At 60.2% G+C, this 56,164-nt stretch carries 56 protein-coding genes and 1 tRNA gene (1 of these 57 cut by a window edge); 26 read left to right on the top strand and 31 right to left on the bottom strand.

The genetic code is table 11. The features are described 5' to 3' along the window. Nucleotides 1–102: 102 nt before the first annotated feature. From KUW18_RS12175 to KUW18_RS12135, 9 genes are all read right to left on the bottom strand, one after another. Nucleotides 103–654 (bottom strand): gluconokinase, encoded by a 552-nt coding sequence (locus KUW18_RS12175; RefSeq protein ID WP_224907436.1) that lies wholly within the window; start codon nt 652–654, stop codon nt 103–105. Nucleotides 655–742: 88 nt separating this feature from the next. Next, nucleotides 743–1,600: a nitrilase-related carbon-nitrogen hydrolase gene (locus KUW18_RS12170; protein ID WP_222561506.1), complete on the bottom strand. Its 858-nt coding sequence runs from the start codon at nt 1,598–1,600 to the stop codon at nt 743–745. Between the two features lie 60 nt (nt 1,601–1,660). Next, nucleotides 1,661–1,837 carry a hypothetical protein gene (locus KUW18_RS12165; protein ID WP_222163677.1) on the bottom strand — a complete coding sequence of 59 codons (177 nt, stop codon included), beginning with the start codon at nt 1,835–1,837 and terminating at the stop codon, nt 1,661–1,663. 138 nt (nt 1,838–1,975) lie between these two features. Beyond that, nucleotides 1,976–2,725 carry an SDR family oxidoreductase gene (locus KUW18_RS12160; protein WP_222561505.1) on the bottom strand — a complete coding sequence of 250 codons (750 nt, stop codon included), beginning with the start codon at nt 2,723–2,725 and terminating at the stop codon, nt 1,976–1,978. A gap of 95 nt (nt 2,726–2,820) precedes the next feature. Next, nucleotides 2,821–4,128 carry an MmgE/PrpD family protein gene (locus tag KUW18_RS12155; RefSeq protein ID WP_222561504.1) on the bottom strand — a complete coding sequence of 436 codons (1,308 nt, stop codon included), beginning with the start codon at nt 4,126–4,128 and terminating at the stop codon, nt 2,821–2,823. Between the two features lie 99 nt (nt 4,129–4,227). Next, on the bottom strand, nt 4,228–5,109 hold the full coding sequence (locus tag KUW18_RS12150) for a glycine betaine ABC transporter substrate-binding protein (protein ID WP_222486749.1): 882 nt from the start codon (nt 5,107–5,109) through the stop codon (nt 4,228–4,230). A 62-nt stretch (nt 5,110–5,171) separates the two neighbouring features. Beyond that, entirely contained in the window at nt 5,172–5,903 is a 732-nt protein-coding gene (locus KUW18_RS12145) for an ABC transporter permease (RefSeq protein WP_206943593.1), read from the bottom strand. A gap of 4 nt (nt 5,904–5,907) precedes the next feature. Then, nucleotides 5,908–7,107: an ABC transporter ATP-binding protein gene (locus KUW18_RS12140; RefSeq protein ID WP_315857899.1), complete on the bottom strand. Its 1,200-nt coding sequence runs from the start codon at nt 7,105–7,107 to the stop codon at nt 5,908–5,910. A 63-nt stretch (nt 7,108–7,170) separates the two neighbouring features. Next, the gene (locus KUW18_RS12135; protein ID WP_222561503.1) at nt 7,171–7,836 is read right to left on the bottom strand and encodes an ABC transporter permease; all 666 of its coding nucleotides are present in this window, start codon (nt 7,834–7,836) and stop codon (nt 7,171–7,173) included. 455 nt (nt 7,837–8,291) lie between these two features. On the opposite strand from KUW18_RS12135, the gene KUW18_RS12130 reads away from it, so the two are divergent. The 7 genes from KUW18_RS12130 (at nt 8,292) to KUW18_RS12100 (ending at nt 15,285) form a co-directional block, all read left to right on the top strand. Next, nucleotides 8,292–8,753 carry an SUF system Fe-S cluster assembly regulator gene (locus KUW18_RS12130; protein ID WP_206943587.1) on the top strand — a complete coding sequence of 154 codons (462 nt, stop codon included), beginning with the start codon at nt 8,292–8,294 and terminating at the stop codon, nt 8,751–8,753. Between the two features lie 73 nt (nt 8,754–8,826). Next, nucleotides 8,827–10,269, top strand: a complete 1,443-nt coding sequence (gene sufB / locus KUW18_RS12125; protein ID WP_206943584.1) for a Fe-S cluster assembly protein SufB — start codon at nt 8,827–8,829, stop codon at nt 10,267–10,269. A gap of 74 nt (nt 10,270–10,343) precedes the next feature. After that, a complete protein-coding gene (sufC, locus tag KUW18_RS12120) occupies nt 10,344–11,096 on the top strand; it encodes a Fe-S cluster assembly ATPase SufC (RefSeq protein ID WP_206943582.1) in 753 nt (250 codons plus the stop codon). Further along, nucleotides 11,093–12,463 (top strand): Fe-S cluster assembly protein SufD, encoded by a 1,371-nt coding sequence (gene sufD / locus KUW18_RS12115; RefSeq protein ID WP_222561502.1) that lies wholly within the window; start codon nt 11,093–11,095, stop codon nt 12,461–12,463. Before sufC ends, sufD begins: the two co-directional genes overlap by 4 nt. Before the next feature lie 2 nt (nt 12,464–12,465). Continuing rightward, nucleotides 12,466–13,707 (top strand): cysteine desulfurase, encoded by a 1,242-nt coding sequence (locus KUW18_RS12110; protein ID WP_206943578.1) that lies wholly within the window; start codon nt 12,466–12,468, stop codon nt 13,705–13,707. A gap of 78 nt (nt 13,708–13,785) precedes the next feature. After that, on the top strand, nt 13,786–14,358 hold the full coding sequence (sufT, locus tag KUW18_RS12105; protein ID WP_206943576.1) for a putative Fe-S cluster assembly protein SufT: 573 nt from the start codon (nt 13,786–13,788) through the stop codon (nt 14,356–14,358). A gap of 54 nt (nt 14,359–14,412) precedes the next feature. Then, a complete protein-coding gene (locus tag KUW18_RS12100; RefSeq protein ID WP_222561501.1) occupies nt 14,413–15,285 on the top strand; it encodes a vancomycin high temperature exclusion protein in 873 nt (290 codons plus the stop codon). A gap of 54 nt (nt 15,286–15,339) precedes the next feature. Here KUW18_RS12100 and KUW18_RS12095 read toward each other — a convergent pair whose 3' ends face one another. The 4 genes from KUW18_RS12095 to KUW18_RS12080 form a co-directional block, all read right to left on the bottom strand. Beyond that, nucleotides 15,340–15,837, bottom strand: a complete 498-nt coding sequence (locus KUW18_RS12095) for a hypothetical protein (RefSeq protein ID WP_206943572.1) — start codon at nt 15,835–15,837, stop codon at nt 15,340–15,342. 330 nt (nt 15,838–16,167) lie between these two features. After that, nucleotides 16,168–17,082 (bottom strand): 30S ribosomal protein S6--L-glutamate ligase, encoded by a 915-nt coding sequence (gene rimK, locus KUW18_RS12090; RefSeq protein WP_206943570.1) that lies wholly within the window; start codon nt 17,080–17,082, stop codon nt 16,168–16,170. Between the two features lie 33 nt (nt 17,083–17,115). Then, nucleotides 17,116–17,553, bottom strand: coding sequence for an ATP-dependent zinc protease (locus KUW18_RS12085; protein WP_206943569.1), 438 nt, complete (start codon nt 17,551–17,553; stop codon nt 17,116–17,118). Nucleotides 17,554–17,596: 43 nt separating this feature from the next. Continuing rightward, nucleotides 17,597–18,634 (bottom strand): DUF3549 family protein, encoded by a 1,038-nt coding sequence (locus KUW18_RS12080; protein ID WP_206943568.1) that lies wholly within the window; start codon nt 18,632–18,634, stop codon nt 17,597–17,599. A 612-nt stretch (nt 18,635–19,246) separates the two neighbouring features. On the opposite strand from KUW18_RS12080, the gene KUW18_RS12075 reads away from it, so the two are divergent. The 5 genes from KUW18_RS12075 to KUW18_RS12055 all read left to right on the top strand — a co-directional run bounded on the left by KUW18_RS12075 (nt 19,247) and on the right by KUW18_RS12055 (nt 22,514). After that, on the top strand, nt 19,247–19,993 hold the full coding sequence (locus tag KUW18_RS12075; RefSeq protein WP_206943567.1) for an amino acid ABC transporter substrate-binding protein: 747 nt from the start codon (nt 19,247–19,249) through the stop codon (nt 19,991–19,993). Between the two features lie 17 nt (nt 19,994–20,010). Further along, nucleotides 20,011–20,685, top strand: a complete 675-nt coding sequence (locus KUW18_RS12070; protein WP_206943566.1) for an amino acid ABC transporter permease — start codon at nt 20,011–20,013, stop codon at nt 20,683–20,685. Beyond that, entirely contained in the window at nt 20,682–21,440 is a 759-nt protein-coding gene (locus tag KUW18_RS12065; protein WP_222163669.1) for an amino acid ABC transporter ATP-binding protein, read from the top strand. Before KUW18_RS12070 ends, KUW18_RS12065 begins: the two co-directional genes overlap by 4 nt. 63 nt (nt 21,441–21,503) lie before the next feature. Continuing rightward, nucleotides 21,504–21,848, top strand: coding sequence for a YqcC family protein (locus KUW18_RS12060; RefSeq protein WP_206943564.1), 345 nt, complete (start codon nt 21,504–21,506; stop codon nt 21,846–21,848). A gap of 165 nt (nt 21,849–22,013) precedes the next feature. Further along, nucleotides 22,014–22,514, top strand: coding sequence for a gamma-glutamylcyclotransferase family protein (locus tag KUW18_RS12055; protein ID WP_222163667.1), 501 nt, complete (start codon nt 22,014–22,016; stop codon nt 22,512–22,514). A gap of 111 nt (nt 22,515–22,625) precedes the next feature. On the opposite strand, the gene KUW18_RS12050 is transcribed toward KUW18_RS12055, so the two are convergent. After that, complete coding sequence (locus KUW18_RS12050) at nt 22,626–23,267, bottom strand: OmpW/AlkL family protein (protein ID WP_206943562.1); 642 nt, start codon at nt 23,265–23,267, stop codon at nt 22,626–22,628. 202 nt (nt 23,268–23,469) lie between these two features. Beyond that, nucleotides 23,470–24,078, bottom strand: coding sequence for an OmpW/AlkL family protein (locus KUW18_RS12045; protein ID WP_206943560.1), 609 nt, complete (start codon nt 24,076–24,078; stop codon nt 23,470–23,472). Between the two features lie 527 nt (nt 24,079–24,605). Between KUW18_RS12045 and KUW18_RS12040 the strand changes: the two genes are divergently transcribed. Next, nucleotides 24,606–24,953 carry a hypothetical protein gene (locus tag KUW18_RS12040; protein ID WP_222561500.1) on the top strand — a complete coding sequence of 116 codons (348 nt, stop codon included), beginning with the start codon at nt 24,606–24,608 and terminating at the stop codon, nt 24,951–24,953. Between the two features lie 150 nt (nt 24,954–25,103). Here KUW18_RS12040 and putP read toward each other — a convergent pair whose 3' ends face one another. The 4 genes from putP to KUW18_RS12020 form a co-directional block, all read right to left on the bottom strand. Beyond that, nucleotides 25,104–26,582, bottom strand: a complete 1,479-nt coding sequence (gene putP, locus KUW18_RS12035; RefSeq protein WP_222163665.1) for a sodium/proline symporter PutP — start codon at nt 26,580–26,582, stop codon at nt 25,104–25,106. Nucleotides 26,583–26,758: 176 nt separating this feature from the next. After that, nucleotides 26,759–29,950 (bottom strand): bifunctional proline dehydrogenase/L-glutamate gamma-semialdehyde dehydrogenase PutA, encoded by a 3,192-nt coding sequence (putA, locus tag KUW18_RS12030; RefSeq protein WP_222561499.1) that lies wholly within the window; start codon nt 29,948–29,950, stop codon nt 26,759–26,761. 159 nt (nt 29,951–30,109) lie between these two features. After that, nucleotides 30,110–30,958 carry an AraC family transcriptional regulator gene (locus tag KUW18_RS12025; RefSeq protein WP_206943552.1) on the bottom strand — a complete coding sequence of 283 codons (849 nt, stop codon included), beginning with the start codon at nt 30,956–30,958 and terminating at the stop codon, nt 30,110–30,112. A 92-nt stretch (nt 30,959–31,050) separates the two neighbouring features. Beyond that, complete coding sequence (locus tag KUW18_RS12020; RefSeq protein ID WP_206943644.1) at nt 31,051–31,422, bottom strand: hypothetical protein; 372 nt, start codon at nt 31,420–31,422, stop codon at nt 31,051–31,053. Between the two features lie 277 nt (nt 31,423–31,699). On the opposite strand from KUW18_RS12020, the gene KUW18_RS12015 reads away from it, so the two are divergent. From KUW18_RS12015 to KUW18_RS11995, 5 genes are all read left to right on the top strand, one after another. Further along, nucleotides 31,700–32,617, top strand: a complete 918-nt coding sequence (locus KUW18_RS12015; RefSeq protein WP_222561498.1) for a YeeE/YedE thiosulfate transporter family protein — start codon at nt 31,700–31,702, stop codon at nt 32,615–32,617. A gap of 237 nt (nt 32,618–32,854) precedes the next feature. After that, nucleotides 32,855–33,352, top strand: coding sequence for a phosphate-starvation-inducible PsiE family protein (locus tag KUW18_RS12010; RefSeq protein WP_206943550.1), 498 nt, complete (start codon nt 32,855–32,857; stop codon nt 33,350–33,352). A 1,057-nt stretch (nt 33,353–34,409) separates the two neighbouring features. Further along, nucleotides 34,410–36,116, top strand: a complete 1,707-nt coding sequence (locus KUW18_RS12005; RefSeq protein ID WP_222561497.1) for a glycoside hydrolase family 55 protein — start codon at nt 34,410–34,412, stop codon at nt 36,114–36,116. A gap of 91 nt (nt 36,117–36,207) precedes the next feature. Beyond that, a complete protein-coding gene (locus tag KUW18_RS12000; protein ID WP_222561496.1) occupies nt 36,208–36,507 on the top strand; it encodes a hypothetical protein in 300 nt (99 codons plus the stop codon). Nucleotides 36,508–36,677: 170 nt separating this feature from the next. After that, complete coding sequence (locus KUW18_RS11995) at nt 36,678–37,187, top strand: M15 family metallopeptidase (RefSeq protein WP_261396640.1); 510 nt, start codon at nt 36,678–36,680, stop codon at nt 37,185–37,187. 34 nt (nt 37,188–37,221) lie between these two features. On the opposite strand, the gene KUW18_RS11990 is transcribed toward KUW18_RS11995, so the two are convergent. From KUW18_RS11990 to KUW18_RS11955, 8 genes are all read right to left on the bottom strand, one after another. After that, nucleotides 37,222–37,617, bottom strand: coding sequence for a helix-turn-helix domain-containing protein (locus KUW18_RS11990; protein WP_222561495.1), 396 nt, complete (start codon nt 37,615–37,617; stop codon nt 37,222–37,224). Between the two features lie 435 nt (nt 37,618–38,052). Continuing rightward, nucleotides 38,053–38,126, bottom strand: a tRNA-Gly gene (locus KUW18_RS11985). A 269-nt stretch (nt 38,127–38,395) separates the two neighbouring features. Next, nucleotides 38,396–39,649 carry a PAS domain-containing methyl-accepting chemotaxis protein gene (locus KUW18_RS11980; RefSeq protein ID WP_222561494.1) on the bottom strand — a complete coding sequence of 418 codons (1,254 nt, stop codon included), beginning with the start codon at nt 39,647–39,649 and terminating at the stop codon, nt 38,396–38,398. A gap of 279 nt (nt 39,650–39,928) precedes the next feature. After that, nucleotides 39,929–40,270 carry an AzlD domain-containing protein gene (locus KUW18_RS11975; RefSeq protein WP_222163658.1) on the bottom strand — a complete coding sequence of 114 codons (342 nt, stop codon included), beginning with the start codon at nt 40,268–40,270 and terminating at the stop codon, nt 39,929–39,931. Continuing rightward, entirely contained in the window at nt 40,267–40,992 is a 726-nt protein-coding gene (locus tag KUW18_RS11970) for an AzlC family ABC transporter permease (protein ID WP_222486759.1), read from the bottom strand. Before KUW18_RS11970 ends, KUW18_RS11975 begins: the two co-directional genes overlap by 4 nt. Further along, nucleotides 40,989–41,555, bottom strand: a complete 567-nt coding sequence (locus tag KUW18_RS11965; RefSeq protein ID WP_222561493.1) for a helix-turn-helix domain-containing protein — start codon at nt 41,553–41,555, stop codon at nt 40,989–40,991. Before KUW18_RS11965 ends, KUW18_RS11970 begins: the two co-directional genes overlap by 4 nt. A gap of 1,024 nt (nt 41,556–42,579) precedes the next feature. Then, nucleotides 42,580–43,002 (bottom strand): CBS domain-containing protein, encoded by a 423-nt coding sequence (locus KUW18_RS11960; RefSeq protein WP_206943543.1) that lies wholly within the window; start codon nt 43,000–43,002, stop codon nt 42,580–42,582. 25 nt (nt 43,003–43,027) lie between these two features. Next, nucleotides 43,028–44,494, bottom strand: a complete 1,467-nt coding sequence (locus KUW18_RS11955; protein ID WP_222561492.1) for a dihydrolipoyl dehydrogenase — start codon at nt 44,492–44,494, stop codon at nt 43,028–43,030. Nucleotides 44,495–44,771: 277 nt separating this feature from the next. Between KUW18_RS11955 and KUW18_RS11950 the strand changes: the two genes are divergently transcribed. The 8 genes from KUW18_RS11950 (at nt 44,772) to KUW18_RS11915 (ending at nt 51,333) form a co-directional block, all read left to right on the top strand. Next, entirely contained in the window at nt 44,772–45,413 is a 642-nt protein-coding gene (locus KUW18_RS11950; protein WP_222561491.1) for a YqaE/Pmp3 family membrane protein, read from the top strand. A gap of 184 nt (nt 45,414–45,597) precedes the next feature. Beyond that, the gene (locus KUW18_RS11945) at nt 45,598–46,467 is read left to right on the top strand and encodes a DMT family transporter (RefSeq protein ID WP_206943538.1); all 870 of its coding nucleotides are present in this window, start codon (nt 45,598–45,600) and stop codon (nt 46,465–46,467) included. 71 nt (nt 46,468–46,538) lie between these two features. Next, the gene (locus KUW18_RS11940; RefSeq protein WP_206943535.1) at nt 46,539–47,420 is read left to right on the top strand and encodes an NAD(+) kinase; all 882 of its coding nucleotides are present in this window, start codon (nt 46,539–46,541) and stop codon (nt 47,418–47,420) included. A gap of 10 nt (nt 47,421–47,430) precedes the next feature. Then, the gene (locus tag KUW18_RS11935) at nt 47,431–48,417 is read left to right on the top strand and encodes a metallophosphoesterase (RefSeq protein WP_222561525.1); all 987 of its coding nucleotides are present in this window, start codon (nt 47,431–47,433) and stop codon (nt 48,415–48,417) included. A gap of 201 nt (nt 48,418–48,618) precedes the next feature. Further along, a complete protein-coding gene (locus KUW18_RS11930; protein ID WP_222561490.1) occupies nt 48,619–49,464 on the top strand; it encodes a rhomboid family intramembrane serine protease in 846 nt (281 codons plus the stop codon). Between the two features lie 9 nt (nt 49,465–49,473). After that, nucleotides 49,474–49,758, top strand: a complete 285-nt coding sequence (locus KUW18_RS11925) for a YeaC family protein (RefSeq protein WP_206943524.1) — start codon at nt 49,474–49,476, stop codon at nt 49,756–49,758. Next, nucleotides 49,742–50,578, top strand: a complete 837-nt coding sequence (locus tag KUW18_RS11920) for a DUF2797 domain-containing protein (RefSeq protein WP_409995830.1) — start codon at nt 49,742–49,744, stop codon at nt 50,576–50,578. The genes KUW18_RS11925 and KUW18_RS11920 overlap by 17 nt, the downstream gene beginning before the upstream one ends. 74 nt (nt 50,579–50,652) lie before the next feature. Then, nucleotides 50,653–51,333 (top strand): glutathione S-transferase family protein, encoded by a 681-nt coding sequence (locus KUW18_RS11915; protein WP_222561489.1) that lies wholly within the window; start codon nt 50,653–50,655, stop codon nt 51,331–51,333. 80 nt (nt 51,334–51,413) lie between these two features. Here the strand turns inward: KUW18_RS11915 and KUW18_RS11910 are convergent, their stop codons facing one another. From KUW18_RS11910 to KUW18_RS11895, 4 genes are all read right to left on the bottom strand, one after another. Beyond that, a complete protein-coding gene (locus KUW18_RS11910; RefSeq protein ID WP_222561488.1) occupies nt 51,414–51,878 on the bottom strand; it encodes a hypothetical protein in 465 nt (154 codons plus the stop codon). Between the two features lie 14 nt (nt 51,879–51,892). Then, a complete protein-coding gene (locus tag KUW18_RS11905) occupies nt 51,893–53,209 on the bottom strand; it encodes a sulfite oxidase (protein ID WP_222561487.1) in 1,317 nt (438 codons plus the stop codon). Between the two features lie 259 nt (nt 53,210–53,468). Further along, nucleotides 53,469–54,521 (bottom strand): PA0069 family radical SAM protein, encoded by a 1,053-nt coding sequence (locus KUW18_RS11900; RefSeq protein ID WP_222561486.1) that lies wholly within the window; start codon nt 54,519–54,521, stop codon nt 53,469–53,471. Nucleotides 54,522–54,666: 145 nt separating this feature from the next. Further along, on the bottom strand, nt 54,667–56,164 hold the 3' portion of the coding sequence (locus tag KUW18_RS11895; protein WP_206943514.1) for an arylsulfatase. It continues 59 nt past the right edge of the window; 1,498 of the gene's 1,557 nt are visible here — the last part of the coding sequence; its start codon lies off the right edge, out of view — the gene reads right to left on this strand; it ends in the stop codon at nt 54,667–54,669.

Here is a 56,164-nt window from a genome sequence, read left to right as displayed (position 1 = left end):
ACAGAGTGTAAGGCGTTCATTACTGCTGCATTGGCGAGAAAGTATGCTCATGCAGGAAAGGGTAGGAGAAGTCAGCGTTTTCCACACCGCTGGTCATCTTTTTCAGCGCGCTGCATCCGGCGATGTCGCCAGTTCCGAGATAAAGCGGTCGATGATGGCGTCAGGGGGGCTCTCGATGTCGCAACGAATCGCTTCGTCGTCACCTGGCATCTCCAGCGTGGCCAGCTGGTTTCGCAGCATATGCTCACCAGCAAAGAAGTGCTGCCCGCGGCTGTTGAGGCGCGATAGCAGCAGTTCCTGGCTGCCGTGAAGGTACAGGATCTTCAGGTCCGCGGCGCCGGCGCGCAGCAGGTCTCGGTACTGTCGCTTCAGGGCCGAGCAGCCGATCACCAGGGGCTGGCCGGTCTGACGATGTTCGCGATACAGGCCGGCCAGGGTGTCGAGCCAGCCCTGGCGATCTTCATCGTTCAGTGGTTCGCCCCGGGACATCTTGGCGATGTTGTCGCGGCTGTGGTAGTCATCGCCGTCGATGAAGGTGGCTCCCGTCCGCTCGGCCAGCAAACGCCCGATATGGGATTTGCCTGAGCCCGAAACGCCCATGACGAGCATGCTCAGAGGGGGAGTGGACAGGCGAGGGCGAGAAGCTGTGTTCATGTAGAGGGGCGCGCCGATGTTCAGAAAGTGAAAGGCGATTCTAGCATTTCTGGCTCGCGTTTTCGCGGCAGCCTGACCCCGTGTTTTGCTAGCGATACCCTGCCATCAACTCACGTATCAAGGGGCTGTCCGCATCTCGCAGGGTGGGCAGCTCGAAGCGCGCACGGGCGATGGCGGTGCGCGACAGTTCGGCGTGAATCAGCATTTCGCGATCCTCCGCCTCGGCCAAGGTGTCGCCGCGGGGCCCGAGAATCCGCGACCCTCCCCAGAAGTGACTGTCACCCTCTGCTCCGTATCGATTGGCCATCAATACCGGTGTGCCGTAGGTCATGGCGTAGAAACGCACATTCAGCACCCAGTTGTCTTCATTGGAGAAGTCCTCGGAGACGATGCCGGATGCGGAGTTGATCGGCGCGCAGAGGACGGCAGGCCGTGCCAGCAGGGCAGCGTGAACCAGCGCTGGGTTCCACAGGTCGGCGCAGATCATCGAGGTGGTGCTCCATCCCGGACGAACCGGAACTTCCGTCAGGCGGCTGCCGTGGCTGAACCACTTGCCTTCCTCAAGACCGCCATAGGTGGGCAGGTTGAGCTTGCGATGCACGGCGGCCACTCGACCGTCCTGTAAAATGGCCAGGGCATTGTAGATCTCACCGGGGCTGGCTTCCTCGACGAAGCCGACGATGACCTGCATGCCGGCGGCCGCCTTGGCCAGCTGGATCAGCCGTGGGTCCTCCGATGGCATGGCCACCTCCAGCACCCTTGGGCCCAGGCCGTAACCGGTCAATGAGAGTTCGGGAAAGACCAGCAATTCCACGCCACGACGGCGGGCGTCGTGGATCACGTCGAGGTGATGGGCGAGATTGGCTTCGACGTCACCGAGGCGCGCGTTGATCTGGGCGCAGGCGACCTGTAGCTGTTCCTGGTGCTGCTTGGCCTGATGCTGCATGGCTGGGATTCCTGAGGGTGGGGGCAGGGCGCCACAAGGTGCCGTAATTCGCTCGGCGGATCAACGTTCGTCACGACTATCGCTGTTGTCTCTGGAAAGCCCGGGCGTGGCGTCGCGGGGGGTATCGCTTTGCTGGGGCGGTTGCAGCTTGCGCTTGAGCAGGCGAAAGCCGATCCAGTGGATGACGCCCAGGCCGACGAGGACCGCGACGATAAGAAGATAGAAGCGAGTGTCCATGGAGGAGGCTCCGTGTGAGGCCCCGGACCGCCCGGGGCAAAAAGTGCCTGACAGCACCATCTTCTATACGTCAACACGACAGACGGCGAGGCGACCTGGGTCAAGTCCCGACGAGCTCAGGCACTTTTCGTGCAAGCCCTAGCGTCCTCCGGCGGGATCAATAAAGGTCCCCGTCACATAGGAGGCCGCGTCGGACAGCAGCCAGACGATGGCCTCGGCGACCTCTTCCGGTCGACCGGCACGCCCCAGCGGACAGCCGGGCCCGAGTTCGGCCAGCCGCTCCGGTCGGCCTGCCCGGGCATGGATATCGGTCTCGATCAAGCCGGGGCGCACGGCATTGACGCGAATGCCACGGGGGCCCAGTTCCTTGCTCAAGCCGATGGTCAGTGTATCCAGTGCGCCCTTGCTGGCGGCGTAGTCGACGTACTCGTTGGGCGAACCCAGGCGCGAGGCCATGGAACTGACGTTGACCAGGGCACCCTGGTCGACCAGCGCGCGCGCGGCTTCCCGGGCGACCAGCAGGGCGCCCAGCACATTGGTGTCGACCACCTGACGCAGGCGGTCCACTGCCATATCCGCCAGTGGCATGGAGGGCGCCACGATACCGGCGTTGTTGACCACCCCGGTGATAGGGCCCAGGCGTTGTCGCGTACTGGCGAACAGCGCCATCACCTGAGCCTCGTCGACCACGTCGGCCTTGACGGCCATGGCGCCGTCTTCACCGGTCAGTGCCTGACAGGCTTCCAGGGTGTCCCGGGCGGCGGCGTCATCGCTGCGATAGCTGAAGGCGACCCGCGCACCGGCACGGGCGCAGGCCAGGGCGGTGGCACGGCCGATACCGCGGGAGCCGCCGGTGATCAAGATGACGTCGGAGGGGGCGAAAGGCATGTCGAATCCTCGGGTAGCGATGTCGTCTGCCTATCCTTGGCACTTTTACTGCCCTTGTCACCTCCCGTCATGTTCGACGCCTTGGACTCGCACGTTCAAGGTTGTCCCAGCACTCTCAACAACTCGCCGATGGGGCGTGTTTCCAGGGTGGCGACGACCTTCTCGATCTCGCTGGCACGTGCGCCCAGCACCGGGCTCGCCAGGGCCTGAAACTTGGCAGAGATCTCGTCATCGCTCAGCGGATTGTGGGGGTTGCCGCGGGCTTCCATGGCAGGGCTCTGGATACGGCGACCATCGCGTAGATACAGCGTGACGCTGGCCCAGCGCTCGGCCGGGAAGCGTGCGTTGTAGTCATCGCATTCGGTGATCGTCACCCGCCGTGACAGTGCCACCAGAGCATCGTCGCCGAGATCGCGACTGATGGCGGCGACGTCGATGGTGCCGCGATCGAGGGCGCAGGCCACCGACCAGGGCAGGCTGTACTGGGCCTGTTCGGTGGTGGTCGGGGCGATGGTGTGCAGGCGCCTGGCCTCGTGGAAGGTGGTGATCTCGATGCGTTCGATATTGTCCACCTGGCGTTCGGCGGCGGGTATGGCGAGTACCGCCTCCACCGCCGGCTGGGCCCAGCGGCACACCGGATAGGCCTTGAAGTACTGCTCCGACAGGTAGTCGCGTCGTCCCAGATCGCCCCATACCGCGGCGTGCTGCTCGGCACACAGGGTCACCGCCGGGGCGCCGGTGAAGCCGTCCTCGGCCAGCAGGGTGGCCGCGACGCCTGCCTGGGCGCCCCAGCCGGAGCCATCCTTGAGCATGGTCGGGTGATCGATGCAGCGCATCATCTGGCTACGCGGACCATAGAATTCGGCGATGCCGAGGGCGTGTTCCAGCTGGGCCGGGGCGAGGCCCTTGAGGCGCGCCGTCACCGCTGCCACGCCCAGTGCGTTCCAGGCCCCCGAGGTGTGATAGTCGGGACTCGAGGCGTGCAGCGCGATGCCGGCCCGGGTGGCGATCTCGTAGCCCATCGCCAGCAGGCCGAGAAAGGCCCTGCCGCTGACCTGCTCGATCTCGGGCAGCGCCAGCAATCCCGGCAGGATGGCGACGCCGGCGTGGCCCTTGGTCAGCACTTGGCCGTCGTGGGCGTCGAGTGCATCGATCAGCCAGGCGCCGTGCAAGGCGACGCCGGTGGCCGACGCCGTCGACGAGGAGAACAGCAAGGGGCGATCACCTGCGTGCTGCACCCTGACATAGCGGCGGGCGTGTTCGGCCAGGGCCGTGTCGGTGGCGCCGGCGGCGACGCCGAGAAGGTCCAACAGGCAGCGCTTGGCGTGGCGGCACTGAGCGTCATCTAGGTGGTCCAGAGGAGACGTGAGGATCCAGTGGATGACGTCCCGGGAAGTGCTCATGGGGAGGTCCTTTGTCGAACTGGGGGAGCCGCAGGGGGAGAGCGCTCACTGCGCGCTGGTGAGGTAGGAATAAGGCCCCCGAACGGGGGCCTTGAAGGGTCACAGCAGGTCGTTGTCCTTGAGGAAGGATTCGGCGACGTCTTCGATGGTTTCCCGCTCTACGTCAACACGCGCATTGAGGCTGGCCATGGTGTCGTCGTCCAGCAGCGCTGAAAGCGCGTTCATCTGGTCGGCCAGCTCAGGGTTGGCGTCGAGGGTTTGCTGACGCACGACCGGGGTCAACGCGTAGGCAGGGAAGAAGCCCTGGTCGTCTTCCAGCACCTGGAAGTCAAAGGCGGGGATGCGGCCATCGGTAGCGAAGACCAGGCCAACGTCGACCTGGGCGTCACGCAGTGCCTGGTAGACCAGGCCGGAGTCCATGCGTTTCACGGCGTTACGAGCGACGCGAAAATCGTAGGCTTGCTGCAGCGGCCGCCAACCGTCTTCGCGGGCATAGAACTCGGCGTTCATGGCAAAGCTCAGTTCCTGACCGTCGTTGACCGCATTGGCCAGCTCGGACAGGCTGGTGATACCCGTTTCTTCCACGCTGTCTGCGCGCATGGCCAGGGCATAGGTATTGTTGGCGGCGGAGGGCTCCAGCCACACCAGCCCCTTCTCGGCGTCCAGCGACTTGACGCGCTGATAGGTTTCCTCAGCGCTGAGAGATTCGGTCACATCGTTGTAGTTGATCAGCGAGGTGCCGGTGTATTCCCAGTAAAGGTCCACCTGGCCGTTTTCCTGCGCCTGGCGCAGCACGGCTGAGCCCATGCCTGCGCGCTTGTCGACGTCATAGCCCAGTCCGTCCAGGTACTGGGTGGTCATGCTGGCCAGCAGCTGTTGCTCGGTAAAGTTCTTGCCGCCAACCACCACGTCGTTGGCGCTCACGGCGGCGCTCGTGGAGACGAGGGCCAGGCCAGTCAGTGCGGTCATCAATGTCTTCATGCTGCATGCTCCAGTTGAGGTCTTGTGAGGGGAGTCAATGGGGGACAAGGGACGACGCTGCATCAAGCGCGCGCCGGATTGACGCCGCGTGGCACGATCACGAAGGCGATCCCCGCTATCAAGGCATCCACCACGATGGCCAGCATGGCCGTGGGAATGGCGCCAGACAGCATCATGATCGGATCGTACAGATCGATGCCGGTGAAGATCAGCTCGCCCAGGCCGCCTGCACCGATCAGAAAGGCCAGGGGCACGGTGCCAACGTTGATCGTCAGGGCGGTTCTGATACCCGCAAAGATCACGTACAGGGCATTGGGCAGCTCGACCTTGAACAGGCGCTGGACCGGCGACATGCCAATACCGGCAGCGGCTTCCTTCAGGGCCGGGGAAACGCCCTTGAGTCCGGCATAGGTGTTGCGCGTGATCGGCAGCAGGGTGGCCACGAACAGGCCAAACACCGCGGGCACGGTACCAATGCCAAGAAAGCTCATGGACAGCGCCAGCACCGCCAGGGTGGGAATGGTCGTGCCGACGTTGAGGACCTGCATCAATGACTCGGCGGCACGACTCATGCTCGGGCGTGATAGCCAGATGCCAAGCGGAATGGCGACCAGAATCGCGAGGCCCCCCGACAGGAACGTCAACCACAGGTGCTGGGCGGCCAGGTACTGGACGTCCGGCAAGTACCACAGAAAGTCATCGATGGCGCCGCTGGACTGGGCCCAGACGCCGAGCAGAAAGACAAGGATCAGGCCGAGAATGATGCCGGCGCTGGTCAGGCTACGAATCAGCATCCACTCACTCCTTTGGCTCTGCGGTCACTGTTTCGCGCTGTTTGGTGCGAAAGCGTGCGCCCAGGTGGTGGGTCATGGCCCGCTGGGTGATCTGGCCACATACGCGTCCTTCTTCATCGACGCAGGGCAGCCAGGTAATGTCCTGGGCAAACATCAGTGAAGCCACCTTGCGCAGGTCATCATCCAGGCTGACCGTGGCAGGCACGTTCTGGAAGTGATCGCGGCAATAGCCCTTGGTGGTTCTGGCCAGGGAGCGGCTGATCAAGCCGACCGGCTGGCGCTTGTCGTTGATCATCAGAATGGAGTTCTGGTAGCCGAAGTCATCGATGCGCTCCAGCGCTGTGGACAGCGTATCTTCCGGCTTCACCGTGCCGATCTCGTCGCTGACCACCTCGGACACCTTGACCAGGTTGAGTCGTTTCAGCGCGCGGTCTTCCCCCAGGAAGGATTCGACGAAGGCATTCTTGGGGGCGGCCAGCAGGTCATCCGGGGTGGAGTACTGCACCAGCTTGCCCTCGCGGAAGACGGCGACGCGATCGCCCATCTTGATGGCTTCGTCGATATCGTGGCTGACGAACATGATGGTCTTGTTGAGTTCCTGCTGCATTTTAAGGAACTCATCCTGAATCACCGCACGATTGATCGGATCGATGGCGCCGAAGGGTTCGTCCATCAGCATGACCGGGGGATCTGCTGCCAGCGCACGGGCAACGCCGATTCGCTGTTGCTGGCCGCCAGATAGTTCAGAAGGAAAGCGCTTGAGGAAGGCATCCGGCTCCAGCGCGATCATGTGCATCAGCTCCCGCGCACGCTCCTTGTAGCGGCTCTTGTCCCAACCCAGAAGCTTGGGTACCACCGCGATGTTCTCTTCGATGGTCATGTTGGGAAACAGACCGATCTGCTGGATCACGTAGCCGATGTTGCGGCGCAGGTCCTGGGTGTTCATGTCGGTGGTATCGTCACCGTTGATGAAGACCCTTCCGGAGGAGGGTTTCACGATCCGGTTGATCATCTTCAGGGTGGTGGTCTTGCCGCACCCGGACGGACCCAGGAGGATGCAGATTTCGCCGGTGGGAACCTCCATGTTGATGTGGTCAGCGGCGACGACGGCGCCCTTGGGCGTATCGAAGACCTTGGTCAGATTTTCCAGACGAATCATCAGAAAGTCCTTGTGGCTAGTCGGCAGACGCGGGCGATGGGTCATTCAACATGCTGGTTGGATGACGGTGCCCGCTCTTTTTATTGGGGAACCAGGTTGTGGGGGGCATCAGGCAGCGCTGGCGGCGCCTTCCATACCCTTGGGCGTAAAGCGCTTCTGGATCGCCAGCAGGCCATAGTCGACGATGATGGCCAGCAGGCTGACCGCAATGGAGCCAATGATCAGCTGGCGCGGGTCGGACTGGGAGATCCCTCGACTGATAAAGGTGCCAAGCCCTCCTGCACCGATATAGGCAGCAATCGCCATGACGCCGATGTTAAGGACGACGGCGGTGCGAACTCCCGCCATGATCACCGGCACCGCCAGCGGTATCTCGACCATTCGCAGACGCTGACGGTGGCTCATGCCGATGCCGCGGGCAGCCTCGCGCAGGGCCGGGTTGACGTTATTGATGGCGGTGTAGGTGTTGCGAATGATCGGAAGCTGGGAGTAGAGCAGTACGGCGATCACGGCCGGCAGATAGCCGATCCCCTGACCGATCAGCGACAGCACCGGAATCATGATGCCAAAGAGCGCAATGGAGGGGATGGTGACAATGATGGACGCAGCATAGAGCACCGCTTGTGCGACCCTCTCGTTGCGCGTGATCGCGATGCCAATAGGAACGCCGGTCAGGGTGGCGATGCCTACGGCCACACCCACCAAAGAGATATGCTCAAGCGTTCTGGATAGCAGCAAGTCCGCGTTCGCTATCGCGTATTGAATCAATTCCAAGGCAGTTGCTCCTGTTGAGCCGCGCAGCGTCGGTCACGTCGCGCTGTAAGAGGGCGGCGTGCTTTCAGCCCACGGGCAGTCAACTCGCCCGCTCAGGGCGAGGGCCTTCGTTCACTGGCCGTTGATTGGGCACAAGCTTAGCAGAATGCTCTATCTATTTGGTTTGATCATGAATGACGATATGCAATGAAGGGAATTGATGGATCTGATGCATGTCTTGCGGCACAGGTCGTACAAGATGGCTAAGCGTCATTGTTTTAGTGAATGAGAATGATTGTGTTTTTGTATTCATCTGCGTCGATCATGTCGAGATCCTGGCGGCTATCGGGTCAATAGCGTGGTACAGGGCGGCTCGGCTCTTCACATCGGGTTTATACAGGACTAAAATGGTCCCCAATCGAAGCAGGGGCTGAACTCTGCACCGACGAAGAGGGGAGCTCCCCGAGGAGAGGCGAATGCTGAAGCTGTCTCGCATGACAGACTATGCGGCAGTGGTAATGGCGCAGATTGCGCGCCATCCGCGCGAGCCGCACGCCGCGGGAGAGCTCGCCGACGCGGTGCAGCTGCCTCACCCTACGGTGAGCAAGACGCTGAAGATGCTGGTGAAAGCGGGGCTGCTGGTGTCGCGCAGAGGGGCCCAGGGAGGCTACCAACTGGCTCGTGCCGCCTCCGAGATCACGGTGAGCGACATCATTTCTGCCATTGAAGGCCCCGTCGCCGTCACCGAATGCAGCCATGCCGAGGGCGACTGCGATCTGGCATCCACCTGCGGCGTAGCCGACAACTGGCAGCGGGTGTCGCTGGCCATACGCGAGCTTCTGGACAGTATCACCTTGGCGCATCTGGCAGACAGCTCTCCGCTGAAAATGCCGGTTCGCCTGCCGATTCAAAGCGTTAGCCTGGCGGCGGAAGCCTGACCAGCGTCTCATCGACTTCATTACCCTGGGCGGGTGACGCCCGCCGACCGAACCGTCCGGGAGGGGACACATCATGGCAAGTCAGGAAATGGAACAGCTCGTCCGTCGCGAATATAAAGAAGGATTCGTGACCGACATCGAGAGCGACACGATCCCGCCGGGACTCGACGAAGATACCATCGCGTTCATCTCCAACAAGAAGGGTGAGCCGGCATGGATGCTGGAATGGCGGCTGGATGCCTATCGTCAGTGGTTGAAGATGACGCCCCCGTCCTGGGCACATCTGGACTATCCGCCGATCGACTATCAGGCGATTTCCTACTTTAGTGCCCCGAAGCGTGAAGAAGACAAGCCCCAGAGCCTCGATGAAGTCGACCCCAAGCTGCTCGAGACCTACGAGAAGCTGGGTATCCCGCTGCATGAGCGTGCCGCACTGGCCGGGGTGGCGGTCGATGCCGTCTTTGACTCCGTGTCCGTGACCACCACGTTCAAGGACAAGCTGGCCGAAGCGGGCGTGATCTTCTGTTCCATCTCCGAGGCGATTCGCGACTATCCAGAGCTGGTAAAGCAGTATCTGGGTACCGTCGTGCCCACCAGCGACAACTACTTCGCGGCGCTGAACTCGGCAGTGTTCACCGACGGTTCCTTCGTGTTCGTGCCGGAGGGCGTGACCTGTCCGATGGAGCTGTCCACCTACTTCCGTATCAACGCCGCCAACACCGGCCAGTTCGAGCGCACCCTGATCGTGTGCGAGAAGAAGGCGCAGGTGTCCTACCTGGAAGGCTGCACGGCGCCGATGCGCGACGAAAATCAGCTGCACGCCGCAGTGGTCGAGCTGGTGGCTCTGGAAGACGCCAGCATCAAGTACTCCACCGTGCAGAACTGGTACCCGGGCGACGAAGATGGCAAGGGCGGCATCTACAACTTCGTCACCAAGCGCGGTGATTGCCGCGGTGATCGCTCGCACATCAGCTGGACCCAGGTGGAAACCGGCTCGGCCATTACCTGGAAGTACCCGTCCTGCGTGCTGCGCGGCAAGGACTCCATCGGCGAGTTCTATTCCGTGGCGGTGACCAACGGTCGCCAGCAGGCCGATACCGGTACCAAGATGATTCACCTGGGCGAGGGCAGCAAGTCCACCATCGTCTCCAAGGGTATCTCGGCCGGTCGCTCCAACCAGTCCTACCGCGGTCTGGTCAAGGTGGGGCCGCGGGCCAAGGGTGCGCGTAACTTCACGCAGTGCGACTCGCTGCTGATCGGCGACACCTGTGGCGCCCATACCTTCCCCTACCAGGAAATCGGTAACTCCACGGCGACCGTGGAACACGAGGCCACGACCTCCAAGATTGGTGAAGACCAGCTGTTCTACTGCCAGAGCCGCGGCATCTCCGAAGAAGACGCGGTCAACATGATCGTCAACGGCTTCTGCAAGGATGTGTTCCAGGAGCTGCCGATGGAATTCGCCGTCGAGGCAGAAGCACTGCTCAACGTGACTCTGGAAGGTGCGGTGGGCTGATCGCCCGCGCCCTCCGCCAACCCTGTTAGTTACACCCCGTCGCCTGGAGCGGCGGGCACTGCAAAGGTGTCAACATGCTCGAAGTCAAGGATCTCCACGTCACCGTCGAGGGCTCTGAAATCCTCAAGGGTCTGACTCTGTCCATCCAGCCCGGTGAAGTGCACGCCATCATGGGCCCCAACGGCGCAGGCAAGTCCACCCTGTCTGCGGTGATTGCAGGCAAGGACGGCTACGAGGTGACCGCCGGAACGATCACCTTCGAAGGCCGCGATGTGCTCGAGATGGAGATCGAGGAGCGTGCTCAGGCGGGCCTGCTGCTCGGTTTTCAGTACCCGGTGGAGATTCCGGGAGTCAAGAACATCTACCTGCTCAAGGCAGCGCTGAATGCTCAGCGTGAAGCCCGTGGAGAAGGCGAGATTCCCGCGCCCGAGTTCATGAAGCTGATCAAGGAAAAGGTGTCCTTCATGAAGATGGACAACAGCTTCCTGCAGCGCGCGGTAAATGAAGGCTTCTCCGGTGGCGAGAAGAAGCGTAACGAGATCCTGCAGATGCTGGTATTGCAGCCGAAGCTGGCGATGCTGGATGAAATCGACTCCGGTCTCGATATCGATGCGATGAAGGTGGTGGCCGAAGGCGTCAACTCGCTGCGCAGCGAAGATCGCGGCATCCTGCTGGTGACCCACTACCAGCGCCTGCTGGACTACATCGTGCCGGATCATGTGCACGTGCTGGTCGATGGTCGAATCGTCAAGAGCGGTAATGCCGACCTGGCGCGTGAACTCGAAAGCCGTGGCTACGACTGGGTCGTAGAGGAGTCTGCTGCATGAACCAGACAGCAAGCCAGGGAGCAAGTGAGGTCCAGCGCTTTCTGGATCGTCTGAGCGAGCGCAGCGCACGTCGCAGCGGCGAGCCGACCTGGATCGCCGCTCGGCGCCAGGCGGGCGCTGCCCGCTTCGAAGCGATGGGGTTTCCCGATCGCCGCGTCGAAGAGTGGAAGTACACCGACGTTCGTGCCATCAGTCGCGGTGACTTCCAGCTGGCAGAGGATGCGGATTTTTCGCCTGCCAGCGCAGCGGCGCTGACGCTGCCAATGGATGCTCATCGACTGACCTTCGTTGATGGTGTCTTTTCCAGTGCCTTGTCGGACCTGACCGAACTGCCCGGCGGTGTTCAGGTGCAGCCGCTGTCCCAGGCGCTCGAGGAGAATCATGAAGCTGTCGGCGGTCCCTTGGGACGGCTGACAGGCGTGGAGTTCTCGGCCTTTTCCGCGCTGAATACCGCGTTCTTCGAGGAAGGTGCGCTGGTGCGTCTGGCGCCGGGTACGGTGGTGGAAAAACCCATCGTGCTGCAGTTCCTGTCCCGGGCCAACCAGACGGCGGTGATGAGCCATCCGCGCATCCTCATCGAAGCGGCCAGTCGCAGCCAGGCCACCGTGATCGAGCATCACGTGGGTGAAGAGGGCGCCGCCAACTTCACCAACCTGGTGGAAGAAGTGATGCTGGATCGTGGCGCCCACCTGACCCATTACAAGTTGGTGGAGTCGCCGGAGCAGGACCTGCACGTGGCCAGCATCCACGTCGAGCAGTGCCGCGATGCCCAGTTCACCTCCTTCAACCTGACGCTGGGTGGTGGTCTGGTGCGTAACGACCTGATCAGTGACCTCAATGGCCAGGGTGCGGAAGTCACCTTCAATGGGCTGTTCTATGGTCAGAATCGTCAGCATGTGGACAACCACACGCTGGCCAACCATAACGCACCCCACACCTTCTCCCACGAGAACTACAAGGGCATCCTCGACGACCGTGCGCACGGCGTGTTCAACGGCAAGGTGATCGTCAAGCGCGACAGCCAGAAGATCGAGGCGGATCAGAGCAACGCCAACCTGCTGCTGTCCGATCGCGCCCAGATCGACACCAAGCCTGAGCTGGAAATCTACGCGGATGACGTCAAGTGCTCCCACGGCGCGACGACCGGCCAGTTGGATGAAGAGGCCGTGTTCGCCCTGCGTACCCGTGGTTTGGACCAGGCGACCGCGCGAGGCCTGCTGACCCTGGCCTTCGCCGGTGAAGTCATGGATCAGGTCGACCTGGATGCCGTGGCGGAGCGGGTCGAGCTGACCGTCGCCGGCAAGCTGCCCGAGCGCTTCCATCTGGCGGGTCTGGTCGAGGCTGCCGTCGCCCTCAACGAGGACTGAGCATGACCCACTTCAGCGATCTGTTGCTCGATGTGGCCCGTGTCCGCAGTGACTTCCCGATCCTTGATCGGGAGGTTCACGGCAAGCCACTGGTGTATCTGGACAATGCGGCGACCAGCCAGACGCCGCGGCAGGTGATCGAGACCTTTGATCACTACTATCGCCAGATCAACGCCAATATCCATCGGGGCTTGCACACCCTGGCGGACGAGGCGACTGCCGCCTATGAAGGCAGCCGAGAAACGGTCCGAGCCTTCATCAATGCGCCCAGCACGCGTCAGGTGGTGTTCACTCGCGGCACGACCGAGGCGATCAACCTGGTTGCCCAGAGCTGGGGTCGGGCGAACCTGGGACCTGGTGATGAAGTGCTGGTGTCCCAGCTCGAGCACCACTCCAACATCGTGCCGTGGCAGCTGCTGTCTGCCGAAAAAGGTTTCACCATCAAGGTGATTCCGGTCGATGAGCGTGGTGTGCTCGACCAGCAGGCGTATCAGGACCTGATCGGTGAGCGCACGCGACTAGTGGCGGTCAATCACGTGTCCAACGCGTTGGGGACGGTCAACCCCGTCGCCGACATGGCGCGCGTGGCCCATGACCACGGTGCCTTGATTCTGGTGGATGGCGCTCAGGCGGCACCGCACCAGCCCATCGACGTTCAGGCGATCGACGCTGACTTCTACGCGTTTTCCGGGCATAAGGTGTACGGGCCAACCGGTGCGGGTGTGCTCTATGGCCGTGAGTCGTTGCTTGAAACCATGCCACCCTGGCAGGGCGGTGGTGAGATGATCGCTACCGTATCCTTCGACGCCCCGACCACCTTTGCAGCGATACCCCACAAGTTCGAAGCGGGGACTCCCGCGATTGCCGAGGTCATTGCCCTTGGCAAGGCGATCGAGTGGGTCAACGGCATTGGTCTTGAGCACATTGGTGCCTGGGAGCAGCGCTTGCTGGAGCATGCCACCCTCAGTGTGGGGGCCATTGACGGTCTGCGCATCCTGGGGACGGCCCCTGACAAGGCCGGAGTGCTGTCCTTTGTGGTGGACGGTGTGCATAGCCAGGATATCGGCCTGCTGATCGATCAGTTGGGTGTCGCCATTCGCACCGGGCACCATTGTGCGCAGCCGTTGCTGGCGCAGTTTGGTGTCGATGCGACCTGTCGCGCCTCCTTCGCTGCCTACAACACCCCCGAAGAGATCGATGTGCTGGTCGAGAGCCTGGATCGCGTCATCAGCATGTTGCGTTGACAGGGTCATGGACCTGGGTGCGTCGCGTGGCCCAGGTCCATCGACCGGAGTGACTGGCATCGCCAGCTAAGGATGTGCATGAGCGAGTACGATCAGATTGCTCAATTGAGCAAGGGGCAACAGCTGCCGCTGCAGCGAGACGTGGACGTCATCTCGATCCCTTTCGGCAAGACCGTAACACTCAACGAAGACAGTGTTGTCTCGGTAATGCAGGCCAAGGGCAGCACGGTCAGTGTCGCCTATGAAGGGCGTCTGTATCTCATTGAAGGCGCCAATCTCGATGCGGTAGGGCTCGAATCGTTGCCGCGACCGACCCTGGATCCCGCAGCGGATGATGACGCCATCGAGGCCTTCGTGTGGGAGCAGCTGCGTACCTGCTTCGACCCTGAAATCCCGGTCAATATTGTGGATCTTGGGTTGGTCTATGGTTGCCGCATAGAGCGGTTGATCAGCGGTGAGAGGATAGTGACCATTCGCATGACGCTGACCGCGCCCGGCTGTGGCATGGGTGACGTGATTGCTGCGGATGCGCGCAACAAGATTCTGGGGGCCCCTCAGATCTCGAAAGTGCATACCGAGATTGTGTTCGATCCCCCCTGGAGTCGTGAGATGATGACCGACGAAGCCAAGCTCGAACTTGGCATGTTCTGATCTTCGCCCCAGCGCTGGATCGGATCCGGGCTCCCGCTGTTACTTGGAACTGCCATGCGCGATTCGCTGCTGAGCATCTTTCGTCGTCTGTTGCTGGTGCTTGGCAGCCTGGCACTGCTGCTGGCGCTGGCCTTTGTGGCGGCCAACGCCTGGATGGTCATGTCCACCCGCCAGCGGATCGCCCCCAGCCTGGCAGAGTGTCGACCCCATCAAGTCGGAATTGTCTTCGGCACGTCCCACTGGACCCGTAGCGGAGCGCGAAATCCTCATTTCGAGGGGCGGATGATTGCAGCGGCCCGGTTGATGAATGACGGGGTCTTGCGGCACCTGCTGGTATCGGGTGATAACTCGACGCGCTATTACAATGAGCCGGTGACGATGTGGCGAGACCTCAAGGAACGGGGTGTCCGTGAGGTGGACATGACGCTGGATTACGCCGGATTCAGCACCTTCGACACGCTGGCCCGAGCGCGTGACGTGTTCGAGGTCAAGCGCGCGCTGCTGATTACCCAGGACTGGCACCTGCCGCGAGCGCTGTTTATCGGCGATGTGCTGGGGCTTGAGGTGGCGGGGTGTCCCGCACCGGAGAGAGAAAATACCTGGTGGCTCATTCTCAGGGAGTGGGTGGCTCGGGTGGCAACCTTGGGTGACCTCTACCTGTGGGATCGGGAGCCTCGTTTTCTGGGCCCCCTGGAGCCGCTGAGTATCGTTCCCCCGGAGGCGTCACCCGATGCTCGAGATCTCCACGACATCATCGAAGATGCGCTGGAAGTCGGGATATCAGACGAGGAAGTTCCGGCACTGCTCAGCGAGCCGGCAGACACGTCTGGCGTCGATTCTCGCCGAACGTCTCCTGCCAGTTCCTACGCTGACGCTCATGTCGACCCTCTCGACCAGGCCGAGGAGTCAGCGCCAGCTGGGCGCTAAGATACGCGCTGGTGCACGACCGGACATCCGCCGTGGGGGACAAGCGCTGAGCGATCAGCGCTTGCCCGGACGAGAGCCTGCGCGGTTGGGCTTGCGTCCGGTCTGACGGCGTGGGGTTGTCGACTTCTGCAGGTCGTAGAGCTCGCGAATCAGTGCGCGACAACCTTTCCAGATGCTGTCCAGCACCGGCTCGATGGGGGCCGGCAGGGGATGGGTGAACAGCGTCGACAGGGACTGCATGAGCACGCGTTCCTGCTCCAGCAGTTCGTTGATCAGGACCTGGGAATCGTTGCCGACAAAGCTCTTGAGGCGACTCCATAACCACATGTAGTCGTCGCGTTCCACGTCGGCATCGCGAGGCAGAAGATCCAGGTGTTCGCGGGCCAGGCTCTGTAGCTCGCGCATGGTCTTCTTACGCGTCTCGAAATGGGGCTCCAGCGCGTCGCGCAGCGACGGCCGCAGTCGCTCGAGGTTGTCCTGGAAATAGTCAATGCTGTCTGCCAGGGCTTCCAGCAGGCTGTCCATCGCCACCTGGCGATTATCGAGAAACATGCGCGTCACCTCCTCCGGTGACGCAAATTGTGGGGCTCTGACACGAGTTTTGCCACCCCTAATCTGTCAAATATTTATGATTCTTGCCGCGCTGCGCAATTGACTGCGACCTTCGTCTATCTTTGTAAGATATAGCGTCGACTATTTGCGGAAATGTCGCCTTTAAGGACGGCGAAGTCGGGCGAAATAGGTAGCCTGGGCGTCCTCGCGTGATCAAGGCGATCATGCTTTCGGCTACCCGGGATCTGGGAAGCGGATAACACAAGGGCGACCGCTGATGCGGTCGCCCTTGTGGTGCGCGGCGTTCAGGTCGTCATCGGCGTGACGTCCTCAGCCTTTCGGTTTGGCGGGTGCCCGTGTCCTCGGTCGTGCGGTGGCGCTCTTCTCGAGGTGTTCAATGACCAGGCCGGCGATGTCCTTGCCGGTTGCCGTCTCGATGCCTTGCAGGCCCGGAGAGGAGTTCACCTCCATGACCACGGGACCGTGGTTGGACCGCAGCAGATCTACCCCAGCGACGCGCAGGCCCATGGACTTGGCAGCACGGATCGCGGTGGAACGCTCTTCCGGTGTGATGCGGATGACGCTGGCACTGCCGCCACGGTGCAGGTTGGAACGGAACTCACCTTCGGCGGCCTGACGCTTCATGGCCGCCACCACCTTGTCGCCGATCACAAAGCAGCGGATGTCGGCGCCCCTGGCTTCCTTGATGTACTCCTGCACCATGATATTGGCCTTCATTCCCATGAAGGCCTGAATCACCGATTCAGCGGCCTGGTTGGTCTCCGCCAGGACCACACCAATTCCCTGGGTTCCTTCCAGCAGCTTGATGACCAGTGGAGCGCCCTTGACCATGGTGATCAGGTCGGGAATGTCGTCCGGCGAGTGGGCAAAGCCAGTCACCGGCAGGCCGATCCCCTTGCGGGACAACAGCTGCAACGAGCGTAGCTTGTCGCGTGAGCGAGTGATCCCGACGCTGTCGTTGAGAACGGTGACGTTCATCATCTCGAACTGTCGCAGGACCGCACATCCATAAAAGGTGACCGACGAGCCGATCCGGGGGATGACGGCGTCGAAGGGCTCCAGCTCTTCCCCCTTGTAATGAATGGAGGGGTGGTGCGAGGCGATGCTCATGTAGCAGCGCAGGGTATCCACGACGCGTGCTGTGTGGCCGCGCTGTTCGGCGGCTTCCACCAGACGACGGGTGGAGTAGAGATTGCGATTGCGGGACAGCAGTGCGATGTGCATGTGCGAGTCTCCAGAGCTGGGGCGGTGGAACCGTCAGGGTTCGCCGTGAAGGAAAGTGGCACCCGGTGCCACCAGCAGGCGGCGAAGGGCACGGCGTCCCAGAAGCATGGGGTGGCGCATATTGCGCCTGTCGGTCAGCGACAGCTCGACGGGAAACTCCAGGTCCCCCATCTGCATGCGTGTGCGCACGAAGTAGCGCCACTCAGCGTGACCATTGGAGCTGGTGACCTTGCGCCTGTCATGCAAGTGCATGCGGTATTGATGCGCCGGGCTATCAGGCCCGCCCGCGCGACTGACGAAGCTGACCCACAGAATATCGTCTTCCTCGAAGGACTCGATGTCCTCGGCATGCAAGGCTGATGTGCGTGCGCCGGTATCCACCTTGGCACACAGATGCAGGTGCAGGTCCGGCAGGATCACCATCTCGCGACGACCGACAACCGCTTGTGCCTGAAAGGGCAGGTCCTTCATATCGTCTCCTTGTAGGGGTAACCCGAACACACCAGTGGGCAGCTCAATGACCCTGGCGTCCCTTGACGATTGCCAGGCGGCTGGCAGTCGCTGAGCCCTCAGGTGCCTGGCGCAGGGTCATCAGCACCGGCAGGCGTAGCCGCGGGATCTGTGCCAGGTCCCTGGCGAGTGCCATAAAGTCAGCTTCCTCGTTGGCTGCCAGTCGCTCGAGAAAGCGGGGCAGGCGTTCGGCGTCCTCTAGATGTTGCCATCCGCGTGCGGCCATGGCCGCCAGCGCATCGGGACCGCAGGCATGACGGTCGGCCAGTAGTTGATCGAACCAGTCGGCAGCAACGCGACGGGAACCTCCACCGACGGCCCTGATGCAGGCGCAGTAGGTCTCGATATCGCCGTCACGGGCAGCTTGCTCGCCCCGTTGCCGCAGGCTGTCTGCCACGGCCTCATCAATGGCGACATGTTCCAGACAGTAGCATAGCGATGTCAGTACTTCGCTGTGCAGCTGCGGGATTGCATGGCGCAGTTGACGCTCGGTGTCGGTGGACAGTCGCACCACGTAGTCGGCAAGGCCTTGCAGTCCCAGTGCCTGCCAATCATGGCCGGCCTGTCCGGCGAAGAAGGCCTCGACGGGCTCGAGGTGTTCGCTGGCGGGGCGCTCGAGCTCGGCGCTGGCGCGGGCGTGCAAGACTGCCTGGAAAGCCAGTGACGGCGTGAAGGCCAGCGGATTGTCCTTCATCAGGTTGTCAATCTCGTCCTCGGCCGATGCCTCTAGCTGCTCGGCGCTTCGCCCCAGGGTCGATAGCAGGCGCTCCAGAAAAGCATCCCGTTGAGCCGCATCCAACAAGCCTTGCTCATCCAGCGGAAGGGCCAGAAACCAGATCAGTGGGTCCTGCATGTCGCCAAGGCGGAAGACCATGGCCAGCCTGGCCTTGCCTTGCCAGGGTTCTGGCCAGGGCACATCGCCGGCCTCGAAGTCAGCCAGGGTGTCCAGTGAGCAAGGATGTACGCGACGCCCCATATGGTAAAGATGCACGTCGGCACCGGTGAGGCGGAAGAAGTCGTGAAGAGAGTGGATCGCTTGCATGGTCGCTCCGGAAGATCAGCGTGCACTCTATCGTGCAGCGGCAGGTCTGTCAGCCGTCTGACCGCTAAATTTACGGCTATGGAATACATGGTGGCACGATTCGCTGGCGATTTTTTGACCAGGTGCCGCTAAAGGCCGCCAGTAGCGCGCTGTGCCAGTCTGTTCAGCGGTTATCCACAGGGACATGCAGGGCTTCTGTGCATGAAAGCGTCGCTGGTCCCTGTGGGTGTCATGCCTGTTGTTGTCGCAGTCGCTGTCGCTGTTGATCGTGATAGCGATGGGGCTGCTCTTGCCGCCTAACCACTGCTGCCCGAGGCCCCATCAGGTGTCTCTTCACGTTTAGCTCCGCCGCTGTGATGTCCCAGATCCATGCTGTAGGCAGGACCGACCAGGCGATAGGCGTTGCCAGGAGGGCTGTTGTCTCCTGGTCATAGCCGCGAGCTATGGCTGCTAGGCAGCTTTTCCACTGCGTCTGCTATCTAAATGGAATATAATGGGGGTCGTTTATTCCAAATTATGCTGAGGCGAGGGTGGGCCGTTGGTTGAAATTGTTCAGGTTGCCTCCAACTGTCTCTCCCTTTGCTGTCCATTACTGTCTTGAAGGAGTCGTCCATGGTTCGCCAACTGGCCGCATCTCTCGCTATCGCTGGTGCTCTCGGTCTCGCCAGCAATGCCTACGCTGATCCGCTCAAGGTGGGCATGTCGGGTGGTTATTTCCCCTTCACCTTTGTCGAACAGGACACCCTGAAGGGATTCGAGGTCGACGTCATGGAGGCGGTGGCCGACGAAATGGGCGTTGAGGTTGAGTTTGTCACTGCCAATTTCTCAGGCCTCTTTGGCATGCTGGAGTCGGGCCGTATCGACACCATCGCCAACCAGATCACCATCACTGAGGAGCGCGAACAGAAGTATCTGTTCACGTCGCCCTATGTCTACGATGGCGCCCAGGTGGTTACCCGGGAAGGTAATGACGAGGTGACCGGTGTCGAGGACCTGGCAGGCAAGACGGTCGCCGTCAACCTGGGGTCCAATTACGAGCAGCTGTTGCGTGAGCTCCCTTTCGCTGACGAGGTGGACATTCGCACCTACGAAAGCAATATCGAGCAGGACACCGCGCTCGGGCGTGTTGATGCCTTTGTCATGGACCGCGTCAGTGCGACCCAGGTGATCAAGGAGAAACCGCTGCCGTTGGCCCTCGCCGGCAAGCCGTTTTCCGAGATTCGCAATGCGCTTCCCTTCCGCCAGGAAGACGAGGCACTGCGGGATCAGGTGGATCAGGCGCTCGAGACCCTGCGTGACAATGGCACTCTGGGCGAGATTTCACAGCGCTGGTTTGATGCCGACATCACCACGCCCTGAGTGAGGGTGGCCAGCACATGAAGCTCCTCGATCTCGATTACATGCTTGGGCTGGTGCCCATTCTGTTGAGCTATCTGCCGCTGACGCTAGGCATGGCATTGGCTGGAATGGTGCTGGCCCTGGCCCTTGCCAGTCTGCTGGCGGTGGTTCGGGTCCTCAAGATACCGGTGCTCAATGGATTGACGCTGTGGTTTATCTCGTTCTTTCGAGGTACGCCGCTGCTGGTGCAGCTTTTCCTGTTCTATTACGGGCTGCCCCAAGCGCTGTCCTTTCTAACCGCTATTGATGGCATTACCGCGACCATCATGGGGCTGACCCTGCATTTTTCCGCGTATATGGCAGAGTCCATACGTGCCGCCATTGTCGGCGTCGACCGCAGCCAGACCGAAGCCGCGCTGTCGATAGGCATGACCAATGGACAGCTGATGCGTCGGATCGTGTTGCCCCAGGCAACTCGCATCGCCGTGCCGACGTTGATGAACTATTTCATCGACATGATCAAGGCGACCTCGCTGGCGTTTACCCTCGGCGTTACCGAGCTGATGGGAGCCACCCAGAAAGAGGCGGCGGGCAGTTTTCTCTACTTCGAAGCCTTTATCACCGTCGCGCTGATTTATTGGGCCATCGTGGAGGCGCTGGCGTGGCTGCAGCGACGTCTCGAATACCGACTCAATGAGGCCTATCGGCGATGATCAAGATAGAACAGCTAAGCAAGCGCTTCGGTGATACGCGAGTGCTTGATGGCATCGACCTGAACATCGAGCAGGGCGAGATTATCGTGGTCATCGGGCCGTCCGGTACCGGCAAGTCGACCTTGCTGCGATGCCTCAACTTTCTTGAGCGGCCTGATGGCGGACGCCTTACCCTGGGCTCGCTGAGCCTGGACCTGGCATCTGCCAGCAAGTCCTCCATCCTGGAAGTTCGACGCAGGACTGCCTTCGTCTTTCAGAACTACGCGCTGTTCGCCAACAAGACTGCCCTGGAGAACATCGCGGAGGGCTTGATTGTCGTCAACCGCTGGCCCAAGGCCAAGGCCCACGCCCGTGCCCGCGAGATTCTCGAGCGCATCGGCATGGCGGACAAGGCGGATGCCTATCCGGCATCGCTTTCTGGAGGGCAGCAGCAGCGCGTGGGTATTGGCCGTGCCATGGCCGCCCAGGCAGAGGTCATTCTGTTCGATGAACCGACCTCGTCACTGGACCCTGAATGGGTAGATGAAGTGCTCGCACTGATGAAGCAGCTGGCCCGGGAGCGACAGACCATGCTGGTGGTGACCCACGAGATGGCATTCGCGAGGGACGTGGCCGATCGTGTGGTGTTCATGGAAGGTGGGCGCATTATCGAGCAGGGGCCACCCTCGGTGCTGTTTACATCGCCCCAGGATCCGCGGACCCGCGATTTTCTACGCAAGGTGCTGCCTGCGGATGACGCACTCTCGCCCGGCTAGGGCGGGTCGGTCCGTTGGCTTCAGAGCCCCATCCTTATTCATTTTTAACGACAGGGAGGCTGCATGCCGACCGAACCCACTGTACATGATGATCTTGCCGCAGCCCTGAGGGAGCTTCAGGCCACCATGAAGGCCGCCAACATGTGGCGCATGGACAAGCCTGAGCCGGCGGCATTCAACAGTCAGCAGCCGTTTTGTATCGACACCATGTCACTGCCCCAATGGCTGCGCTTTGTGTTCATTGCACGCCTTGAGGTGCTGGTAGATCAACAGGCAGCGCTGCCCGCCAGCTGTGATGTCGCTCCTGCGGTAGATGCCTATCTGATTCAGGAAGGGGCCAGCGCTCAGGATCGCGTGTTGCTGCGCAAGGTGGTGGAAGACATTGACCGTTTGATCACCGACAACTGAGACCGCACCAGCCTCGGCAGAGCGCGTATCGCCGGTGCGCACCGTGATGCGGATACTGTTCTAGATAGTGTTCTAGATAGTGTTTTAGGTAGTGGTCTAGAGAGTGTGCAGTAGGTCAGCCGACGCTGTCATGAACACTCACGCGAAGATGATAAGGAGCGTAACGTGCCCTGGTACTTTGCCTACGGCAGTAACATGAACCTTGCACGGGTCGACGCCCGTATCGGAGAAACGCGACGCGTGCTGCCTGCGACCCTTGAGGAATACGCACTGCGTTTCAACAAGGCTTCGAAAGTACCGGGGATCGCCCACGCCAATGTGGTGCCCGCCGCTGGCAAGCGCGTTGAAGGGGCTCTGTTCGAGCTGATGGTGCCTGAGCAGATCGCGTCCATGGATCCCTTCGAAGGCTATCCCCATGAATACACGCGCCAGCGCTTGCCACTGCAGACCGCCGAGGGGGTCATCGATGCCTGGGTGTATATCGCCAGCGCCGAGCGCCAGGGGGAGGGGCTCAAGCCCGCCCGCGAGTACCTCGAGCACCTGCTGGCCGGTCGTGACTTCCTGAGCGAGGGCTACCACCAGGCGTTGGCAGCGGTGGAGGCCGTCGAGCACCTCGATGATGCCACCCTGGGGCGGTTGGGACTTTCTCGCCACCATCCCCGCTAGAGCCGCTGCCTCGCTCGAGCCTCACGCAGGCTCAGCCACTGGCATCGACAGCACAGCGCCCGCGCCTGCCTGGCAGGAGCGGGCGCTGCATGTATGCGGACGTGCTCTGGATCAGAAGCGGTAGCTGATACCGGCCATGATCACGTAGGGGTCCACCTCGATTTCGCCGATGTCCTCGCCGTTGAGATCGACGTCGCTGTCGATATCCAGGTACCACACCGCCATGTTGGCCGCCCAGTGATCGTCGATCAGCAGGTCCAGGCCCGCCTGGCCAGCCCAGCCCCAAGACTCTTCCAGGTCCAGGTCAGCACCCTGAAGGTCGATGTCTTCATCAGAGAAGTGGGTGTAGTTGACACCGATGCCGGCATAGGGCTGGACACGGGAAGCGGTGCCACCGAAGGGATAGTATTGCACGGTCAGAGTCGGCGGCAGATGCTCGACGCTCGCGCCAATATCGTTGCCACCCACGTTCAGGTCCACGTCGTGTTCGAAGGGCTCGGCGGCCAGCAGTTCGACGCCAAACTTGTCGTGGAAGCGGTAGCCGAGGGTGAAGGCAAAACCGTTGTCGTCATGGACATCGGTGTCCATGGTGCCGCCCATCAAGGAACCGTTGTCGGAGTCAGGCTTGACCTTGGCCACACCGACGCGTGTATAGAAGTCGCCCTTGCCATAGTCGGCAAGCGCTTGTGTGCTGACGAGGGCAGCGGAGCCAAGGGTGGCAATCAGTGCGGTAGTGACCAGGGGATGGCGCATGCAGTTCTCCTTGCGTACTGGCGAATGGGCGGACCCGATGTAAGCCAGTCTATGCTGTAGTGAGAATGCAGTTATTGACCTGCCTCAATACCTCTTTCGGTTCATGCCAATGGATTGGCCAACGAAAACGGCGCCTGGAAAGCCAGGCGCCGTCGTGTCAGCGATCGATGGAAATCAGACGCTGTCTTTCAATTACTTCTGGTTAGAAGCGGTAGGTGACGCCTGCACCGATGGTCATCGGATCGATTTCGGCTTCGCCGACGTCGCTGCCATTCACTTCGATATCGGAGTCGACGTCAGCGTAGCGTGCGTAGGTGCCCACCAGCAGGTTGTCAGTGACGCTCAGGTCAAGACCAACCTGTGCGGCTGCGCCATAGGAGCTATCCAATTCGGCGTTGAAGCTCTCGTCCGAGAAGTGGGTGTAGTTCATGCCCACGCCAACGTAGGGGTGAACACGGGCGTTTTCGACGCCACCCAGCGGGTAGTAGTTGAGCATCAGGTTGACCGGGGTGCGGTCCACGCTACCAATGTTGCCGCCGCCTACAGCAATATCATGCTCCATGGCTTCGGAGCCGTTCAGCTCGACGCCGAACTTGTCGTGGAACAGGTAACCTGCGCCATAGGCAAATCCGTTCTCTTCGGAGACATCAATGTCCTGACCGGCGATGTCACCATTGTCTGAAGTGGGATCGGCCTTCTCAAAGCCACCGCGCACGTAGAAGTCACCAGCCTGGTAGGCCATGGCGGACTGCGCAGCAAAAGCAGTGGTGGCGAGAAGAGCAGCGGTTCCCATCAGTCGTGTCATTTTCATGGTGGACCTCCTTGATGATCCTATGGCTTCGAAAGGTGAAGCTATGTTGTACAGGGCACAGTTTACGAACAGTGTTTCTAAATGTCTTGTAGAAATAAATAATCGAGTCGATAGGGGTAACTAGCGAAAAACTATGGAACTAACGAGCTGGCACCGTGTCACTGAATCAAATCTGTACAACTTTTTTGCACATTTGGGGTGTGTGGCGGGCCAAACAGCGGAGTGCCACGAGACAAAAGCTGAGTCTACGGCGCAGGAGCGACGGCCCGAGGGGCAAGCGCTAGAGGCCAGGGGCCAGGGGCCAGGGGCTAGAGGCCAGGTGCCAGGAGCCAGAAGGCCAGGGACTGGAAGGCTAGGGGACGGCAGTGAGAAAGCCAACACGGGGCGGTCACTTGCCCTGGACGACGCCTCAGGCGAGCAGGGGACAGCTGGGCAATGGCAACGGGTGGTCCACGCGAAACCTCGCTGAACGGACGGAAATCGTCTTCACTGTGAGGTAATCATCTACCAATGGCGGGGGCGGCATTGTGATCAGACGTAACCGAAGCCGGTGGCTGGGCGTCTCCAACGTGCCCTGGGGGATGGCAGCCTTGGCGCTGGGCGCCTCTGCCTTGCTGGCGGTGTGGCTGCTGCTAGAGCCCTGGCTGATCAGTGGTCTGACACTGCCTGCTCGTGTGTTGATGGTGGGGCTAGGGCTTTGGGTAGTCGGCGTCGGCTTGGCACTGCCATTGTGCTACCCGTTGGTCACAGCGCCCCCTGTCGGCGCGTCTCGCATGCTCATGTGGCTGCGAAGAGCAAGCGCCGTGCCCTGGTACCCCTTGGCCCTGGCGACCTTCGTCACCTTGTTGTTGGCCCGTTACATTGGCGTGATATAAGGGCATCCGAGTGATGCAACGGCCGAGGCGCAGTGACCTGTGAGCAGTGACCAGTGACAGGCCAAATACCGCCCCATATGAGAAGGCCGTCCCATATGCAGAAGGCCGCCCATCTGGGCGGCCTTCTGCGTGACGGCTGTCATTCAGCGCTTATGCATCTTCCAGTGTATCGAACTCTTCGGTGATCTCGCGGCTAGGCTCCTGAGTGGCAAGACTGACCACCACGATGGCGATGTAGGCAAAGATCACGCCCGGTACGATTTCATACAGATCAAACAGGCCACCTGACAGTTCAGCCCAGGCCACGACGGTGACGCCGCCGACCACAATGCCGGCCAGGGCGCCCCACTGGTTCATGCGGCGCCAGTACAGCGACATGATCAGGGCAGGACCGAAGGCGGCACCGAAACCTGCCCAGGCATAAGACACCAGACCCAGTACGGTGGAGTCAGGGTTCATGGCCAGCAGGTAGGCGACGATGGCGATACCCACGACAGCCAGGCGTCCCACCCAGACCAGCTCTGATTGGCTGGCATCGGGGCGGAACAGCGCCTTGTAGAAGTCGTCGGTCAGGGCAGAGGAGGACACCAGCAGCTGCGAATCCGCGGTGGACATCACCGCCGCCAGAATGGCTGCCAGCAGAACGCCTGCGACCAGAGGGTGGAAGATGGCGTTGACCATCACCATGAAGATGGTCTCACCGTCACCCAGGTCACGGGTCATGTAGACCAGGCCCAGCAGGCCCACGGCCATGGCGCAGACCAGGCACAGTCCTGACCAGGTCACCGCGATGCGGCGCGCGGTGGGAATGTCCGCTTCGGAGCGAATGGCGGCAAAGCGCGCCAGAATGTGGGGCTGACCGAAGTAGCCAAGGCCCCAGGCCAAGGAGCTGATGATGCCGATGGCACTGAGAGTTTCGCCGGTGGAAGCATCGACGAACCAGCTCAGCATGTCGGGGTTCTCTGCCAGGATCTGCTGGCCGCTGGCACCGAGCCCGCCCAGCTCAGTCAAGGCGATGACCGGAACGATCAGCAGCGCTGCGGCCATCATCAGGCCCTGAATAAGGTCCGTCCAGGATACCGCCAGGAAGCCACCAAAGAAGGTGTAGGAGATGATCGCGAGGGTGCCGACGGTGACCGCGATGGTGTAGTCGAAACCAAACACGGTCTCGAACAGCTTGCCGCCTGCCACCAGACCAGAACTGGTATAGAACAGGAAGAACAGCAGGATGAACACCGCCGAGATGACCCGCAGCAGAGGCGCCTTCTCGCGGAAGCGTTTGGCGAAGAAGTCCGGCAGGGTCAGCGCATCACTGGCCTTGAAGGTATAGATGCGCATGCGGCGTGCGACGATGAGCCAATTCAGCCAGGTGCCGATCAGCAGGCCGACGGCAATCCAGGATGCAGACAGTCCGCTGACGTAAGCGGCGCCGGGAAGACCCAGCAACAGCCAGCCCGACATGTCCGAGGCACCCGCCGAGATGGCCGATGTCCAGGGACCCAGGGAGCGGCCGCCAAGAATGTAGTCTGACAGGTTGGTGGTGCGCTTGTAGGCGATGATGCCGATGACCAGCATCAGTATCAGGTAGAGCGCGAACGTAATGCCAATCGTGGCGTTATTTTCGACCATGGGGTGCGTTCCTTGTGGTTTTTGTCGTGGGTGAATGGCGTTCTCTCGTCACCGTCTTTATAGCAAGACCGATGACCCCTTCAGTGGGCGCGGTGGTCGTTCGCGTCCCTGCGGTGTGGTGGCCTTCCCCGGGGTAACGGAGAAGACCACCGATGCCAGCGGCCGTGGCCGACCGGTCATTCGTCTCCCAGTGCCAGCAGCGACGCATTGCCTCCCAGCGCTGCAGTGTTGTTCGTTACCGTCTTTTCGGTCGCGAAGCGCAGCAGGTAGTGCGGCCCACCGGCCTTGGGGCCTGTGCCGGACAGACCTTGCCCGCCGAAGGGCTGAACGCCTACGACTGCGCCAATGATATTGCGATTGATGTAGACGTTACCAACTCGCATTTTCCGCGCTATTTCAGCGGCAAAGGATTCGTTGCGGCTGTGAACACCAAAGGTCAGCCCGTAGCCACGGCCATTGATGGAGGCAATGACCTTGTCGAGGTCCTTGGACTTCCAGCGCACTACGTGCAATACCGGCCCGAACTGCTCGCGCTCCAGGGCATCGATGCTGTCGATGTTGAAGGCGGCGGGGGCGATAAAGGTCCCATTGCGGGTGTGCTCAGGCTTCAGCGGCGTCTCACTGATCAGGCGTCCCTCGCCCTTGAGCTTGTCGATGTGTGCCTGAAGGTTGCGAGACGCATCCTCGTCGATCACCGGGCCTACGTCAGTACCCAGGTCACGGGGGTCGCCGACGTGCAGCTCTGCCATGGCGCCATCAAGGATTTCCAGCACGCGGTCGGCAACGTCGTCCTGCAGGTAGAGAACGCGCAGTGCCGAGCAGCGCTGACCGGCACTCTGGAAGGCAGAGTGAATCACGTCCGCAACGACCTGCTCTGGCAGGGCGGTAGAGTCCACGATCATGGCATTCATTCCCCCGGTCTCTGCCACCAGGGTAGGCAGTGCAGCGTTCTCACGCTCGGCCAGGGCACGATTAATGATCTGTGCTGTGTCTGTTCCACCGGTGAACACTACCCCGGTGATGCGAGGATCACTGGTCAGCACGCTACCCACGGTAGGTCCATCACCCGGCAATAGCTGGACGACGTGGCGGGGCATGCCGGCCTGATAGAGCAGCTCGACCACGCGATGGGCCACAATCGACGTCTGCTCCGCTGGCTTGGCCAGTACCGTATTGCCCGCAACGGCGGTAGCCACCAGCTGCCCACAGAAGATGGCGACAGGGAAGTTCCAGGGGCTGATGGCGGCGAATACCCCCTTGCCACCCATGTGCAGGCGGTTGGACTCGCCGGTTGGGCCGGGCAGATCAGTAGGCTCGGCAAACAGCTCTTCGGCGCGAACGGCGTAGTAACGACAGAAGTCGACGGCCTCGCGGATTTCATCCACGCCATCGGTCAGCAGCTTGCCCCCTTCGCGAGAACATAGCGCCATCAGTTCCGCCAGGTGCTCTTCCATCAGGTCGGCGAAGCGACGCAGGATATCGGCGCGCTGCTTGACGGGGGTGGCTTCCCAGTCGGGGAAGGCTGCCCAGGCCGCATCAATGGCTTTCTCCGCTTGTTCGCGGGTGGTCCACTGCACGCTGCCGACGGTCTTGCTGCGGTCATAGGGGCTGGTGACCTGATGCGTCTGTGCGGCGTCCTCGGCAATGTCGAAGGCCAGCAGGGGCCGGGCCTTGTAGGTGGTGTCCATGTGCGCGGACATGGCCTCCATCAGCGGCTGGTACTGACTGTTGATGGTCAGGTTGACGCCCTTGGAGTTGGGGCGATGGGCACCGTAGATGTCACGCGGCAGAGGGATCTGCGGGTTGGCGATGGTCTTGTACTGACGCAGGGTCTCGATGGGGTGTACGCAGAGGGACTCTACCGGCACCTTCGGGTCGACGAGCTGGTGCACGAAGGATGAGTTGGCACCGTTTTCCAGCAGCCGGCGGACCAGGTAGGGCAGCAGGTCCTTGTGTGCCCCTACCGGCGCATAGATGCGGCAGTAGGTGCCTTCGGGCGCGCGCTGAAGTGCGGCATCGTATAGCGCTTCACCCATGCCATGCAGGCGCTGGAATTCAAACGGTCTGCGCGTGTGGTTGGCCTGCTCCAGAATGGTGGAGATGGTGTGGGCATTGTGGGTCGCGAACTGGGGAAAGATGCGGCCCTTGGTGGCGTCCGACAGCAGGAAGCGGGCGCAGGCGAGATAGGCCACGTCAGTGGAGGCCTTGCGCGTATAGACCGGGTAGCCGTCGACTCCCAGCTGCTGGGATTCCTTGATTTCAGTATCCCAGTAGGCGCCCTTGACCAGACGCAGGGGGATTTCGTCGCCCTGGAAATCGGCCAGACGGTTGAGGTAGTGAAGGACCGGCAAGGCGCGCTTGGAGTATGCCTGTACGACCAGTCCGAAATGGCCCCAGCCCTTGCAAACGTCGCTTTCGTAGACGGCGCGGAAGACCTCCAGGGAGAGCTCCAGGCGGTCGACTTCCTCGGCATCGATGGTGACAGCGACGTCGTTCTCGCGGGCAAGTGCCGCGAGTTCCTTGACGGTGCCGACGAGCTCGTTCAGCACTTGCTCGCGACGGCCGAATTCGTAGCGGGGGTGCAGCGCCGAAAGCTTGATGGACACAGACGGTGCTGGGGTCTTGTCAGCCAGCTGGCGGCTGGTCTTGCCGACCTGACGGATGGCGGTGGCGTAGTCTTCGTAGTAGCGGCCGGCATCACGGCGAGTACGCGCGGCCTCACCCAGCATGTCATAGGAATAGGTGTAGCCCTTGTCGAACAGCGGCTTGGAGCGCTTGAGCGCTTCGTCGATGTCGCGGCCGAGGACAAACTGCTTGCCCATGACCTTCATCGCCTCAACCATGGCCCGGCGAATCACCGGCTCACCCATGCGATTGACCATCTTGTTGATAAAGCCGCTGGGCTTGCCGTCCTTGGGCTTGTCCAGGCTGACCACGCGCCCGGTCATCAGAAGCCCCCAGGTAGAGGCGTTGACCATCCACGACTCGCTCTTGCCGAGGTGCGCTTTCCAGTCCGCGGGACCCAGACGATCTTCGATCAGCGCGTCCGCCGTTTCCTTGTCGGGGATGCGCAGCATGGCTTCAGCCAGACACATCAGCATGAGGCCTTCATGGGTGTCCAGGCTGTACTGCTGCAGCAGCTCGTCGATGGTATCTACCGCGGTGTCCATCTCGCGGACCTCGCGGACGAGTGACGCTGTCTTCTGTGCGACGCGCTCGATGTGCTCGTCCTTGCCATCGATCAGCGCGATCAGCTCACCCACATAAGCGTCTTCCGCGACCACGTAATGGTCGCTGATACGGGTAAAGAGGGTGTCCAGATCCTGCTGCCAGGTGGCGTTGTCGAGCATGTTGTTGGCGTTGAGCATGTCAGTCCCCAAAGAGTGAACCGCCAGGGGGCGGGAAGAGCGAATCGCGAACCGAGTCGCGAAACTTGGGCATGGTGGCAAGCCTAGGTGGCAGACATCTTTCATGCTTGCCATATCCACCGAAGGATTTGCTAAATCCCCGGTCCTTGTGTCTTAACCCTAGCCTTGTTGTGCAGTTTTGGCAGGCTGAGCCGTGTTGGCAGAGAGGTGAGCGTGATTCAACGCGGCAGCGCCGCTCAGGTGGCGTCGTGCTTGACTGGGCGGGTGGCCAAAGTGCTTGCGGTAGGCACGTGACAGGGCGCTTTGATGGGCAAAACCCGTGAGGGCCGCAATCTCGGAAAGAGGCAGGCGGCTTCGCAGCAACAGCCGTTGCGAGGCCTGAAGGCGTCGGCGCATGACATATTGCCAGGGAGATAACCCTGTCTGGGCGCGGAAACGCTCGGTGAAGTGGGTTTCGCTGAGACAGGCGAAGGCCGCCAGATCAGCGACCTTGAAGCGCCTTGCCAGGTGATCATCGATGTAGCGGTCGAGGGCGCGCAGGTCGATGCGTCGGTGCTGGGCATTGGTTCCGCAGTCAGCCGCTAAGCGCGCATGAAGAGAGCCGAGAAAGGTCGTGGCAAGTCGCTCTTGGTGGAGCGCTGGCACCGGGCCTTCTTCGGCCAGATGGTCAAGCTCTGCCACCAGGAAATCCAGGTAGCGTCTCAGCGGTGCGTCCAGCGTAAAGAAGCGCGGTGCGTCGAACAGGCGCGATAGCTCGTGATGATGGCCGGTCAAGGCGAGGGCGTCATGGGGGAGGTCGACGATCAGTTGGCGATTGTTGCCAGTGCCAGCGTAGTAGTGCAGGTGGTTGGCAGGAACGATGCAGCCACAGAAGGGCTCTATGGTGCCGCCAAGGCCCTCGATATCGAAGTCAGCACGACCGGCCAGGGCGATAACGATCTGGTGGTAGTCGTGAGAATGGTGTTGCGTCGCGGTATCCAGGGGAATTCGCCTGATGGCGCTGCTCATCCCATGCCTCCCGCCTAGGCTCGTGAAGGGGCTATCATAACTCATCGGTGCACAATTCTCATCGCACACCCGTCTTTCGCTACGATCCTGGCTTACGGCTGCTGGCGGCGTTCCTGCAGACGCGTGTGAGCGGCCAGGTGGTCCCGCAATGCTCGCAGGTCCTCATGCCCAGCAGGGTCCAGCAGCGACTTGCCTCGACTGACGCGCCCAAACCGACCGTGCTCTTCTACCAGGTGGCGGGCCCGCCGTCGGATGCCTTCCAGATACTCGTCGTGGCGAATCGGATAGAGGATGACCGCGTTCCACTCATCTTCGCTGACTGTGCTGTCCAGGGCACGGTCGAACAGGTCCAGCAAGTGGCGGGGTTCCGTCCTATATCGCGGTGTACCCGATAACATCAGTACCGCAAGCACCGCCAGAAAGATAACCAAGCAGACGGCAAAAACGAGGAGAAACAAGGACAAGGTCATGGTGGAGCTGCGCAAGAGTGGTGGAAGCGAGCGACGCTGGGACAGCCTCTCATATCTTGGCGTGAATGTCCCGTGACGCGCCTACGCGCTGGGGGACTGTGGTACACCCATCGTGGATTGCATATTGTTACATGATGAATGAATGATCCTACGCAGGGCACATGCGTTGGCTAAGAGCGGCGGCATCACGGGAGACGGCCTGCCTGATGGATGACTCAAGGTTGCCTCTGTCGCATCCGTGGTGGGGATACCGAGACAACGAGGGGTGCTGATGGTCTTAGGGGTAACGCTGGTACTGGCAGTGCTGCTCGGTTGGCTGGCCCAGCGAACTGGGCTATGTATGGTCCGAGCGGTACAAGGCCTGCGCATGTGGCGCCCTGGACTGCTACTGACCATTCTGGGCTGTGGCGCCTGGTTCTGGATGATCAGTCCATGGTTGGTGCATTTTCCCCTGGGTGACGTGTTGATGCGGCATGCCGCCGGTTGGCCCTTCGTCCTGGGAGGAGGCTTGTTCGGCCTGGCAGCAGCGGTCAATCATGGCTGCTCGATCTCGACCCTGTCGGCGTTGGCCAGAGGCCAGTGGCACATGCTGGCCACCATTGCCGGCTGGGTCCTGGGATGGTGGCTGTTGTATTGGCTATCTCCCGACATCCCCTACACCACTCTGAACGCAACCTTCGCGCCTGCCTGGTGGGCGGTGATGGGGGTCGTCGCTCTGTCTCTGCTTGCGATCTGGCGCCTTTCTCCTGGTCATCGCCGTATCTATGCTGGCGTGGTGGTGTTTGGCGCTATTGGTGGCGTACTCGGCGCGCTCGAACCCCACTGGTCACCAAGTCAACTGATTCGCGATGTCGCCCAGAGGCCATTGATGGAACATATGCCCATCGACTGGCCAAGCGTCTCACGAGTGTTGATCAGCGTGTTGATCGTGGCGGGAATGATGGCTGCAGCGCCGCGTCGTGGACGCAAGGAGCCTGAGCCCTTCATGGTGGCGCGCTGGATGAAACACCTTGTCGCCGGGGTGGGGATGGGGGGCGGTGCTGCGCTGGCGTTGGGAGGAAATGACCTGCAGCTACTGATTGCACTACCTGCCGGCTCACCCGGCGCGGTCGTCGCCCTTTTGTTCATGATTTTGGGGATATGGCTCGGATTGGTGCTGGAAGAGCGTTTCATCCAGCGCTCCCGTTGAGGCGGCATACAGCAAACCTCTGGCCAGTGGCGGGTATGGGGAAACGTCTCAGGCAGTCACGTTGATACCTTTGACGGTAGGCCCAGGCCAAACAGACTACGTTCCTATTGATCATACGTGCGCCGCGCTACCGCCACGATAAACGGCCACCGACATCGCCAGCGCTATTGGCACTATTATCGGCAATATCATCGGCACCGTTTCCCCAAGCCCCGCAATGCGGTTCAGAGGTGAACTATGACCACGACGCCAGGCGATACCTCCCAGAAGGATGTTGCGGATAAGCGCCAACAATTGATTCATGATGAGCTGCCTAAGGAGCATGAGGACCCCCTCATCAGTGCGCTGCATCGTATCATTCGCTTCGGTGTCAAGATCCTCGCTGTGCTAATGGTGTTTGTCATCCTCTGGGGCATTATTGATGTTGTCTATGTACTCTACCAACAGCTATCGTCTCCTCCGATACTGCTGCTGGAGGTCGGAGATATCTTTCGGCTTTTTGGCGCTTTTATGGTAGTGCTTATCGCGATAGAAATATTTATTAATATTCGCCTCTATCTGGGTACGGATGTACTTCCCATTCAGCTTGTTATTGCGACAGCGCTAATGGCAATTGCAAGAAAGGTGATTGTCATGGATTTCGATGCGGTCACTCCTCAGTATGTGTTGGCAACCGCTGCCGTCGTGCTTGCGTTGGGAGTGACACACTGGCTAGTGTCTCGAAAGTCTAGGTAAGTCCGTCCAACTTCCATGACAGCATTCGCCGCCGCTAACTCTTGGTGCACACAAGTTCTTCTAAGGGGCCATAGGCTGACAAACGTCCTGCAGACCTTCGCCGCCATGTCAGTAAAATTCGCTCCATTGTTGAAGTATCGGTGAGGTGGTCACGTGGAAATATGTGGAAGTTGTATTTTGTATAATACAGCTATTGGCTGGGCGTGAGAGTGTCATGAATCCCTATTCTTGTCGGTGAGAGCGGGCCAGAGGTGTGGGGAGGGAGCAAGCTTGTCGCTGGCCCGCTGCGCTGTGGGTTAGCATTGCAGTCGCATACAAGTTCGCATCAAGCTGCACATATCGTTTGGTGGAAGGAGTCTAAACGCGGTGGCCAAGTGAGGTAACGTGGCGCTATCAACGTGGGCTAGTCAGCCTACCATCTTGCGCGTCATACATCGCTCCGATGGGCGATGGTTCGAATTCCCATGTAACACACCCCGTCAACAAATCACATTAGATGCATGGACTTTCAGCAACTTATCGCCTTGACGTGGCTGTCTCCTGGCCGAGCCCAGTGGTAGGTGAGTGTTATCTCATTGAAAAGTAAAGCGTGCTTTACCTTCAGGGCTTTACGTCATCATGATGGCCAAGGTGGAATGAATATATCCTTTGCCTTTCAGAGGCTTGTATATCTGCGGCTTGGTACCGCACTTATGGATTGTTCGCTAACTGGTGTGCTGCCACCTGGGTAAGTAAAGGATAGATGTGGCTACCCTGTTAGTGGTGGTGAGGTTTACAGTGTGTATTCCGCATAATACATTTCATAGTGTCGCGTTATCAATGCGACATCATCATCGTGAAGAAGGCGGTATGCCACTGTCAGTTGGGAAGAGTGTCATTGGGTATTGGAGAGCATATCTCTGAAGCACGACCTTGCCAGTTTGACGTTGACCATGGCCCATGAGGAAAACGGGCAATGGAAAGGTGTGGTGCTGGTTGAACTGGCCTGGCAATAACTCGCCTGGCACCGGCGAGAAAACGATATTCGCGTGGGTGCGAATGTCGGGAGCGTACGGAAATGGCTACACATCATATTGATAAACTGTTGTCTGAAGGATCTCCGATTATTGTTCGTGATACCTTCAGGGCGCCAGCGCCAGCGTCGGCGCGGGCAGCTGGCGCTGGGACTGTCGAACTAGGAGACATAGGTAATGCTTATGTCACTACAACTGAGGGCGGTGCACCACGACCCTTGGTCGAGAGATTTCACGAGTATATTAATGTGAAAGACTATGGGGCCTTGGCTGACGGTGTGACCGATGATGGTCCCGCCATTGCAGCGGCCATTGAGGTCGCGGGCATCGGGCAAACGGTGTACTTTCCCAGCGGCGTTTATCAGATTGGCTCCGCCATTGTGACTGAGAAAGTCGTGTCCCTGAAGGGTGATGGAGCGAGGTCGACGGAACTTGTTTTTTTGCAGGAGGGGCTCACGATACGGGCCACGACGGATACAGGCGGGGATACTGCGGTAATCTCTGACTTGGCATTTTTGGCCAAGTCGATGGGGACGTATACTGGTTTGACGTTAGAATCCCATGATAAGCCTGGACCTAAGCCGCCTGCCTTTATTTTGCGGAACTTGAAATTTCATGGTTTCGATACACGCTTCGGTGTTCAAAACAAGTACGAATGGAAAAGGTCGGTATGTTTGGATAATGCTGATAAGTCGGTATTGCACTCAATTTTTATCTATGGAAAAGAGCGATCCAGTGTCGACAATTATGACACCAATACTATCGGTGTAGAGGTCAATAATAGTACGGGTGTTGTCTTTGATAAGGTGGATGTCTATCGTGTCAAGACAGGGTTTTTGGTATCGGGACAGAGCGAAGGACATAGCTGGGTAAATGGCGTTGTTGTGGCGGCTAATGTTGGTGTCCATTTCCATGAGCTAGTAACACCGTCTAATAATTTTAGTATACGAGGCGTACATTACTCTTGTGAGAAATATGGTATCTGGATGGAGAGCTGGTCCGGAGGATACGGTGATCGCTCATTTGTTAGTAAATTTAACAATATTTCTAGCTGTTTCTTTCTTCAGAGGAAATGCGAAGGAAGCCGTGCTGACAGTACCAGTGGAATTGCCATGAGAGAATACTGTGCAATTCGCATGTCCACAAGTTATAGCACGATTTCGGATGTAGCGATACTGAGTAATCTAAGCGGCGACTTTCGTCCTGATTTGGATCATAACCGTGGCATCTATCTGGATGAGGGAAAGTACAACATTATCTCAAGTGTTCTATGTGTCCAATCCGGGCTTGCGGTGGATACACTATCATCCAAGAACAATGTAGTGACGAATGTTGTATCTGAAGGAGAGTATGAGTCAATAGCTTCGGGTGGCGGACTGTTGAAGGGACCCGGTGATATCTCCATGGTGCGATCGAAAGAGAAGGGGTGGGAACTGACCTCTCGCAACGTTCTATTCTCAGTCGAAGCAGGGCCAGTGCTTAAGCTAATAAATGGTGCTGGAAAAGGGCAGGCAGTCAATCAGCTTGAGGCGTTTTCTACGGGGGCTGATAAGCGTTGGGTGGGTATCAGAGCAAGCAGCGTTGACGATGCGTATCCAGACCAGGATATCGCGCTTCTGTCATCGGGAGCAGGGCATGTCAGGTTCGGGCGCTTTTCGCCAACTTCCTCGGCGGCTGTCACAGGATTCATCGAGATCAAGGATATGTCGGGAAGGGTCAGGAAACTGGCAGTCGTAGAGGATGTTCATTGACTAGACGGTGGGGCAGTCGCCACCTGACAGGTGATGGCTGCCCGCTGCACGTCTGCGGCATCTAGGTTCGACGAACCTCGGGAATATCAAAATGGATGGAACTCATGATGCGGTGATGCTGCTTTATACCAGCGGCGCGGTAGCGCTTGGTTCCATCGTCAGATGGTTGGATAGCTTTCGCAAAAGAGACATGACCAAGTTGGATGTGCCTCTTGTTGCAACGGAAGTCTGCGGTGGGATCCTGTTAGTGGTCGTAAGTATAGGGTTAAGTGATTACTTTTATCTCAAGAGTTGGACAGAAATCGCTGTGGCGGTGATGTTAGGAAGGGTCGGTCCTTCCTTTATCGGCCGGTGGGCGATTCATCTGATCGAGCGTATGGTCGTAAAGTAGCTTACATGGTAAGCCATGATGACCGTCGACGGTCACTATAGGACTAAGATAACGGTGTCGTGTGATCGAGGACTTCCTGGTTACATGTTTGAAGCCGACAGCACACAGCGCAGTGATGGATGAAGTGATAATGTTCGAGTGGTACGGTAATGCTACAAAAGTGATCTTGAATGAGTTTGTTGTATGTAGATGATACGGTAATAGCAGGTGGTGTCATGATGATGACATTAGAGCGAAACAGAAGAAATACCAAAGGAAGTAGTGACCACAACGCTGGACAGCACGATAGGCCTTCAGGTTTTTCGCTTGGGAAGCGGAGTGTCGACAATCTTGTCGGCGTTCATCCTGACCTGCAAGCGTTGGTGTACCGCTGCATTACGCTAAGCCAGATCGATTTCTTTGTGAATGAAGGGGTTCGATCGCTGGAGAGACAGCGGGCGTTATTGGCATTGGGGGTGACGAAGACGCTCAATAGCCGGCATCTTACCGGGCATGCTGTAGATCTTGTGGCACTCAAGGATGGCCGCGCCTCTTGGGAGTGGCCCGACTATCGGGCGATTGCTGACGCAATGAAAGCCTCTTCCTCGCGGCTGGGCGTACCCGTTGAGTGGGGAGGGGACTGGAAGAGTCTCAAGGATGGGCCGCATTTTCAGCTTCCATGGGAGAACTATCCCTTATAGGCGTTACAGGATAACGCGCCAGGGGCTACATGTGTCATGTCGCCCCTTTTCTCTGATCGATCTTGTCGATCAGTTCCAGAAACTGAGTCAGCTGTGAGGCGGTCAGCTCTTTCTGAAAGGATAGCAAGTAATAGCCATTCTCTGTGTTTCGTATATCAATCCATTCGGCGTGTGGCGCTTTTTCATCAGCCTGTGTAATGCCGGTGAGTTCGCCCGGTGTTACCGCAAGAACCTTTGCCAGACGTGTTGCATACTCACTACTGGGTATAGACTTTCCTCTGGCATAAAGGCTGATGCAATTTCTTGGCATGTTTGCCTTGCGAGCCAGTTCTGCCTGACTCCAGCCATGGCGATGCATCGCATCAAGCACGAGAGCCTGTACGCGTTCACGAAGATGTGATCTGGCTTCTTTTATGTTTTGATCACTCATATCTTTCCCCTTCCGATAGGTCGTCATTCAACGTCGCCGAAAAAAGGTGTTGTCAAACATTGGTGTTATTGAATATTAAGAGACAGATTTTGGGAGAACAAGCATATAACGGAAGGGGGCGGCCAGCACATTCCTTGAATATGCTAGTCGAGTGGCAGGCAGCGGTACGGTGGGAATGATGGGGCCTTCACTATTATTTGGCTCAAGGAACTGCCATTCGTTGCGAGGTGATGCAGGGAAAGATTATGCATGCCAGAAAGGTGTGCGATATCACAGCTGCCTGGGCGAGGGTACATTGATGAATCAATAACGCCTGAAAGGCGTTGGGTAGATACTGCGGAGTCGTCGTAACTGACGCGTTGCTTCTAGCAAATGGCGAGGTGTTGGTTAAACAAGGTAAGAGGTGGTGCAAGAGGACCGGGGGAACTAGCGCGCTGGAGCGGGTGAAGGGAATCGAACCCTCGTCTTAAGCTTGGGAAGCTTCTGCTCTACCATTGAGCTACACCCGCAAGGCGGTTTCGATAGTAAACTCAGTTGCTTAAGCCTGCAAGAAAAAGACGGGGCATGCCGGCTCCGGCCTATCATCACCGCGACCGCCTGGTCGCTATATGGCTGACGCGAGAGTCGCCTTTGTCGTCGATCTTGCCGCCGATGTTGCCGATATGCGGTCCTGTTCCAGCATGCAGGATGTGGCCCCTGAGGGTCCCTTTTACTGACGGGATGGCTGACAGAATGCCTGGCAAAGGGCTCAAGGCCGCTTCGCCAGGTTCTATGATGGTTAGAGCGCACTTACCGCAGTGGAAATGCGACGAGCACCCTCCATGATCTCCTCAATGACCTGCTGGGCGTCGCTGACGCTCGCTTGACTCGATTCACTTACACTGACGATCTCGGTCATCTTCTTGCTGGCGAGGCGTATCCGCTCGTTGTTTTCGTGGAGTACGTCGGCGATTCTCGATGCCGCCTGGGTAGACCCCTGGGAGAGTGAGCGAACTTCCTGGGCGACCACGGCAAACCCCTTACCGTGGTCGCCTGCTCTTGCGGCTTCCACGGCGGCGTTAAGGGCCAGCAGGTTGGTTTGATGTGCGATGGAGGAAATAGATGCCGTAATGGCGTTGATCGCTCGCGTCTGTTCCTCTAAAGCGATCACGATGGCCTGGGTTGCCTTGATATCCGAGCTGGCCTGCCGGGCAGCGGCTACCGCTTGCTGGAGCTGCTCAAGCCCTCCTGCGGCAATCGACTCGGTCTGCTCCGCCGTGACGCGAGCCGCTTGTGCAGCAGCTCTCGCAGCATCCTCGGTTGCCACCGCTCGGGTAATATCGGTGGCGAATTTGATGATGCGACATACCCTGCCTGCTGCATCGGTCACAGGGTTGTAGGTGGCCTCCAGCCAGATGGGCTGCCCCGTGGCAGTGAACCGCTGGAACCTTCCCTGTTTGTAGTGGTTGCTGCTTAGCTCCTGCCAGAAGTGTGGGTACTCAAGGTAAAAGGCGTCGTCACAGAACATGCGGTGATGCTGGCCCTGAATCTCCTCGAGCGTGTAACCCATTGCCGACAGGAAGTTGGTGTTGGCGTCGGTGATATAGCCATCGGGAGTGAATTCGATCATCGCCATGGAGCCATCCAGGGCGTCGAGAATGGCACTTTGGCCGGCCGCTGAAAGCCGTTGCCGAGTGACGTTGCTGGCGATCTTGAGAATGCGCTTCACCTTACCCCGGCGGTTCTTGATGGGCAGGTAGCTTGCCTCTAGCCAGAGCGTATTACCGTCGGCATCGATGCGCTCGAAGGTACCGCTGGCAGGCTTGCCGTTGGCCAGTGCTTGCCAGAACGCCTGATAGGAAGGCGATGACACCACACTGTCAGGACATAACATGCGGTGATGCTGCCCTTTGACCTGCTCGAGCCGATAGCCAACCGTGCTGAGAAAGTGGGCGCTGGCGTCGAGGATGGTGCCGTTCGGGAGAAAGGTGATGCAGGCGGTGTGGCTGTTGAGCGCATATCGCAGCGCGCTTGTTCTTCTTGCCAGAACCATGGGAAAGCCTCGGAAGCGAAAAGGGGATGCTTCCGAGGTATCGGCGGCAGGGCGCAGGCCTGAAGGACTTTTCTTCCGATATGTCAGTTATTTAGGGTATATCAGGCAAAAATCACGCGTAAACGTTGCAAACGTCATCGGCGGCGATGTTGTGACTCACGCTTTGGCTGTGCTGCTAAAGTATTAGATAAATGAAGTTATTCATACTTAAGAATTAGTTTTGACGAGAAAGAAGAGGCAGGGTTGTCGTCCAGGCAGTGCGCTGCTTGGCCGACCGCGTTATAGCCCCGACAACAGTAACGTTGCGCCATAGGTCGCGACGCCCATGGCGACTGGCCAGCCAAGGGATCGCGTCCGACGCCAGGTGATCAACGTAGCCAGGACTCCCAGCAGGGTAGCGGTCCAGCCAGCCAGGGTGTTCTGGCTCGGTGCAAGCGACACACCCAGCACGGCAGCGATCATCAGCGGCCCCAGTACAGACAGCCACTGTGGCAACGTATCGACGCCCGCTTCAGCGCTTGAACGCGACAGACGTTTGCGCATCCAGATGAGCGGCAGCATGCGCATCAGCAGGGTACCGACGGTGGTGGCGGCGACGGCCAGCCAGAGTTCCATGCTCATGCGCAGCGTCTCCGGGTGGGGGCATGCTTGACGGTGTAGAAGCACAGCGCGCCAGTCAAGGCGGCCAGGGGGATACCCGCATTGGCAATCCCGCCAAGGGCGAGGGCAAGACCGGCAAGCACGGTAACAACGGTGGCGCAGGCCCAGCGAAAATTGCTCATGCGGGGCGCTACCAGAACCAGAAACAGAGCCGGCAAGGCGAACGGCATTACCTCGCCGAGCAATGGCCAGCGCTGGACGACCCACTCTCCTCCTATCGCGCCAGCGGCAGTTCCGACAATCCAGGCGAACCAGGCGAGCAGCGCCGCACCGCTGTACCAGCCCAGCCGCTGCTCGCTGGCCAGCTGTGGCAAGCGTGTCAATGCCAATGCAAAGACTTGATCGGTCAGGCCATGCATCAGCGCAGGCCACCATCGGCTGGAAGACATGTGAGCCGCCAGATTGGGTGCGTAGACCACATGACGCAGGTTGATCAGCAGCGTCATCCCGACCACCAGCCACAGCGGAGCTCCTGCTGCTGCCATGCCGACAAAGACAAACTGGGACGCTCCGGCGTAGATCAGCGTCGAGATGGCGACAGCTTCCCATGTAGTGAAGCCAGCCTGTACGGCCACCAGCCCAAAGGAGATAGCGATGGGAATGTAACCACCCAGCAGCGGAATGGCTTCGCGTACCCCGACCAGCCAGGCGCTCGCGGTCAACGGGGGAGAGGTGGTCGTCATGTCGGTACAGTCCTTGTTGGGTAGACGATGGTGACGATTGCCGAAGAGGCTTGATCCTCGGTGGCGTACAGGTGAGGGCCGTCTGCAGCAAAGCTGTGGCTGTCGCCGGGTGCTAGCGTCCTTGTCAGCTCCTCTGCGCCGGTGCAGAGGCTGCCCGAGATCACGGTGATGGTCTCTCTAACGCCTTTGGGGTGACCGAGACTCCAGCGTTCTACCTGAGCGTCCAGGTGCATCCAGTAGACATCGACGCTGGGGCGGTCGTGTCCCTGGTCGATCAATTGGATCTGCACGCCCTGGTCGTCGAGTACAGCAGTGACGGGCTTGATCAGCGTGCCGAAAGGCACCTCCAACTGTGCCGCCAGTCGCCAGAGGGTATCCAGCGTGGGATTGCCGTTTCCCTGCTCCAGACGACACAGATTCGATTTAGCAATCCCTGCGTCGTTAGCGAGACGTGACAAAGACCAGCCTCGGGTTTCCCGCAACTGCTGAAGGTGGCGACCCAGGGCCTCAGCGTCGATAGAGGGTTCCGGTATGGGGTCCAGGCGGAGGTGGTCGTCAATCATGGGCGCGTTCCATTAGGCGATCGCTCGATGGATGGTTCACTATGACGTTAACGTGTTCGCTCAACGAAGCGTTCGTCACCTGGGCGCTCGAAGAGCAAAGCGTTCGATAAATAGAACGTTCGATAAATGGAACATAGCTGCCTTTGTGCCGTGTCGTCAACGTGAACGCTGAGCTGTATTCCGCCGCCGCTCTGAGTGCTGGCAACGAAACGGCGCAGGGGGCGTTTCTGCCCGCCTGCGTTGATACCCGCCTGCGTTGATACCCGCCTGCGTTGATACCCACCTGTGTTAGTGCCCACCTGCGCTGGTGTTGGCGCCTCGCGATACGAACGATGGGTAACCGCCCGTCGCAGCGGTGGAGATCACCCCAGGAGCGTCGGCGGGTAAGCCCTTTGTAGCGGCGTTGATGTCGCCATCCACCATGATCTGGGTACGCAGTAGGAGGGGAGGGTGAGGTCCGTTCGTGCGCTTCTGTGCTGGTTTTGCCAGAAAGCAGGAAAAAAAAATTCTGGTGAAAGGAGAACTTTTCTGGTGACGACTGTCATATGTGGTACAGACAGCATGCGCGATGGCAGTCGTTAGCAGTGTTGATCTGGTTTGCTAAATCGATCGTTGCGCCCCATGGTTTCCATGGGGCGTTTTTTTTGCGCCAGCTGAGCCACGGGCGTGCGCCGACGGCAGGTCGACAGAGACCAAGGTTGGCTGGTCAAGGGCTTATGTCCCAGGGCTTATGACCAAGGGCCTGGCGCGAATGGCGGGAGACGAGGGGCGAGCAGCCTTCTGCGCACAGCCGGACGACAGGATAATAGACCGGCATGAGTCCTGCCATAAGACGTTGCTCAAGGCATCGTGGGCTGGTTTGGCGCCAAGGGCGGGGCGAGAAGGTCTGGGGGGAGAAAGGAAGGGCGAGAAACGAATGGCCGAGCAAGCAGCACGCCATCTTTCGTGGGGCTGCGATGGGGGACTGAAACCCTCTCCCCCACAGGGGCGACCCAGCAGGGGAAGAGGACTGTCAGCAAGTGCGTCAGGCGCTACGTTGATGACGACGCATCGATAGCACCGCGTTAAGCACGTCGCGACGCGTCACAATGCCGACGAGCCGGCCCTGTTCGGTCACCGGGTAGACCTTGGGCTTAGCACCGAGCATTTCCTGGGCCAGGTCGACGATGCTCTTGGTGGGTGACACTGAAAGGACTTCGTTGCGCATCAGTTCACTGACCAGCGGGGCTTCATGGTCCAGATACAGGCTTTCTATCACCTTGCCAAGTACGTCCTGCTCCGAAATGAAGCCGACAAGGTGATCGCCGCTATCCACGACCGGTGCACCTGGCAATCGATGCAGCGCCAGTCCTTCCGCGAGGGTAGAGATGGACGTCTGGCCGCTGACGCGGTAGCAGTCCTTCGACATGATGTCGCGGACGATAGATGGAGGTGCCTTGTGTGGCATAGCCGCTCTCCTGTGTGCTTGACCGTCAAGCCCCGGGGCCGCATTCCAGACAGCGCTCGGTGATGGCTGGACCTCTGCGCAGGCTGACATTCAGATCCCTTAGCGCAGTTCTCAGGCCTTCCTCCACCACCGGGTGGTAGAAAGGCATTTCCAGCAGACGGTCAACGGTCAGTCGTTGGTCGATGGACCAGGCCAACAGGTGGCCCAGGTGTTCTGCCCGAGGGCCGAACATTTCCGCGCCGAGGAGAAGTCCTGTGCCGTGTTCAGCGTAGAGCCGCAGCTTACCCCGGTTCTGACGCATCACCGTGGAGCGTCCCTGATCCTCAAAGGAGACCTCTCCGATGGCCACGTTGCTCAGGTGTTCATCCCGACGCTTCAGTTCAGCGTAGCCCATCCCCGCGCTTGCCATCTGTGGATCGGTAAAGACAACTGCCAACGGTGTGCGTCGCCGCCCGGCTCGGATCTCCGGGTAGCGACCAGCATTGTCTCCAGCGATACGTCCTTCATCGGAGGCCTCGTGCAGCAAGGGCAAGTCCTGATTGGCATCGCCGGCGATAAAGATGGGAGCCGCTTGGCCGTCATCAAAGCGACACTGCATGGTAAGCCGGTCAAACAGCGGTACACCGCGCTCGTTAAGCTCGAGCCCCGTCTTGTGAAGGTCCAGGCGATCCACATTCGGTCTGCGTCCCGTGGCGGCCAGCAGGTAGTCGAAACGTTCGCTCTTTTCGGTGTCGCTGTCGCGGCAGTGGAAGGTCACCACCACCTGGTCTCCCTCACGCGCTACGCGTTTGACCGTGGCATCCGGATCCAGCGGGAAGTCGTCATTGAAAGTCCTGTCGGCTACCTGCTTGAGCTCAGGGTCACCCAGCGGACCAATCGCCCCACCCACGCCGAACATGCGCACCCTGACGCCCAGGTGACTGAGCGCCTGGCCCAGCTCAAGCCCTATGACGCCGGGACCAAAGACCACCACCGACTCCGGTAGATCCTGCCACTCGAACAGGTCGTCATTGATGATCAGTCGGTCACCTGCACCATTGAGGAAATCGGGCCAGGAAGGGCGAGAGCCGGTGGCAATGACAATGCGCTTGGCCTTGATGCGTGTGTGCTCGCCCACCACCAGCGTGGTGGCATCTTCAAAGCGGGCCGCTCCCAGGATGCGATCTTCGTCCTCGATGCGGGACATTGACGACATCACGCTGCCTACGAAGCGGTCGCGCTCACGTCTCAAGCGTTCCATCACGGCCCGGCCATCGACGCTGACACCACTGACCTTGATACCGAAGCCTTCGGCGTCGTTGGCTTGGTGCGCCACATCGGCCGCCGATATCAGCAGTTTCGACGGCATGCATCCCACCCGCGCACATGTCGTGCCGAATGCCCCCGACTCGATCAGCACCAGCTTGTCGGTGTGCTGGCGGGCTGCGTGCCAGGCGCCGAGTCCGGCGCTTCCTGCACCGATAATTGCGATATCGACCTGTCTTTCCTGCATGATATGTCTCCTTGAGCGATGGCAGCCCGGGGTAAGGGAACCCATAGGCACGGCCTCTATCAAAAAGGTAGGACAGGAGGTACTCATTGCCCCATAGATCAGGCGTCACTGTTACATCAAAGCCTGCATTGGCACACTTGCACGATCAGACCCGTGACGGCCCTCGATGAGGTTGAGGGTGCTGGCGTGACAAAGGGCGGCGACACAGGCGCCTTGCCGCGTCGATCATTGGGCTCCCGTGCCGATGACCATGACAGAATGAGGAGGAAACGGATCCGTGGATGCGCGTGAATATCTAGCCCGTAAAGGGCTTGATGGCGAACGAGATCGAGAGCGCCCCAACACCCTGGAAGAAAAGGCCTGGGATCGTGCTCGTGAGTCCAACGACCACCGTCCCAAGGTGGGCACGCCCCATGACTGGGAGGACTGGGAGCGCTATCACGAGGTGCTGGCTGAGGGCGCGGATCGGCTGGAACAGAAGATCGACGTTGATGCCCATCGTCAGGCGTCACCGACCGAAGCCGACAAGCCATCGTCACAGGCGTCGGGGGTGGAGCAATACCTTCCCCCGATGAAGCAAGACGGTGGGACCGAGGAAAAGACGTCGAGTGGGCCAGCCTCAGATGACGCTGCCTCGAACACATCCGCCGCTGAGGCCAACCAGCATGGAGTAAGTGATACGGAAAGCAAGGCCTCGGAAAAGGCGACCAAGAGTGAATCCCAAGTGGCATCGGCCTTGATGGCGTCTCCGGCAGCCAGGCTCGCGCTGATGCTGCTCGTGCTGTTGGTCCCTCCACTGGCCGTCGCTGTCACTGAGGGTGGAGCGCGCCGCGTCTCCATTGCCTTTCTGCTGACCTTGCTGGGTTGGTTGCCCGGCGTGCTGTATGGCGCCTGGTGGCTGAAGCGCATCAATCACTGATGCCAGCTCACCGCCACACCCGCTGAGGCTAAGGCGACAGGCGGTGATGTTCTAAACCGACAGCGTGGGCGCTGCGGCGCTGCGCTGGAGGCGTCCTGCGCCTCATCGCGTTCGTCGGATCTGTTCAGCGCTTGCTGGGTATCGCGTATACTCCCGTAAACTTTTTAGGCGGAAGGAGTTTACGGTGGGCTATCTGGTCGTGGTCACTGTCCTTTGGGCATTTTCGTTTTCGCTGATCGGTGTCTATCTCGCCGGCCAGGTAGACAGCTATTTTGCCGTGATGCTGCGCGTCAGCCTGGCGGCACTGGTCTTTCTGCCCCTGCTCAAGCCACGCCTGCTGGCAGGTCAGCAGCGCCTGATCCTGATGGCGCTGGGTGCCGTCCAATTGGGCGTAATGTACATCTTTTTCTACCAATCGTTCTTGCTGCTGTCGGTACCTGAAGTCCTGCTGTTCACCATCTTCACTCCGCTTTACATCGCTGTTCTGGACGACCTGGCGTTTTCCCGATTCACCCCTTTTCACCTGGTCACGGCGGGCTTGGCGGTGTTGGGGGCGGCGGTCATTCGCTACCACGGCGTCAACGAGGACTTCTGGTTGGGTTTTCTCGTCGTCCAGGGGGCGAACCTCTGTTTTGCGCTGGGCCAGGTCGGTTACCGGCGGCTGTCCGCGGCGCTTCCGGAGGAACTGCCGCGTCACAGCGTGTTCGCCTGGTTCTACCTTGGCGCTGCCTGTGTGGCGCTGCCTGCCTTTGCCCTGTTGGGCGACAGCAGCAGCCTGCCCACGACCTTGACCCAATGGGGCGTACTGCTGTGGCTGGGGCTGGTTGCCTCAGGGCTCGGCTTTTTCCTGTGGAACCTGGGCGCCGTCAGGGTGGACGCCGGAGCCTTGGCCATCATGAACAACATGCTGATCCCCGCGGGCCTGGTCGTGAACCTGGTGATCTGGAATCGCGACGCTGACCTGCCGCGCTTGCTGCTGGGTGGCGCGATCATCGCCGCCTCGCTGTGGCTGAATGGTTGGTGGCAGCGGCGTCGAGGCCAAGCGTTGGTGTAAGCGTCAGGCCTCGTTTGCCCCGCCGCGTCCCCCTCGCCATAATGAGCGGTCGTCAAGGGAAGGATGCGTGGATGCAATCGTTCAAGAACATCGGGCTGATCGGGCGCCTGGGCAGCGCCAAGGTGGTCGAGACCCTGAAACGCCTGATTCGGTTTCTGGATGATGGCGGGTACCACGTCATCATTGAAGATCGCACGGCGTCAGCGCTGTTGGAAAGAGGCCATGCCGAGGCCAGCAGACGCATGCTTGGCGAGCTGTGCGACCTGGTGATTGTCGTCGGCGGTGATGGCAGTTTGCTGGGAGCCGCGCGCACCCTGTGCCGCAGCGGAACCCTGGTGCTAGGGGTCAATCGAGGCAGGCTGGGCTTTCTGACCGATATCTCTCCAGACGAGCTGGAAGCCCGGGTAGGGGAGGTGCTGGCGGGCCATTACGAGGTCGAGCAGCGCTTTTTGCTGGACGCCGAGCTGTATCGTGGTGATGCGTTGGTCGGCAGCGGCGATGCGCTGAACGAGATCGTGCTGCACCCGGGCAAGGCGGTGCGCATGATCGAGTTCGAACTGTTCATTGATGGTCAGTTCGTTTACAGCCAGCGTAGCGACGGTCTGATTGTCGCGACACCCACTGGATCTACCGCCTATGCGATGTCCGGTGGCGGCCCGATCATGCATCCCAAGCTCGACGTGGTGACCCTGGTCCCCATGTTTCCCCATACCCTGTCGAGTCGCCCCATCGTCATCGATGCCGATTGCGAGATCCGCTGTCATATCGGTGAGACCAACCAGACCTACCCGCACATCAGCTGCGATGGGCAGACCCGTGCCGTCGCCAAGCCCGACGATGTCCTGGTGATTCGCCGCAAGCCTCAGAACGTTCAGCTCGTACACCCCCTCGGGCACAATTTTTACGACGTCCTGCGCAGTAAGCTGGGCTGGAGCAACAGGTTGGGAGACTGAGGTGAGTCGACTGGACGGTTACGATCTGATCGGCGATGTGCACGGCTGCGGGGCGACCCTGGCAACGCTGCTCGAGCGTCTTGGCTATCACCTGCGCAATGGCGTCTATCGCCACCCCCATCGCAAGGTCATCTTCCTTGGCGATCTTATCGATCGCGGACCGCGTATTCGCCTGGCGGTCAACATTGCGCGACGCATGGTGGAGGAGGGCGAAGCCTACATTGTGCTTGGCAATCACGAAATCAGCGCCTTGACCTACACCCAGAAGGCGCCGCCAGGCCATGGCCGTGAATGGCTGCGTCCGCATACGCCTCGTCATAACCGCATCATTCGGGAGACGCTTGAGCAATATCGCGATCATCCCCAGGAGTGGGACGATGCTCTTGCCTGGTTCCGAGAGATTCCGCTGTATCTGGAGATGGATGGCATTCGTGTCGTGCATGCCTGCTGGGATACGGCTCTGGTCCAGGCCTTTCAGCAGCTACGGCCTGACGGGCGTGTGGATCAGGAATTTCTGCTTCGCGCCTCCCAGCATGGCACCCTCGAGTCGCGTATCCTTGAGCGCCTGACGCGTGGCGGTTCCATTCCATTGCCTGAGGGCATTGCGATTCATTCTGGAGACGGCTTTACTCGACGCAGTTTTCGCACCCATTTCTGGGCAAACAGCCCCGTCACCTGGGGGGATGTGGTGTTTCAGCCGGACAACCTGCCCGGCGATCTCGAGAGTCGTCCACTCAGCGATGCCGAGCGTGCCTCCCTCAGCTACTATGGGCCCGATGAGCCACCGCTGTTCATTGGCCACTACTGGTGCGAAGGAATACCGGCGCTGCCAGCCCCCAACGTGGCCTGCCTGGACTACAGTGCGGTGAAGTACGGACGCCTGGTCGCCTATCGCTACAGCTTCGAGTCGCGACTCGATGCCAACCATTTTGTGTGGGTGCCAGTGCCTCGAGATGTCAGTCAGCGACCCCTGCCGAGGGAGATTACTTTCGACTGATACAAAGCGTTACATTAAATTTTGCCGACGAGTTGAACCCTTTGGGCAAGTGGACGTCTGAATAGGTGTTCCCTTGAATGATCCCTTGCTCTTGTCCGGCGGCCCCCTCCGCCGGACTTTTTGTATGCGCAGCATTTGTATGGGGAAACCCGTACACAGGCATGACGTGCAGCGCGTTTATCGCCACTCCATGGAGACGCCATGTATCGGGTCTTGCTGATACCACATGAGATCGACACCCGCGAACTGCGTCAGGCGCTGTGGGCGCAGCGCATCAGCCATCGCATCACGCAAGACGAAGAGGGACAAACCCTGTGGCTGGCCGATCTCAAGCAACGTGATGCCACGGCCGAGCTGGTCAGGCGCTGGCAACAGGGTGAGGCGATGCCTCCGCCGGCAGCCTCGAGGTCGCGTGGCCAGGTAGATTGGGCGTTGCTGTTGCGTCAGCATCCGGTGACGCTCGCGACGCTGGCGCTGTGCGTTGTGGTATTTGCAGCGATCGCCGTGTGGGGAGACATAGTGCTTGCCTGGTTGGCGATCGTGCCGCTGGGCATCAGTCAGGGCGCCCTTGCTGTCGGTACCATTCCTGACGCCCTGGCATCGGGGCAGGTGTGGCGGCCCTTGTCGCCGATCTTCCTGCATTTTGGCTGGATGCACCTGGTCTTCAACATGATGTGGTTGTGGTACTTCGGACGCCAGGTAGAGCGCCTGAATGGGCCAGGAAGAATGCTGATCATCGTCGTGCTGGCGGGGCTGGCGGGCAACCTAGCCCAGTATGCCACCGGCACGGTGCTGTTTGGTGGCATGTCCGGCGTCGACTTTGGCCTGCTGGGGTATGTCTGGTTGATGTCTCGGCGGGCTCCCAGCAGCGGCTTCTTCGTGCCCCAGATGCTGGTGGTGTTCATGCTGGGCTGGATGATCTTCACCATGACCGATCTGGCGGGTTTCGTCGGCTTTGGCAATGTGGCCAACGAGGCGCACCTGGGCGGATTGCTCGTGGGGCTGCTGCTGGGCTGGTATCATTCACGCACATCACGCCGACACTAGAGCGATCCCATGAGCGACATGACCTTCGAGCGAATGATTTCCCAAATGACGCCGGCGATCTATCAGAGCCTGAAACAGGCGGTATCGCTGCGCAAGTGGCCAGACGGGCGGATGCTGACCCCCGAGCAGACCGAGCTTTGCATGGAAGCCGTGATGCGCTACGAGCATGAAAATAACGTGCCCGAGGACAGCCGTATTGGCTATCTTGAGCAGCGTACCTGCGGTGCGGCTGCCAGTGGTGCGGGGGTATCCGCGGAGATGGCGGGGCTTGCCCGGGATGCCAGTCGTGACTGAAGTGCTTGCCCACGGTTGTCTGTCCAAGATGGGGGTCGAACCCGACTCCCCAGCGCGCTATACCCTCAAGGCTGGCGAGAACCGTCTGCCGCTCAACGACTACCTGGGCCACACCCTGCGACTCGAGTGGAGTGGCGCCATCGCCTGCACCCACTGTGGGCGAGCCACCAAGAAGAGTTTTGGCCAGGGGCACTGCTATCCCTGCTTCAAGCGCCTCGCCCAGTGTGACAGCTGCATCATGAAGCCTGAGCTGTGTCACTTCTTCGCGGGGACCTGTCGTGACCCACAGTGGGGTGAACGCTTCTGTTTTCAGCCCCATGTGGTGTACCTGTCCAATGCTTCCGGGCTCAAGGTCGGTATCACCCGCGGTACTCAGGTACCTACTCGCTGGCTGGACCAGGGTGCCATTCAGGCACTGCCCATTCTCGAGGTCGATACGCGCCAGCAGTCGGGCTTCGTCGAAGTGCTGTTCAAGGAGGAAGTCTCTGATCGCACCAACTGGCGAGCCATGCTCAAGGGCCAGGTCGAGGAGCTGGACCTGGTGGCCGAGCGTGATCTTTTGCTGGAGCGGCTATCGAGCGGGCTATCGAGCCTGCGTGAGCGTTTCGGTGCTGATGCCATCCGGGTGCTGGATGATAGCGTTCGGCATTTTGCCTACCCTGTACTGGAACATCCCACCAAGGTGACGTCGCATAACCTGGATAAACATCCGGTGGTGGAAGGTACCTTGATGGGCATCAAGGGGCAGTACCTGATGTTCGATAGCGGAGTGATCAACCTGCGCAAGTACACCGGGTACGAGATTTCCCTCGCTGCTTGAGGTTCCTCTGCCGCCTTGCCAGGATCGCCCCCAGTCAATGACGCGGTTGATGGTAAGAGCCAAGGAGAGGTGCCATGTACGTGCTGCATATTGCCAATCGTCAGATGTCATCCTGGTCACTGCGGGCCTGGATGACCCTGCGCCAGGGGGATATCCCCTTCGAGCTGGCCTTTCATCCGTTTGATGAGCAGGGCGACAGCTTTGACGCCTTTCGCCGCTTCTCACCCAGCGGCAGGGTCCCTTGTCTGCATGATGGCCATCAGGTCGTGTGGGACTCTTTATCCATTGTCGAGTATCTGGCTGAGCGCCATCCTGGCGTCTGGCCCGCTGACCCTGGGGCCCGGGCCTGGGCCAGAAGTGCCTGCGCCGAGATGCACTCAGGGTTTCTCGCACTGCGCGAGCAGTGCCCAATGCACTGTGCCTTGCGCGTCAGGCTCCATCAGCTGGGCCCCGAAGTGTTGCGAGATCTCGAACGTCTCAATGAGCTGTTTGAGGATGGCTTGGCGCGCTTTGGCGGTCCCTATCTCGGCGGCGGGGCGTTTTCTGCCGTGGATGCCTTCTTCGCCCCGATAGCCTTCAGGCAGCAGACCTACGATCTTCCCATGGAGGGTCAGGCGCGAGACTATCTTGAGCGCCTGCGCGCGCTACCTGCGATGCAACAATGGCAAAGCGAGGCGCTGGAAGAGCCCTGTCGCGAGCCGAAGCTTGAAGCGCAGATCCGCGCCAGTGGAACCGTACTGACAGATCTGCGCTAACGGACGGCTAGCGTGCCTGTGCTGACCGGATTGTATAAACCAACCTATGCTTACTCACCTGTGCTGGCCGGACGGATGCGTCAGTCTTTTGAATCGGGTTCGCTGGCCTGCGCTCTTGGTGGCATCAGGTGCTTGGGCAGGTTCTGGCGTCTGGCATCTGTCCTCGGTCCATAGTAGGTCGACAGGTAGTCGAGAATGGTGTCTTCCATTTCCGGGTTGAATTGCCAAAGGCCCTGGGTCTCCTGCATCCAGTCAATCAGGTAGGCCCAGTGGTCGCGTGAGCCGCGATTCTGGGTCACCAGGGCGGCCGAGTGACAGATGGTGCAGTTGCCCTTGACCATTTGCCAGCCTTCGCCCATCACGAAGCCGCTGTCAGGATCGATACCAGGTCCCTCATCGGCAGAAGCCACCGCCGACGTCGCCGGTCCATCGTCCTGGGCGGCTGCCGGAGCCAGGCCCAACGGGCTAAACAGTACCGGGCCGACCAGCAGGCTGACCAGCAGTGGTCTGGCCTCCCTGCTCGCTAACGTGATACGTAACCCCATGCCTGTTCCCTCCCTCAGCCGACGTGAACCGCGATGCGATGGCAGGCGTTGTTGAGATAGCCCTTGGGATTCCATCCAGGGACCACCATGGGCTGCGACGCGCCGTGCTGGTCAACGGCCCTGGCCCAGACCTCGTAGTAGCCGGGTTCGGGGAACGCAACCTGGGTGCTAAAGCGCTGCCAGGCCAGGCGGTTGGGCGCGTCTCTCAAGCTGGCCTTGTGCCAGGTGGCGCCGAAGTCAATCGAGGTGTAGACCTCCGAGACGGACAGGTCACCGGCCCAAGCGTGGCCGCGCACCTCCAGCGGCTGGCCCTGTGCATGTTCGATGCCAGAGCGGGGATAGGTGATCAGTGACTTCACCGGCATCGACTGGATGGTGACAAAGTCCTCCTTGGCCACCTCGGTGCCCGGGGCCACTGGGTTGGCCGGTATGCTGTAGGAAGGTGGCGCCATCTTGGCCCCATCGTGCTTCTGATTGCGCACGACGATCTGCTTGAGCCACTTGCCCGATACCGAGCCCGGCCAGCCACCGCACACCAGACGCAGCGGGTAGCCATTCTGGTAGGGAATATCCTCGCCGTTCATGGCCCAGGCGATCAGCGACTCGTCCTCCAGGGCTTTTTCCATCGGCACTCCGCGAGAGATCGCCTCCTTGTCGGCGGCCCCGCTGGCATGGCGGTCGGCGCCGTAGTAGCCGATATAGACGGCGTCCCCGGCCACGCCGCAGGCTTCCAATACGTCACGCAGACGGACGCCGGTAAAGGTCGGGCAGGCCACCGCACCAGTGGTCCACTGATTGCCGCTGGCCGCAGGGACGAACTCGCTGCGACCATTGCCACCGCACTCGACCTGTAGTTGGTAGGTGTGCGCGGAGAAACGCTCTTGCAACTCGGCAATGGTGAAAGTAGTGGGGTTGAGGCATGACTCGCCGGCGATTTCCAGCGTCCAGGTGGCGGGATCGATCTCGGCTCGTTCCGGGGGCAGGCCGTTGTTGCGCACGAACATGTAGCGGGCCGGGGTGATGTCGTCGTCAAGCAGGTGGGCCGGTGTCTCGGCGTTGATCGGTCTGTCGTTGAGAGCGATCAGCCCCTCCTTGCCTTCGATCTCGAAGGCTTCTTCGCTCTGGGCCAGGGCGGCGGGAATCAGCCCGCTTGGCATGTGCCTGGCGAAGGGGATGCTGGCGCCTAGTGCAGCGCTCATGGCCAGCAGGCTGGACCTTCGCAAGAAACCTCGTCGACTGACAGGGTCCGTTTCACGGCCCCACAGAAGTCGGTCGGCTTGGATGGGGTCTTCTCGGTACAGGGCGTGCAGGCCCTTGGTGCGCCGGCGCATGGGGGCTCCTTATCGTTATTTGGTCTTTCGTTATGCCAGGGTGTTGTCAGAGTAGGCAGTCCCGTAGTGACCAGCCAGGCCAGTGGCGCATTGATGATGGAACCAGCATAGGACGAAGCGTCAGGCGTAGCGGTTCTGCAGCACGAGGCGTTTGTGCAGCTCGAAGCGGTTCTGCAGCTAGAAGCGGCTCTTCAGTGAGATCAGGCGAGATGGGCCGCGAACGCCGCCAGCAAGGGTGGCATCGCAGAAGGTACGACAGTCAGAACAGTGCCCCCTGCCGCTGGGGAGGCCTGAAGCTGGAGGTGTCCAGCGTCGTTTCATCGCGCTGTGGCAGGCCAAGGCGACGGCAGGCCTTACGGTAGCGCTGATCGAGCAGGTCGGCGAAGACCCCTTGGCCGCGCATGCGGTGACCAAAACGGCTGTCGTAGTCCTGTCCGTTGCGACACTGGCGAATCAGGCTCATGACCTTCGCTGCACGTTGTGGGTAATGGTGCTCGAGCCACTCTGCAAACAGTGGGGCGACTTCATGGGGTAGACGCAGCAGCATCCAGCCTGCACTGCTGGCCCCCGCGTCTTTCGCAGCGCTCAGCAAGTTTTCAAGCTCATGGTCGGTCAATCCGGGAATGACCGGCGATATCAGGGCGCCGGTGGGGATGCCGAGAGCCGCCAGCTCGTGCAAGGTTTTCAGCCTTGCCTTGGGCGAGGCAGCCCTGGGCTCCAAGCGCCGTTTGAGATCGTCATCCAGGCTGGTGAGGCTGATCATGACCTTGACCAGCCGCCGTCTCGCCAAGGCCTGTAACACCTCCTTGTCGCGCAGGATCAGCGTGCTCTTGGTGATCAAGGTGACCGGGTGACGGCATTCCAGCAGCAGCTCAAGTAACGCCCGTGTTGAGCGGTACTCGGCTTCGATGGGTTGATAGGCATCGGTATTGCCGGACAGGTTGATGGGGCGGCAGACGTACTGTGGTTTGCACAGCTCTTCACGAAGCCGCTCCACCAGCCCGGTTCGGGCGATCAGGCGTGTTTCGAAATCGATCCCGGGGGACATGTCCCAATAGGCATGACTTGGCCGCGCATAGCAGTAGATGCAGCCATGCTCACAGCCTCGGTAAGGATTGATGGAGCGGTCAAAGGGCAGATCGGGTGAGCGATTCCACGACAGGGCGCTCTTGGCGGATTCTGTTGCCGTTACCGTAGCGATGCGCTCGGGCATCGCCTCCTGCCACCAGCCGTCATGCTCCGCTTCGCTGCGGGTCGGGGCAAAGCGGTTGGCCGGTGAGAAGGTGGCACCGCGTCCCTTGATCGGATCCATCGGGTCTGATCCTCGGCCGTTTTCGATGGTCATAGGTTAGTAGATAGCTGTTTTTATATCCAGTGTTTTGGCGCTCGCGATGGAAGGGGGCGCAACGACAAGAGGCCGCCCAAGGGCGGCCTCTTGTTGGTTTAGCAGGGAAGCGTTATTGCTTCGGCGTAAAGGAGCCGGCTTCCTGGCGCTGGGGGTATTCTTCAAAGGTGGCCATGAAGTCCGCCACGATCTTGCCTACCGGACCAAAGGCATACATGCGACGCAGCTGCCAGTCGTCATAGTAGGAAGAATCCAGCGGGGCTGCCTCGAAGGGGTCCGCCTGCAGGTCGATCAAGAGCGGGGCCTTGAGCTGGGTCTGCGGACGCCGCCATGCGTCCATCCCCTCATGCTCCTGGATGCTGAAGTGGGCCTTGAAGCGATCGAAGCGCACGGCACCCAGAGATCCGTCATCGACGAAGGCAAAGAAGGTGTTGCGCGGCCATTCGCCGGCATCTTCGGCACCGGTAAGGTTAGGCAGCAGGTTGTAGCCATCCAGGTGAACGTTGAAGTCCTTGTCACCGGCGCTGTAGCCGTCGAGCAGCTTCTGCTTGATGTCGGGCTCACCCGCGGCGGCGATCAGCGTCGGGAACATGTCCTCCAGTGACAGGATCTCGTTGGAGACCTGTCCCGGTGCGATATGGCCCGGCCAGCTCATCATGAATGGAACGCGAATACCCCCTTCCCAGGTGGTCGCCTTTTCGCCGCGGAAGGGCGTGGTCCCGCCATCCGGCCAGGTAAACTTCTCGGCACCATTGTCGGTGGTGTAGACGATGATGGTGTTGTCATCAGCGCCCAGCTCTTCGAGCTTGTCGAGCAGGCGACCCACGAGAGCGTCATGTTCGACCATACCGTCGGCGTAGACACCCAGTCCGGTGCGGCCTTCGCTCTCATCCTTCAGGTGGGTGAAGATGTGCATGCGGGTGGTGTTGTACCACACGAACCAGGGGGTATCGGAGGCTTCCTGGCGCTCGATGAAGTCCTCTGTCGCGGCCAGGAATTCCTCATCGATGGTTTCCATACGCTGCTTGGTCAGCGGGCCGGTATCCTCGATCTGGCCATCGGCGGTGGAGCGAATGACGCCACGTGGGCCGAACTGCTCACGGAATTCTGGGTCACCCGGGTAGTCGGGGTTTTCCGGTTCTTCTTCCGCATTCAGGTGGTAGAGGTTGCCGAAGAACTCGTCGAAGCCATGATTGGTCGGCAGGTACTCGTCGCGGTCACCCAGGTGGTTCTTGCCGAACTGGCCGGTGGCGTAGCCCATCGGCTTGAGGATTTCGGCGATGGTGGGGTCTTCCGGCTGCAGGCCGAGGGGGTCCCCTGGCATGCCAATCTTGAGAAGACCGGTTCGCTTGGGTGACTGGCCGGTGATAAAGGCAGAGCGACCGGCGGTACAGCTCTGCTGGCCGTAGGCGTCGGTAAAGCGAATGCCTTCCTCAGCGATGCTATCGATATTGGGTGTGGTATAGCCCATCATGCCGTTGTTATAGGCACTGGTGTTGAACCAGCCGATATCGTCACCCATGATGACCAGGATGTTTGGCTTGTCCGATGAGTCGTCCTCTTCGGTAGCCGCGGCAGGCTGGATGCTTGCGGCAAGGCTGACAGCTGCC

The sequence above is a fragment of the Halomonas sp. DP5Y7-2 genome, assembly GCF_019802025.1.
In the GTDB taxonomy this organism is placed as follows: domain Bacteria; phylum Pseudomonadota; class Gammaproteobacteria; order Pseudomonadales; family Halomonadaceae; genus Halomonas; species Halomonas litopenaei_A.
Note: the sequence above shows the minus strand (reverse complement) of the source record. Positions and strands in the feature narration are given on the sequence as shown.

Bases quoted from the DNA above. Each gene is read 5' to 3' on its own strand.
- KUW18_RS12175 (WP_224907436.1), bottom strand. From the start codon at position 654: ATGAACACAGCTTCTCGCCCTCGCCTGTCCACTCCCCCTCTGAGCATG.
- KUW18_RS12170 (WP_222561506.1), bottom strand. From the start codon at position 1,600: ATGCAGCATCAGGCCAAGCAGCACCAGGAACAGCTACAGGTCGCCTGC.
- KUW18_RS12165 (WP_222163677.1), bottom strand. From the start codon at position 1,837: ATGGACACTCGCTTCTATCTTCTTATCGTCGCGGTCCTCGTCGGCCTG.
- KUW18_RS12160 (WP_222561505.1), bottom strand. From the start codon at position 2,725: ATGCCTTTCGCCCCCTCCGACGTCATCTTGATCACCGGCGGCTCCCGC.
- KUW18_RS12155 (WP_222561504.1), bottom strand. From the start codon at position 4,128: ATGAGCACTTCCCGGGACGTCATCCACTGGATCCTCACGTCTCCTCTG.
- KUW18_RS12150 (WP_222486749.1), bottom strand. From the start codon at position 5,109: ATGAAGACATTGATGACCGCACTGACTGGCCTGGCCCTCGTCTCCACG.
- KUW18_RS12145 (WP_206943593.1), bottom strand. From the start codon at position 5,903: ATGCTGATTCGTAGCCTGACCAGCGCCGGCATCATTCTCGGCCTGATC.
- KUW18_RS12140 (WP_315857899.1), bottom strand. From the start codon at position 7,107: ATGACCCATCGCCCGCGTCTGCCGACTAGCCACAAGGACTTTCTGATG.
- KUW18_RS12130 (WP_206943587.1), top strand. From the start codon at position 8,292: ATGCTGAAGCTGTCTCGCATGACAGACTATGCGGCAGTGGTAATGGCG.
- sufB (WP_206943584.1), top strand. From the start codon at position 8,827: ATGGCAAGTCAGGAAATGGAACAGCTCGTCCGTCGCGAATATAAAGAA.
- sufC (WP_206943582.1), top strand. From the start codon at position 10,344: ATGCTCGAAGTCAAGGATCTCCACGTCACCGTCGAGGGCTCTGAAATC.
- sufD (WP_222561502.1), top strand. From the start codon at position 11,093: ATGAACCAGACAGCAAGCCAGGGAGCAAGTGAGGTCCAGCGCTTTCTG.
- KUW18_RS12110 (WP_206943578.1), top strand. From the start codon at position 12,466: ATGACCCACTTCAGCGATCTGTTGCTCGATGTGGCCCGTGTCCGCAGT.
- sufT (WP_206943576.1), top strand. From the start codon at position 13,786: ATGAGCGAGTACGATCAGATTGCTCAATTGAGCAAGGGGCAACAGCTG.
- KUW18_RS12100 (WP_222561501.1), top strand. From the start codon at position 14,413: ATGCGCGATTCGCTGCTGAGCATCTTTCGTCGTCTGTTGCTGGTGCTT.
- KUW18_RS12095 (WP_206943572.1), bottom strand. From the start codon at position 15,837: ATGTTTCTCGATAATCGCCAGGTGGCGATGGACAGCCTGCTGGAAGCC.
- rimK (WP_206943570.1), bottom strand. From the start codon at position 17,082: ATGCACATCGCACTGCTGTCCCGCAATCGCAATCTCTACTCCACCCGT.
- KUW18_RS12085 (WP_206943569.1), bottom strand. From the start codon at position 17,553: ATGAAGGACCTGCCCTTTCAGGCACAAGCGGTTGTCGGTCGTCGCGAG.
- KUW18_RS12080 (WP_206943568.1), bottom strand. From the start codon at position 18,634: ATGCAAGCGATCCACTCTCTTCACGACTTCTTCCGCCTCACCGGTGCC.
- KUW18_RS12075 (WP_206943567.1), top strand. From the start codon at position 19,247: ATGGTTCGCCAACTGGCCGCATCTCTCGCTATCGCTGGTGCTCTCGGT.
- KUW18_RS12070 (WP_206943566.1), top strand. From the start codon at position 20,011: ATGAAGCTCCTCGATCTCGATTACATGCTTGGGCTGGTGCCCATTCTG.
- KUW18_RS12065 (WP_222163669.1), top strand. From the start codon at position 20,682: ATGATCAAGATAGAACAGCTAAGCAAGCGCTTCGGTGATACGCGAGTG.
- KUW18_RS12060 (WP_206943564.1), top strand. From the start codon at position 21,504: ATGCCGACCGAACCCACTGTACATGATGATCTTGCCGCAGCCCTGAGG.
- KUW18_RS12050 (WP_206943562.1), bottom strand. From the start codon at position 23,267: ATGCGCCATCCCCTGGTCACTACCGCACTGATTGCCACCCTTGGCTCC.
- KUW18_RS12045 (WP_206943560.1), bottom strand. From the start codon at position 24,078: ATGAAAATGACACGACTGATGGGAACCGCTGCTCTTCTCGCCACCACT.
- putP (WP_222163665.1), bottom strand. From the start codon at position 26,582: ATGGTCGAAAATAACGCCACGATTGGCATTACGTTCGCGCTCTACCTG.
- putA (WP_222561499.1), bottom strand. From the start codon at position 29,950: ATGCTCAACGCCAACAACATGCTCGACAACGCCACCTGGCAGCAGGAT.
- KUW18_RS12025 (WP_206943552.1), bottom strand. From the start codon at position 30,958: ATGAGCAGCGCCATCAGGCGAATTCCCCTGGATACCGCGACGCAACAC.
- KUW18_RS12015 (WP_222561498.1), top strand. From the start codon at position 31,700: ATGGTCTTAGGGGTAACGCTGGTACTGGCAGTGCTGCTCGGTTGGCTG.
- KUW18_RS12010 (WP_206943550.1), top strand. From the start codon at position 32,855: ATGACCACGACGCCAGGCGATACCTCCCAGAAGGATGTTGCGGATAAG.
- KUW18_RS12005 (WP_222561497.1), top strand. From the start codon at position 34,410: ATGGCTACACATCATATTGATAAACTGTTGTCTGAAGGATCTCCGATT.
- KUW18_RS12000 (WP_222561496.1), top strand. From the start codon at position 36,208: ATGGATGGAACTCATGATGCGGTGATGCTGCTTTATACCAGCGGCGCG.
- KUW18_RS11995 (WP_261396640.1), top strand. From the start codon at position 36,678: ATGAGTTTGTTGTATGTAGATGATACGGTAATAGCAGGTGGTGTCATG.
- KUW18_RS11990 (WP_222561495.1), bottom strand. From the start codon at position 37,617: ATGAGTGATCAAAACATAAAAGAAGCCAGATCACATCTTCGTGAACGC.
- KUW18_RS11980 (WP_222561494.1), bottom strand. From the start codon at position 39,649: ATGGTTCTGGCAAGAAGAACAAGCGCGCTGCGATATGCGCTCAACAGC.
- KUW18_RS11975 (WP_222163658.1), bottom strand. From the start codon at position 40,270: ATGAGCATGGAACTCTGGCTGGCCGTCGCCGCCACCACCGTCGGTACC.
- KUW18_RS11970 (WP_222486759.1), bottom strand. From the start codon at position 40,992: ATGACGACCACCTCTCCCCCGTTGACCGCGAGCGCCTGGCTGGTCGGG.
- KUW18_RS11965 (WP_222561493.1), bottom strand. From the start codon at position 41,555: ATGATTGACGACCACCTCCGCCTGGACCCCATACCGGAACCCTCTATC.
- KUW18_RS11960 (WP_206943543.1), bottom strand. From the start codon at position 43,002: ATGCCACACAAGGCACCTCCATCTATCGTCCGCGACATCATGTCGAAG.
- KUW18_RS11955 (WP_222561492.1), bottom strand. From the start codon at position 44,494: ATGCAGGAAAGACAGGTCGATATCGCAATTATCGGTGCAGGAAGCGCC.
- KUW18_RS11940 (WP_206943535.1), top strand. From the start codon at position 46,539: ATGCAATCGTTCAAGAACATCGGGCTGATCGGGCGCCTGGGCAGCGCC.
- KUW18_RS11930 (WP_222561490.1), top strand. From the start codon at position 48,619: ATGTATCGGGTCTTGCTGATACCACATGAGATCGACACCCGCGAACTG.
- KUW18_RS11925 (WP_206943524.1), top strand. From the start codon at position 49,474: ATGAGCGACATGACCTTCGAGCGAATGATTTCCCAAATGACGCCGGCG.
- KUW18_RS11920 (WP_409995830.1), top strand. From the start codon at position 49,742: ATGCCAGTCGTGACTGAAGTGCTTGCCCACGGTTGTCTGTCCAAGATG.
- KUW18_RS11915 (WP_222561489.1), top strand. From the start codon at position 50,653: ATGTACGTGCTGCATATTGCCAATCGTCAGATGTCATCCTGGTCACTG.
- KUW18_RS11910 (WP_222561488.1), bottom strand. From the start codon at position 51,878: ATGGGGTTACGTATCACGTTAGCGAGCAGGGAGGCCAGACCACTGCTG.
- KUW18_RS11905 (WP_222561487.1), bottom strand. From the start codon at position 53,209: ATGCGCCGGCGCACCAAGGGCCTGCACGCCCTGTACCGAGAAGACCCC.
- KUW18_RS11900 (WP_222561486.1), bottom strand. From the start codon at position 54,521: ATGGATCCGATCAAGGGACGCGGTGCCACCTTCTCACCGGCCAACCGC.